Raw genomic sequence first — 56305 nt, 5'->3', positions numbered from 1 at the left:
TCCACGCCATCGGTAAAGCCTCCAACGGTCGCGGCATTTATGAAGGCCCGGGGATCTCCATCAAGCTCTCCGCCCTGCACCCGCGCTACAGCCGCGCCCAGTACGACCGGGTGATGGAAGAGCTCTATCCGCGCCTGAAGTCCTTGACCCTGCTGGCGCGCCAGTATGACATCGGGATCAACATCGACGCCGAAGAGGCTGACCGTCTGGAGATCTCCCTCGATCTGCTGGAAAAACTCTGCTTCGAGCCGGAGCTGGCGGGCTGGAACGGGATTGGCTTTGTCATTCAGGCCTACCAGAAACGCTGCCCGTTCGTCATTGATTACCTGATTGATCTCGCCACCCGCAGCCGTCGCCGCCTGATGATCCGTCTGGTGAAGGGCGCCTACTGGGACAGCGAGATCAAACGCGCGCAGATGGAAGGTCTGGAGGGTTATCCGGTCTATACCCGCAAGGTCTACACCGACGTCTCCTACCTCGCCTGCGCCAAAAAGCTGCTCGGCGTGCCGAACCTGATCTATCCGCAGTTCGCCACCCACAACGCCCACACCCTGGCGGCCATCTACCAGCTGGCCGGTCAGAACTACTATCCGGGCCAGTACGAGTTCCAGTGTCTGCACGGCATGGGTGAACCGCTGTACGAGCAGGTCACCGGTAAAGTGTCCGAGGGTAAACTGAATCGTCCGTGCCGTATCTACGCCCCGGTCGGTACTCACGAAACCCTGCTGGCGTACCTGGTGCGTCGTCTGCTGGAGAACGGGGCCAACACCTCCTTCGTTAACCGCATCGCCGATGCCACCCTGCCGCTGGATGAGCTGGTGGCCGACCCGGTACAGGCGGTGGAAAAGCTGGCCGCCCAGGAGGGGCAGGTTGGTCTGCCCCATCCGAAGATTGCCCTGCCGCGTGAGCTGTACGGCAATGGCCGCATCAACTCCGCGGGCCTCGATCTGGCGAACGAACACCGTCTGGCATCGCTCTCCTCGTCGCTGCTCAACAGCGCCCTGCAAAAATGGCAGGCGAAACCGATCCTGGAGCAGCCGGTCAGCAATGGCGAAATGCAGCCGGTGATCAACCCGGCCGAACCGAAAGACATTGTCGGCTTTGTCCGCGAAGCGACCGAAGAGGAAGTGGATCTGGCTCTCGACAGCGCGGTGAACAATGCGCCGATCTGGTTCGCCACCCCGCCGCAGGAGCGTGCAGCCATTCTGGAGCGCGCTGCGGTGCTGATGGAAGATCAGATGCAGCAGCTGATTGGCATTCTGGTGCGTGAGGCGGGTAAAACCTTCAGCAACGCCATCGCCGAAGTGCGCGAGGCCGTTGACTTCCTGCACTACTATGCCGGTCAGGTGCGTGACGATTTCGACAACGAAACCCATCGCCCACTGGGGCCGGTGGTCTGTATCAGCCCGTGGAACTTCCCGCTGGCGATCTTCACCGGCCAGATTGCCGCCGCCCTTGCCGCGGGTAACAGCGTGCTGGCCAAACCGGCGGAACAGACCCCGCTGATTGCCGCTCAGGGGATCAATATCCTGCTGGAAGCGGGTGTCCCTGCGGGCGTCGTGCAGCTGCTGCCGGGCCGCGGCGAGACCGTGGGTGCCAAACTCACCGCCGACAACCGCGTGCGCGGCGTAATGTTCACCGGCTCCACCGAAGTGGCCTCCCTGTTGCAGCGCAACATCGCCACCCGTCTGGATGCCCAGGGCCGTCCAACGCCGCTGATTGCGGAAACTGGCGGTATGAACGCGATGATCGTCGACTCCTCCGCCCTCACCGAGCAGGTGGTGGTGGATGTGGTGGCTTCGGCCTTCGACAGTGCCGGACAGCGCTGCTCTGCCCTGCGCGTACTCTGCGTGCAGGACGAAGTGGCCGATCACACCCTGAAAATGCTGCGTGGCGCGATGGCGGAGTGCCGGATGGGCAACCCGGGCCGTCTGACCACCGACATTGGCCCGGTGATCGACGCCGAAGCGAAAGCCAACATCGAAAACCACATCCAGGCGATGCGTGCGAAAGGCCGTCCGGTCTACCAGGCGGTGCGTGAGAACAGCGAAGATGCCCGCGAGTGGACCAGCGGCACCTTTGTGGCGCCAACCCTGATTGAACTGGCGAGCTTCGATGAACTGAAGAAAGAGGTGTTTGGCCCGGTGCTGCACGTGGTGCGTTACAACCGTAACAACCTCGACCAGCTGATCGCGCAGATCAACGCCTCCGGCTACGGTCTGACCCTGGGAGTGCATACCCGCATCGATGAAACCATCGCCCAGGTGACCGGCAGCGCCAACGTCGGCAACCTCTACGTGAACCGCAACATGGTCGGCGCCGTGGTCGGCGTGCAGCCGTTCGGCGGCGAAGGGCTGTCGGGCACCGGTCCGAAAGCCGGTGGTCCAATGTACCTCTATCGCCTGCTGGCTAACCGTCCGGCCAATGCGCTGGGCGTCACCCTGGCGCGTCAGGATGCGCAGTACGCGGTAGACACCCAGGTGAAAACGGTGCTGACCCAGCCGCTGGAAGCATTAAAAGCGTGGGCGGAAAAACGTCCTGAACTGCGCGAGCTGTGTCAGGAGTATGGCGAGCTGGCTCAGGCCGGTACCCAGCGCGTATTGCCAGGGCCAACGGGCGAGCGCAACACCTGGACGCTGATGCCGCGCGAGCGTGTGCTGTGCGTGGCGGATAACGAGCAGGATGCGCTGATCCAGCTGGCGGCGGCGATGGCGACCGGGTGTGAAGTGCTGTGGCCGGAAGATAGCCTGCACCGTGACCTGGCGAAGCAGCTGCCGAAGGCGGTGACGGAACGGATTCGTTTCGCCAAAGCTGATGTGCTGACCAGCCAGCCGTTCGACGCGGTGATCTATCACGGTGATTCCGACCAGCTGCGCGAGCTGTGCGAGCAGGTTGCGGCCCGCAGCGGGGCGATTGTCTCCGTGCAGGGCTTCGCCCGGGGTGAAACCAACCTGCAGCTGGAGCGTCTGTACGTGGAGCGTTCGCTCAGCGTGAACACCGCCGCAGCAGGGGGTAACGCCAGCCTGATGACCATCGGTTAAGCGTGCAATCTCTCCCCGGTGGCGCTACGCTTACCGGGGCTACAGAGGTGACATTCTGTTTTTGTAGGCCGGATAAGCACAGCGCATCCGGCTTTTTTATAGGGAGGGAAAGATGAAACGAGCTTTTATCGCCGGTGCCGCGTTACTGCTGAGCACCAGCGCGCTGGCGGATGAGTGCGCCAACGCCAGCACCCAGGCGGAGATGAACAGCTGCACCGCGCAGCAGTATCAGGCCGCGGATAAAACCCTGAACCAGACGTATCAGGCAGCCATCAAGCGCGCCGACGCCCCCCAGCGTGAGCTGCTGAAAAAGGCGCAACAGGCGTGGATCGCCCTGCGCGATGCTGACTGCGCCTTTATCGGCTCCGGCACTCAAGGCGGCTCCATTCAGCCGATGATTGTGAACCAGTGTCTGGCGGATAAAACCAACGAACGGGAAGCGTATCTGGCCACGCTGATGCAGTGTGAAGAGGGCGATTTAAGCTGCCCGCTGCCCCCGGGGAATTAACGCACCCGGATCCCTTCGATAATCATCCGCTCCACGTTCTCCACCGTGCTGTGGAAAAAGTCGTCATCCTTGAGCGTCTTGCCCGTCACCGCCTCCACCTGGGCGGAAAAATCGGCGTAGTGCTGGGTGGCGGCCCAGATCATAAAGATCAGATGGTGTGGATCGACCGGGGCCAGTCTGCCGGTGGCGACCCACCCGGCAATGATCGCTGACTTCTCATCCACCAGCGATTTCATATCCCCGCTCAGCACCGTTTTCAGCAGCGGTGCCCCCTGCAGCATCTCCAGACAGAACAGTCGCGACGCCTGAGGATAGTCCCGGGAGACCTCCAGCTTGAGGCGGATATACTGCTGGATCGCCACCAGCGGGGTGAGCTCCTCGCGAAACGCCTTCAGCGGGGCCAGCCAGATATCGAGGATCTGTTGCAGAACGGAGACGTACAGCGCCTCTTTGGAGGGAAAGTAGTAGAGCAGATTGGTTTTTGACACCCCCGCCAGCTCCGCTACCTGCTCCAGCCGGGTGCCGTGGATGCCAAACTGCGAGAAGGTCTCCAGCGCCGCCGCAAGGATCGCCTGTTTCTTCGCGCTCACCGCCTGCGAACGTTTACCGCCTGTCTTCACTGCGCCTTGTGCCATTTGCTCACTCCGTGTTGATCAGCTCCCAGCATAGCAAAACCCCTGCCTTACCACGACAATCTGCACCGCCACCGCGCACGACTGCCTGCTTTGTGTGCAACTATTTTGACCAGACAGTCCACTTTTATCACCAGCAATTCATCAACCATTTCTTAACACACTAATAACATTACAGATTTCAAAACTGGCACTCCCTTTGCAAAACCGAGACTACGCGGCTGAACAGGAGATGCAGGATGCAGCGCCACGTCTGACTTTCACCCCCAAGCTGAGATGAAGAGAGGTTCGTGATGAAAATTGGCGTATTCGTTCCCATTGGCAATAACGGCTGGTTGATCTCTACCCACGCGCCGCAGTACATGCCGACTTTTGAGCTGAACAAAGCCATCGTGCAGAAGGCAGAGCACTATCACTTCGATTTTGCCCTGTCGATGATCAAGCTGCGCGGTTTCGGCGGGAAAACCGAATTCTGGGATCACAACCTGGAGTCCTTCACCCTGATGGCGGGGCTGGCGGCGGTCACCTCCCGCATCCAGATCTACGCTACCGCCGCCACCCTGACCCTGCCTCCGGCCATCGTGGCGCGGATGGCCTCCACCATCGACACCATCTCCGGCGGACGCTTTGGCGTTAACCTCGTCACCGGCTGGCAGAAGCCGGAGTATGAGCAGATGGGGCTCTGGCCAGGTGATGACTATTTCGCCAGGCGCTATGACTACCTCACCGAGTATGTGCAGGTCCTGCGGGATCTGTGGGGCACCGGCAAGAGCGACTTCAAGGGCGAGTTCTTCACCATGAACGACTGCCGCGTCAGCCCCCAGCCGTCGGTGCCGATGAAGGTGATCTGCGCCGGGCAGAGCGATGCCGGGATGGACTTCTCGGCGAAATATGCCGACTTCAACTTCTGCTTCGGCAAAGGGGTTAACACCCCAACGGCCTTTGCCCCTACCGCTGCGCGCATGAAACAGGCCGCTGAAAAAACCGGGCGCGATGTCGGCTCCTATGTGCTGTTTATGGTCATTGCCGACGAGACCGACGAGGCGGCGCGGGCGAAGTGGGAGCACTACAAAGCCGGGGCCGACGACGAAGCTCTGAGCTGGCTCAGCGAGCAGAGCCAGAAGGACACCCGCTCCGGGGCCGACACCAACGTGCGGCAGATGGCCGACCCGACCTCGGCGGTGAATATCAACATGGGCACCCTGGTCGGCTCTTATGCCAGCGTGGCGCGGATGCTTGATGAGGTAGCCAGCGTGCCGGGTGCCGAAGGGGTGCTGCTGACCTTTGATGACTTTATTGCCGGGATTGAAACGTTTGGCGAGCGCATCCAGCCGCTGATGCAGTGCCGCGCCCATATTCCGGTTATGACAAAGGAGGTTGCGTGATGACCACTCTGCCCGCACGTCCGGAAGCCATCACCTTTGACGCCCAGCAGAGCGCGCTGATCGTGGTGGATATGCAGAACGCCTACGCCAGCCCTGGCGGCTATCTCGACCTCGCCGGGTTTGACGTCTCCGCCACCCGGCCGGTGATCGAGAATATCCGCACCGCGGTGGCCGCCGCCCGCAAGGCCGGGATGCTGATTATCTGGTTCCAGAACGGCTGGGATGAAGAGTATGTGGAGGCGGGGGGCCCTGGCTCGCCCAACTTCCACAAATCGAATGCGCTGAAAACCATGCGCCAGCGCCCGGAGCTGCACGGCAAACTGCTGGCGAAAGGCGGCTGGGATTATCAGCTGGTGAATGACCTGGTGCCGGAGCCGGGGGACATCGTGCTGCCGAAACCGCGTTACAGCGGCTTTTTCAACACCCCGCTGGACAGCATTTTGCGCAGCCGCGGCATCCGCCATCTGATCTTTACCGGCATCGCCACCAACGTCTGCGTGGAGTCCACCCTGCGCGACGGCTTCTTCCTGGAGTACTTCGGCGTGGTGCTGGAAGACGCCACCCACCAGGCGGGGCCGGCATTTGCCCAGCAGGCTGCGCTGTTCAACATCGAAACCTTTTTTGGCTGGGTTACTGACGTCGCCACCTTCTGCGACGCCCTTTCCCCTGCCGCTTATGCCCGTATCGCCTGAGGAGCTACCCTATGCCGAAATCTGTGATTATCCCCCAGGGGACCAGCACGCCGATTGCCCCCTTCGTCCCCGGCACCCTGGCGGACGGGGTGATTTACGTCTCGGGCACCCTGCCGTTCGACGCGGATAACAACGTGGTGTTTCCCGATGACCCAAAGGCGCAAACCCGCCACGTGCTGCAGACCATCCAGCGCGTTATCGAAACGGCGGGCGGGACGATGGCGGATGTGACCTTCAACAGCATCTTTATTACCGACTGGAAAAACTACGCCGCGATTAACGAGATCTACGCTGAATTTTTCCCCGGCGATAAACCGGCGCGCTTCTGCATTCAGTGCGGGCTGGTGAAACCCGAGGCGCTGGTGGAGATCGCCACTATTGCCCACATTGGCCGGTGAGGTTGCCATGAATCTTTCCATTTCACCGCCGCCCTTTGCGGACGCGCCGGTTGTGGTGCTGATCGCCGGACTGGGGGGCAGCGGCAGCTACTGGCTGCCCCAGCTCGCCGACCTTGAGCAAGGGTATCAGGTGGTCTGCTACGACCAGCGCGGCACCGGCAATAACCCCGGCGAGCTGCCGGAAGATTACACCCTGGCAGCGATGGCCGACGAGCTGTGGCAGGCGCTCTCTCTCGCAGGGATCGCGCGGTTCAGCGTGGTGGGCCATGCCCTGGGGGCGCTAATCGGCCTGCAGCTGGCAGTGGATCACCCGCAGGCGATCGGTGCCCTGGTATGCGTTAACGGCTGGCTGACGCTGAATCCGCATACCCGCCGCTGCTTCCAGATCCGCGAGCGGCTGCTGCATGCCGGAGGGGCGCAGGCGTGGGTGGAAGCCCAGCCGCTCTTTCTCTATCCCGCCGACTGGATGGCGGCCCGCCAGCCGCGCATGGAGGCCGAAGAGGCGCTGGCCCTGGCCCACTTCCAGGGCAAAAGCACCCTGCTGCGCAGGCTCAATGCCCTGAAGCGGGCCGATTTCAGCCGCCAGACGGCGCGCATTCACTGCCCGGTGCAGATACTTTGCGCCGCCGACGATCTGCTGGTGCCCTCAGTCTGTTCGGCAGAGCTGCATGCCGCCCTGCCCGGCAGCCTGCTTACCGTGATGCCCCGGGGCGGGCACGCCTGCAACGTGACCGAGCCGGAGGCGTTTAACGCCCTGCTGCAAAACGGGCTCGCCAGCCTGCTGCACCGCCACGAACGTTTACTGAAGGAGTTGCCATGAGTGAAGCCATCACCCCGACGGCGCAGCATGCGCTGTTTACCGAGGCGCGGACCCATAACGGCTGGCTGGATCGTCCGGTCAGCGACGAGACGCTGCGCGAAATCTATGACCTGATGAAATGGGGGCCCACCTCCGCCAACTGCTCTCCGGCGCGGATGGTCTTTATCCGCACCCCGGAAGGCAAAGAGAAGCTGCGCCCGGCCCTCTCCAGCGGCAACCTGCAAAAGACCCTCACCGCCCCGGTGACGGTTATCGTTGCCTGGGACAGCCAGTTTTACGAGCGACTGCCGGAGCTGTTCCCCCACGGCGATGCCCGGAGCTGGTTTACCGCCAGCCCGCAGCTCGCCGAGGAGACTGCCTTTCGCAACAGCACGATGCAGGCGGCCTATCTGATTGTCGCCTGTCGGGCGCTGGGGCTGGACACCGGGCCGATGTCCGGCTTTGACCGCGAAAAGGTGGACGCGGCCTTCTTCACCGGCAGCAATCTGAAAAGCAATCTGCTGATCAACATCGGCTACGGCGATACCCGCAAACTCTACGGACGACTGCCCCGCCTGAGTTTTGAAGACGCCTGCGGGCTGGCATAAGGAGCCACCATGAATATCGATAAACAAACGTTTCGTGATGCCATGGCCTGTCTGGGCGCGGCGGTCAATATCATCACCACCGACGGCCCGGCCGGACAGGCGGGCTTCACCGCCAGCGCGGTGTGCAGCGTGACCGACTCGCCGCCAACGCTGCTGGTGTGCCTGAATCGTAGCGCCTCGGTGTGGCCGGTGTTTAACGACAACCGCACCCTGTGCGTCAACACCCTGAGCGCCGGGCAGGAGTCCCTCTCGAATCTGTTTGGCGGCAAAACCCCGATGGCCGACCGCTTTGCCGCAGCAGGCTGGCAGACGGGTGCCACCGGCTGTCCACGTCTCGACGAGGCGCTGGCCTCGTTCGACTGCCGCATTAGCCAGGTGGTGAGCGTCGGCACCCACGACATTCTGTTTTGCGAGATCGTTGCAATAACCCGCCACCCGGTGCCCCAGGGCCTGGTGTGGTTTGACCGCGGCTACCACGCGCTGATGCGACCCGCCTGTTAATCCTCCTTAAGGAGCAGCTGATGGCACTATTCGGTTTTCCTCACTGGCAGTTGAAATCGACCTCCTCTGATAGCGGCGTGGTCGCGCCGGATGAACGTCTCCCGCTGGCGCAAACCGCGGTGATGGGGGTGCAGCATGCGGTGGCGATGTTTGGCGCCACGGTGCTGATGCCCATTCTGATGGGGCTGGATCCTAACCTGTCCATTCTGATGTCGGGCATTGGCACCCTGCTCTTCTTTTTCATCACCGGCGGACGGGTGCCAAGCTATCTCGGCTCCAGCGCCGCCTTTGTCGGGGTGGTGATTGCCGCCACCGGCTTTTCCGGCCAGGGGGTAAACCCTCAGCTGAGCGTGGCGCTGGGCGGGATCATCGCCTGCGGGGCACTCTACACCGCGGTGGGTCTGGTGGTGATGAAGCTGGGCACCCGCTGGATCGAACGGCTGATGCCACCGGTGGTCACCGGAGCAGTGGTGATGGCGATTGGCCTCAACCTGGCACCCATCGCCGTCAAAGGGGTTTCCGGCTCCGCCTTTGACAGCTGGATGGCGGTAATGACGGTGCTCTGCATCGGCCTGGTGGCGGTATTTACCCGGGGGATGATCCAGCGGCTGCTGATCCTGGTGGGGCTGATCTTCGCCTGCCTGCTCTACGCCCTGCTGACCAGCGTGTTTGGTCTTGGCAAGCCGGTGGATTTTACCCAGGTCGCCCAGGCGGCGTGGTTTGGTCTTCCGCAGCTCACCTCGCCCACCTTTAACGGTCAGGCGATAATGCTGATTGCCCCGGTGGCGGTGATCCTGGTGGCGGAAAACCTCGGCCATTTGAAAGCGGTGGCCGGCATGACCGGACGCAATATGGACCCCTATATGGGGAGGGCATTTGTGGGAGACGGGCTGGCGACCATGCTGTCAGGTTCGGTGGGCGGCAGCGGCGTGACCACCTATGCCGAGAACATCGGCGTGATGGCGGTCACCAAGGTCTACTCAACGCTGGTGTTCGTGGCGGCAGCGGTGATTGCCGTGCTGCTCGGCTTTTCACCTAAATTCGGTGCCTTGATCCACACCATCCCGGGGCCGGTGATTGGCGGTGCGTCGATTGTGGTGTTTGGCCTGATTGCGGTGGCCGGGGCGCGGATCTGGGTGCAGAACCATGTTGATCTCAGCCAGAATGGCAACCTGATTATGGTCGCCGTAACGCTGGTGCTGGGCGCGGGGGATTTTGCCCTTTCGCTCGGCGGCTTCACCCTGGGCGGGATCGGCACGGCCACCTTTGGCGCGATTGCCCTTAACGCCCTGCTCAGCCGCCGGATGGCGGGGGTGACGCAGGGCACAGTGGCGACTCAGGATTGATCCAGCGTGGCGCTGTCGTCCGGCAGCGCCTTCTTTTTTCTTTTCAGCTTCAGCTCACTCACCAGCACGCCCGCGATGATAAAGGCGCCCCCCAGCAGGGCGAGCAGCGGCAGGCGCTCCCCGGCCAGACGGCCAAAGATCCCCGCCCACACCGGCTCCCCGGTATAAATTACCGTCGCCCGGGTGGGCGAGACGCTGCGCTGGGCCCAGTTCATGGTCACCTGAATAATGGCGCTGAAAATCCCCAGCCCAAGGGCCACCATCCACAGCCCTGCCGACATCGGCGGAACCGACTCCCCGGCCGGGATCATGGTCAGAAACGCCACCAGCGAGGCGGTCGCCAGCTGCACGACGGTGACGCGCTTGACGTCCACCTTTCCGGCCCAGGCGCTGATGAGGATGATCTCGGCGGCAATCGCCACCGCGCCCACCAGGGTGATCATCTCTCCAGGCCCGAGCGCCAGCAGGTTATCTTCCGGCCCTGCCAGCAGGATCAGCCCGATAAAAGCCAGCACTATGCCGATGCAGGACATCATTCCCGGCATGCGGCGCAGGCAGAGCCACTGCAACAGCGGCACCAGCGGGACATACATGGCGGTAATAAACGCCGATTTACTGCTGGGAATAGTTTGTAATCCCCAGGTTTGCAGGCTGTAGCCCATCGCGATCGCCACCCCGATCGCCAGCCCCGCTTTCAGTTCGGTCAGGGTCAGGCCGCGCAGGGTTTTAAGCGAAATGAGCGCCACCGCCAACGCAGCCGTGGCAAAACGCAGGCCGACAAAGAAGAAAGGGCCGCTCTGCGTGACGGCGTACTGTACGGCAAGAAAGGTCCCACCCCAGAACATGGTGATAAGGATCAGGATCGCTTCCTGCGGTTTGATCGAAAAGGCATAACGGGAGAGAGACATGGGGCACCAGCACAAAAAGTGAATCCGCTAGTGTGAAAGGAATTTGATAACACTTCAATAACAGGCATAAAAAAACCGCCGGGGATCCCGGCGGCGGGGGTGCCAGAGGTCAAAAGACCCCTACTTCAGACGGCTACAACTTAACTGCTCTTGTTGCCGCCATGGCTATTTTTGCCCCCTTTTTTGCCAGCTTCGGATGCGCGCTGAGGGTCATTTTTGAAATTACCCCCGCTCTGCTGGCCACCTTTACGTCCTGCTTCTGATGCTCTTTCACGGTCTTCTGCAAAATTACCTGACCCACCACGATGGTTTGCCATGTCGGACCTCCAGAGTTAAAAACATAAGATTTAATTCTGCATTCAGTGAAAGCGAATTCTTCCACCTGACGACGCTAAAAAAGAGTCTTTAACTGCGCCGCGTGAACTTAAGCTTAGTGGAGCAGGCGCATTCAGCCAGCGAATCGTAATATCCTGCAATACGATATCAGCCTTTTGTATGAAGCCTGCCGAAACGAAACCATAAGCCTTTCTTATCATTCCGAAAATTTGCTCTGCTGAAAATGTTTCATTTTACTACGAAGAAAGCCCGCCATCCTTTGTTGTTTAAAATCAAATAAATGGTGTCCAGATTTGCAGTCTCGCTGTCACGTCATATCTTTAAATAACGGCAGCATGCCGCTGACCGAAAAAATCATGCGAGGAGTGAAGCGAAATGACGAAAATTCTGGTGCTCTACTATTCCATGTACGGACACATCGAAACCATGGCTCATGCAGTTGCGGAAGGCGCCAGGAAAATCGAGGGGGTTGAGGTGGTGATCAAACGCGTACCGGAAACCATGCAGGCAGAAGCTTTTGCCAAAGCGGGCGGTAAAGCGCAGGAGGCGCCGGTAGCTTCGCCGCAGGAGCTGGGCGATTACGATGCAATCATCTTTGGTACCCCGACGCGCTTCGGCAATATGGCCGGCCAGATGCGTACCTTCCTCGACCAGACCGGGGGACTGTGGGCCAAAAATGCGTTACTCGGCAAAGTCGCCAGCGTGTTCAGCTCCACCGGCACCGGTGGCGGACAAGAGCAGACCATCACCTCAACCTGGACCACCCTTGCGCACCATGGGATGGTGATTGTGCCCATCGGCTACGGCACCCCGGAACTGTTTGATCTTTCCCAGCTCCGTGGCGGTACGCCCTATGGCGCAACAACGATTGCCGGGGGCGACGGTTCACGTCAGCCTTCGGAAGCAGAACTGAACATTGCCCGCTATCAGGGTGAATATGTCGCCGGCCTGGCTGCTAAACTGAAAGGTTAACTCTCAACAGGAGGATTACTATGCCAACTCAAGAAGCTAAAGCACATCGCGTCGGGGAATTTGCGCGTTTACGTAATACGTCACCGGAGATCGCTGAGGCGATTTTTGAAGTCGCAAAATATGACGAAAAACTGGCAGAGAAAATCTGGGAAGAAGGTAATGATGAAGTTCTGATGTTAGCCTTCCAAAAAACCGACAAAGACTCGCTGTTCTGGGGCGAGCAGACCATTGAGCGTAAAAACGTCTGATAATCGTGCGGACAAAAAACGCCTGATGGCGCTACGCTTATCAGGCCTACAAGATTCGGAACCAGAGTTGGATTTTGTAGGTCGGGTAAGCGAAGCGCCACCCGACATTTCAGCCCCTCTCCCCTTCAGGGGGAGGGGCTGAACTTACTGCGCCGCGGTATTCAATACCTTATTAAAGCTCTCCACCGGGCAGAATCCATTCGCATCCACCGGACAGCCGTTCAGCTCCAGGGTAACGCGCTGGGCTGGGGCTTCTAACGTCAGCACCTGGGCATTACGCAGCTGCTCGGTACTCTGATAGACATACTCAATTTTCATCAGATCGCGATTGCCGGTTTTGTCGTGCCAGCGCTGGAAGACGATCTTGCCGCCAATGGGTGTGCGCTCATACTGGCCGTGCAGCTGATAGGGTTTAAAATCCAGCGCCTTCAGCAGGGAGGCAATGTTAGAGTCATGCCCCACCAGCACGGTGATTTTCGGCGCTTTCGTCCGGTCGGTGACCAGCGCGTTATCGATGTATTTCACCAGCGGTTTCGCCACGTTACGCGCCACCTCTGCCGAGGTAAAAAGCGAATCCTGATAGCCATTTTTTAGCTGAGAGAGCACCCGCCACTGCTGGTCGGTTTTGATCTCGCCCCACGCCACCTGATCCAGCGGGAAGCCTTCGTAATACTGCAACGTGAAGGCGTCAACCAGCGAGTTACCCACCTTGAGCGGACCGGATACCCCAGGCTCTTTCTGGTACTCGGCGCTGTAGGTGTCTTTCGCGTCCGTCAGGGAGCAGACCTGTTTCTCTTTGCAGGACGGAGACTGTTTGTAGTCGGTCATCTGCTCCAGCAGTTTGTAGCTCTCGTCAAGCTGCATCCCCTGACGTTCTTTGTTCATCGCCTGTAGCGCTTTTTCGCGGAATTCCGGGGAGTTGTCGGTGATCACCGGATTAAAGGTCGGGTCCATGGTGCCCATCTTTTCCTGATGGTGCACCGGCACATCGCACCCCGGGAACGCGCCGGTAATGAAGAACTGCGCGGTCGCCACCGTGCGTTGCAGACTGTTGGCATAGGCATAGACGCTGTTCGCTGCCGGACACTCCCCGGCGGTCACCAGCCCCTGCTCTGCCAGCCATTCACGCATGTAGTGCCCCATGTAGACTTCCAGCACCCCACCTTTGGTGGTGAGCTGCCCGCCAGGCACATCCCACTCTGGCCATTTTTCCGGGGTCGACTGTTCCAGCACGCTGCCGTTATTGGCCAGCGGCGCACGCAGGTTATGACGGCTCATGATTAGAACCTGTTCCAGCTGATACCCTTCCGGCGCGGTTTGCGCCTGAACGCCGCCAGAGAGCCCGATGGTGCCCGCCACGGCGACAGCGATTAGTGCTTTTCTCATCCCTAATTCCTCACCTGTTTATTGTCGTTAACAGTGTGACAGATCTGTGACGAATTACCTGGAGCCTGCCCGCAAAGTGACAGCTTGCTTTGTGCGCCGGGGTAATTGGTTTTATAATTAAACTTACCGCTGATAAGGAGAGACCGTGAAACGTACCCGCCTCGAAGAGAGCCCCTGCCCTGTCGCCCGCTCGCTGGATATTATCGGCGACTGGTGGTCCCTGCTGATTGTGCGTGATGCCCTGAGCGGCATAACGCGTTTTGGTGAGTTTCAGAAAAGCCTCGGCATCGCCAAAAACATGCTGGCGACCCGGCTAAAGCTACTGGTGGACGAAGGCATACTGACGCTGCAACCCGCCTCCGACGGCAGCGCCTGGCAGGAGTATGTGCTGACCGCAAAAGGCCGCGAGCTGCAAACCGTGCTGCTGGCGCTCTCCCAGTGGGGAAATGAACACCTGTTTGCCGAGGGGGATACCGGTACGGTGCTGGTGGACGCGCGGGATCGCCAGCCGCTACGCAAGCTCACGATGGTGGCGAGCGATGGGCGGGAGCTGGAGCCAGGTGAGGTGGTGGCGAAGTATCCGCAGACGAAATAACGTGAGAGAAACAACACAAATGCCCGACAGGAGAGTCGTCGGGCATTGCGGAATCAATCGGGACGTTAAAGACCCAGTTTCGATAACCCCGGATGATCGTCAGGACGACGCCCCAGCGGCCAGTGGAATTTACGTTCGCTTTCCTTGATAGGCATATCGTTGATACAGGCGAAACGGCGCTGCATCAGGCCATCTTCGCCAAATTCCCAGTTCTCATTTCCATAAGAGCGGAACCAGTTACCGGAATCATCGCGCCATTCATAAGCGTAACGGACGGCAATGCGGTTGCCGCCAAATGCCCATAATTCTTTAATCAGGCGATACTCAAGTTCTTTTTTCCATTTGCGCTCAAGGAAGCCTTTGGCTTCTTCGCGATTATTCGCAAATTCTGCGCGATTACGCCATTTGGTATCCAGAGAATAGGCCAGCGCGACTTTTTCAGCGTCGCGGCTATTCCAGCCATCTTCAGCAAGCCTGACTTTTTCAATGGCTGATTCAAGCGTAAACGGAGGCAGTGGAGGGCGAATTTGTGCATCAGACATGGTTAAGACTCCTGTAAATTGGCAGAGAGGGTTAAAACGCCTTTTCGATATAGACATATAGACTAATTCCCCTGTTATTTAACGTCCTTTTCATTCATGGCAGTTTTGCAAAATGCCGTCGCGCCAATATCCATTTACCAGAGGGTTCTTGTTGTCCATGCATTCATGGTAGAACGATCGTTCTACCTCGTCAAGCGCGAGTCTGTAAAATGATTAAAAAAATAAAAAATGTCATTATCGATATAATTATTTTACCGTCCCCTTACAAGCAAGCCGACAAAATACTTTTATATACAATAGGATATGATTATAGCATCTTAATTTTATGGCCTTTGAGGTACGAAAATCGCACCCGGTCAGAATAGAAAAAAGGCGGCAGGGAATAGCGTCGGGAATTAATATCCGACAAGGGAGGAGATATTTTATGAAATTTTATATCCTGTTCATAAAAACAGAATATAAGTGTGAAAGGTATGAGGATGAATTATTTCTGTTTCAGTGTCTGTTTCCCTGTGAGTTCAGGTCTCTTTTACGAGACCTGTTTCAGTAATAACTGAGCAATATCTTTTGCATCATCGGCGGCGCTGTATTCGCCCATGACGCGTGATACGGTTATAGCGCCTTCAATCAATAACAGCAATTGCCTTGCCAGGGCTGAAGCGTGCTCAATATTCAGTTGCCCGGTTAGCTCAAGAGCGTAATCCAGTATTTTCTGTTTATGCAGCCTGGCAATCTGCCGGATGGGATCGGCACTGTCCCCCACTTCCCCGGCGGTATTGATGAATGCACACCCGCGGTATCCTTCCGACTCAAACCAGCCTTTAAGCACGGTGAACATATTCAGGATACGTTCCTGCGGCGTGTCCCCTTTGTCGCACTCGCTCCTGAACCACTCCATCCAGCGGACATCCCGCGCGTTCAGCGCGGCAGCCGCCACTTCGTCTTTGTTCGCGAAATAGCGATAGATGCTTTTCCGGGCCACACCTGAGGTCTTCACCAGAAGGTCCATACCGGTGGCATGGATGCCGTTCTGGTAAATGAGTTCTTCAGCGGACGCGAGGATTTTTTCTCGTGTGTCAGTCGTATTTTTGTTCATAGAGTAATGGTAGAACGATCGTTCTCCTCAGTCAATTCTCTTTTCGTCCAGAATCGCTACGAATTTTTCCTGTTCCGGAATGCCGCTACCTTCATGCGATTGCCGCACGTCGCCATACTGCACCAGCGGCGGCGATGGGATTTACTCAAATCATGAAACAGCAAAATACAGTTATGCGCTTCACATTGCCGCACGTATTCAAACTTATCGTCAGCGATGAGTTTCACCAACGCATCCGCAACAGGCCAGAGCAGGCCTGCGGGGCTGAGCACCTCCGGCCGAACAGTAATCCGGTATCGCTGCGTCTCTTTGTCCCACTGCAGAGTCGTCTCAGGACGCCCCGCCTGGAGTACGTGGTTAATCACCGTCAGGTCAGCCGCAACGGACTTCATCGCGGCATGCACGACTGCCCTGACGGCATCGCGCAGCTGCCGGGCTTCCGCCACGAGCCCATCAGGTGCCTTAGTACCTTTCGGCACAAGCCCCGCTATCACCAGCCAGTCGATGACGCGGGTATCGTCTTCAAAACAGTCGTGCCGTTCATCCCCTGTCCCGTATTCACTGTTAATAAAATCCAGCGCAAGGTTGTCAGCCAGGAAGAGGGGCTGAGAAGAAGGTGGTTTAAATTCCATACCGCTCCGTAACTCATAAAATCATTTTGACAGGTTACCAAATTTACATGTAACCTTCAAATAACCACTTTAAAGGTTACATGAGGCTTATCATGATCTCTTCCACTACGGATTTATCTGCTCCCGCTACGCCGGTGCATTACCGCTATAAACAGGCAGGTGATGTTAACGTTTTCTACCGTGAGGCCGGCGATCCGGCATCGCCTGTATTGTTGTTACTTCACGGCTTCGCAGGCTCATCATTTATGTTTCGGGATCTTTTTGCCCAGCTGGCGGATCGTTATCACTTAATCGCGCCAGATTTGCCGGCCTTCGGTTTTACCGAGGCGCCAGCGCGCGGTGAATACGCTTATACCTTTGACCAGCTCGCGGAAACCATTGACCGGTTTACCGAAGCACTTAATCTCAACCGCTATGCGCTGATGGTTCATGACTACGGTGCCCCTGTCGGATGGCGGCTGGCATTAGCCCATCCGGAGCGTGTGACAGCGCTTATTTCCCAGAATGGCAATGCCTACGAAGAGGGCCTGGGCGAGGCCTGGGAACCCATTCAGAGATACTGGCGCGAGCCCACGCCTGAAAACCGGCATGCGCTGCGTGAGTTTCCGACCCCGGCTTCAATCAAATGGCAATATCTGGAAGGTGTTGCCGATCAAAGCCTGGTTTCACCCGATGGTTATTCCCTTGAAGGAATGCAGGTATTACGGCCTGGTAATGCCGAGATTCAGCTTGACCTGTTACTGGATTACGCCTCAAACGTGAAGATGTATCCTCTGTTTCAGCACTATTTTCGTCAGCATCAGCCCCCGTTATTGGCCGTGTGGGGTAAACACGATCCCTTTTTCATGGCGGCGGGCGCTGAAGCCTGGAAACGCGATCTGCCAGACGCGGAAATCCGCTTCTACGACACGGGCCACTTTGCCCTTGAAACGCACGCCAGAGAGATAGGGTCTGATATTCGGGTCTTCCTTGACCGCCACATCCGCCAGACCTCTTCACCGATGGGTGATGTAAGCGTTGGCTAAAACACTTTCTCTGGAGAACACAACGATGGCTGTTACTGCTGGTGTGCAACATATCGGCTTAGCCGTATCTAAGCTTGAAGAAAGCGCTGCGTTTTTTACCAATATATTGGGCTGGGAGGAAGTGAAACGACGTGAAGATTATCCCGCTATCTTCGTAAGAGATGATGCGCTGACCATCACGCTATGGAAAACACAAACCGATGAGCCCATTACATTTAATCGTAAAACCAATGTCGGACTTCATCACTTAGCTTTACGGGTCGAAAATAAAGTGGATCTGTTCAGGCTTGTTGACCTGTTAAAGGCGAATCAGATTGAAATCGAATTTGAACCCACTTTAATCCGGGAGGGGCCATCAATGCATATGATGTGTTACGAACCGAGCGGCATCAGAATCGAATTCTATTATCCTGGATAGATGGGCATTGTTTGAATGCTTTTGAGGCCGCTCCATCCTGGGCAAATCCCATATGTAACCGGCATTTTGCCCTTCCAGCGTCCAGCGCCTTAGCATCTATTCTTTTATGTCCATCCGAAATAGCGAGCCTTGAAAGGAAAAAAACAGGTGCCCGGTTCGCCGGACACCTTGTATCAAGAGTTAAGCCTGATCAACGGTGGGGAACTTAACGTATGTCCTCACTCGCCACATACGCAACCCGGTAATTCTCCCTCCCCTCCTGCGGCGTCTCGCCAAAATTTACCTGCAACAGTTGCCAGCGGCTGACATCCCACCCGCAAAGCGGGGCATGCAGTTGCAGTGCCGACAGGTCGCTGTGCGCGGGGATCGTCTCGCGGGCAATCGATAGCCAGGCGGCACTTTTCACCTCTGCCACAGCCGGCAGGCGCAGCGCCAGCCAGGTGTCGATCTGCGGCCAGCCAAAATCCTCCGTCAACCTGCGAAAACCGGGGCTCTGTAAAAACTGCGTCATCCCGGCGGCACTCTCCCAGACGTAGAGCGGCGCATAGCGGTTTTCCACGCTAAAAGCGGCATCGCGTCTGGCAACAAGGAATGCCTTAAACAGCAGGCCGGGAAAGCCGTTCAGCTCCGCGCCATGCTCCGCAATACGCCGATCAATAATGGTCATATCGTAGTCGGCTGGCAGCGTGAAGCGATATTGCATAACGATCATAACCCCTCCTCAGACAGCATCCTTCCCCGACTAAAGCTCCACTCTTCGGCGGTATTGAACTGGATCATCACCATGACGTCATCCGGGTGAATAGCCAGCGTCCTGTGCAGCTCTTCACAGAGCCGGCGGCAGAGATTTTGCTTTTGCGCAGCGGTGCGGGGCTTGCCCGCCAGAATGTGAAACTGAATAAATTTGTCGCTGCGCCCGCCGCTTTTATAGTGGCGATCGAACAGGTGCCGCGTGGCCGGGATCTCCTCAAAAATCTGGAAGCGGTCCCCCGGCGGAACCGCGAATTCTGCCTCCAGGCTCTGCTGGAGGAGGTCGGAGATCTGCGCTATCTGCGCGTCGCTGTACCCCGGCCGCAGGGAGACACGTGTAAAGGGCATCGGGTTACTCCTCTTCCAGGCAGCCGAGGGCGGAGACCGCCGCAGGCCAGCCGGCGTAGAACGCCAGGTGGGTGAACACTTCGGTAATTTCCTCCCGGGTCAGGCCGTTTTGCTGGGCAAAGTCGATATGCCAGGGCAGTTGCTGTACACGCCCCAGCGCCGTCAGCGCGCCCAGGGTGATGAGGCTGCGATCCCGCGGGGAGAGCGCGTCGCGTTTCCAGATGTCATTGAACAGCACCTCCTTGCTCAGCTCGGCCAGTTTCGGCGCGACGCGGCTCAGGGTTTCAGAAGTAAGGGATGTGGCCATGATGTTCTCTCCGCATTGACAGTAAGGCGATTCTGGCCCCATAGTTTCATCCTGAAAATCAAATTATATTTGCACCACCATCCCGTATTTCAGGACATTTATGAACAAGCTCCCTCCGACGCTCGACCTCGATGCGCTGCGCAGTTTTGTCACCGGCATTGAGTGCGGCAGCTTTGCCCTGGCCGCCACCCATCTCTGCCGCTCCACCTCGGCGGTGAGCGCCCAGCTCAAAAAGCTGGAGCAGCAGTGCGGTGCAGAGCTGGTGATGAAAAAGGGCCGTGGCCTGACGCTGACCCGCAACGGAGAGATCGTCATGAGCTACGCCCGCCGCATGCTGGCGCTGAATGACGAGGTGCAGTTTGCGCTGAAAGGCGAGCTGCTGCAGGCGGAGATCTGCATCGGCATGCAGGAGGATTTTGGTGAGTCGCTGATGCCGGGCATTCTGGGCGAATTCAGACGCCACCATCCGGGAGTGCGGATCGTTGCCAGAGTGGATCGCAACCGGGCGCTGCTCAATGCCTTTGACGATCACGCCCTGGATATGGTGCTGCTGTGGCAGAACGAGAGCGAGCCACGCAAGGGACGGTCGATCGGCCAGAGCCAGATGGTGTGGATCCAGCCTCCTGAGATGGAGATCCGTTCCCTGCTTGCCCGGGGCGAGCCCCTGCCGCTGGTGATGTTCGACACCCCCTGCCTGATGCGCACCCACGCCATCGACTGCCTGAACCGGGCGGGCATCCCCTGGCGGGTGGTCTTTGTCAGCCACAGCCTGAGCGGGATCTGGGCGGCGGTGCAGGCCGGGCTCGGCGTGACGCTGCGGACCCGGATCGGGATGCCTGCCAGCCTGCGGGCGGCGGGAAGCGTGCTGCCCACGCCGGGCAGGCTGGGGATCACCCTCGAACAGCACGGCAGCGAGGCAGAACCACGGGCGCAGGCCCTGCTGGCGCAACTGATGGAGCAGGCTCTGCTCGGAGTGAAATAAATGGCGGATCCTCGCCACAGGTTGTCAGTTTTGCGCCAGTACCCTGCTCCGTTCTTCGCCAGGATAAAAACAGAACATCACCTGGAGAACCCCTATGTTGCGCAACCCTTCGCAAAAGTACGTGGCCTATGCCCCCATTTCGTTACCCGACCGTCAGTGGCCTGATAAGAGGCTGACCCACGCCCCGCGCTGGCTCTCAACCGACCTGCGCGACGGCAACCAGGCGCTGGCCGAACCGATGGATATCCCCCGCAAGCTGCGCTTCTGGGAGCAGTTGATCAAATGCGGCTTCAAGGAGATTGAGGTGGCGTTCCCCTCCGCCTCCGAAACGGACTTCCAGTTTGTCCGCCAGCTGATTGAGGAGCAGCGCATCCCGGATGATGTCACCATTCAGGTGCTTACCCAGGCCCGCAGCGATCTGATTGAGCGCACCTTCGCTTCCCTCGACGGGGCAAAACGCGCCACGGTGCATCTCTATAACGCCACTGCGCCGCTGTTCCGCCAGCTGGTCTTTCGCCAGAGCCAGGAGGAGATTGTCCAGCTGGCGGTCAGCGCCACGCGGCAGATACGTGCGCTGTGCGAGACCAACCCGCAGACGCGCTGGACCTATGAGTATTCGCCGGAAACCTTCTGCTTTACCGAACCGGAGTTTGCCCTGCACATCTGCGAGGCGGTGGCGGATGTCTGGGAACCCTCTGCCGAACGGCCCATGATCGTCAACCTGCCTGCCACGGTGGAGGTCAACACCCCCAACGTCTATGCCGATCAGATCGAGTATTTCTGTCGCCACTTCTCCCGTCGGAGCGAGGTCTGCATCAGCGTCCATCCCCATAACGATCGCGGCAGCGGCGTTGCCAGCGCCGAGCTCGCCCTGCTGGCGGGTGCCGACCGGGTGGAAGGTTGCCTGTTCGGTAACGGGGAGCGCACCGGGAACGTCTGTCTGGTGACCCTGGCGATGAATCTCTACAGCCAGGGGATTTCGCCGCAGCTCGATTTCAGCGATATGAAGCAGGTGGTGGAACTTGTGGAACAGTGCAACCAGCTGCCGGTGCATCCCCGCCATCCTTACGCCGGTAAGCTGGCCTTTACCGCCTTCTCTGGCTCGCATCAGGATGCCATTAAAAAAGGGTTTCACGCCCGGGAACAGTCCCTCTCCCCGCGCTGGGAGATGCCCTATCTCCCGGTGGACCCGGAAGATATCGGCTGTAGCTATGAGGCGGTGATCCGCGTTAACAGCCAGTCCGGCAAAAGCGGCGCGGCGTGGATGCTGGAGCAAAATCATGGCCTGGCGCTGCCCCGGGCCCTGCAACAGGACTTTAGCCGCCACGTTCAGGCGCACACCGATCGGGAAGGTACCGAGATGACGCTAAGTGCGTTGTGGCAGCTTTATCGCGAGCTGTATGGGCCGCATCAGCACGCCCCACGGCAGCTGCTGGATTACCGAACCGAAAGCCAGGCCGACGGCGGGCTGCTGCTGTGGGCCCGCGTCCAGACCGTCGACGGGATTGTGATCCTGGAGGGGAACGGCAACGGCCTGCTCTCTGCCGCCGCCAGCGCGATAAAAGCCAGTTTTCATCTGGCCTTCGCCATTGAGGATTATCACGAGCATACCCTCGGCAGGTGCAGCGAAAGCCGCTCGGCGGCCTATATCCGCTGCAGCTTTAAGCAGGGAGCCAGCCGCTGGGGAACGGGCATCGACAACGATGTTTCCCGGGCGTCGCTTCAGGCTTTGCTGAATGCGTTGCCGGAGAGCGCCTCGGGCGGGAAGTAGTCGCTCGGCGCCACGCCGAGCGTGCGGCGGAACATGGCGCTAAAGGCGCTGTGACTCTCATAACCGAGGTCCAGCGCCACCCGTAGCACCGATTGCCCCTGCGCGAGGCGGTTCAGCGCCTCCATCAGCCGCGCCCGGCGCAACCATTCGCTGAAGGCCAGCCCGGTCTGCTGGCGAAAGTGCCGCAGCAGGGTGCGTTCACTAATATTGAGCGTTTTTGCTGCCAGCGCCGTCGTCCATTTTGTTCCCGGCTCGGCCTGGATCTGGCGGCACAGGGCCAGCAGCGCGGGGGCCTGGGGTTCCGGCAGGTTAAACGGCAGCACGCCGATCCCCCTGATTTCATCGAGGATCAGCTCGTAAATGCGCTCCGCCCGGCTGCCCGCGGCGTAGCTTTCCGGCAGTTGCAGCGAGGCGACGATCAGCTCGCGCAGCAGGGTGGAGATTTGCACAACCTGGCAGACTGAGGGTAAATCCGCCCGGGCGAAGGGATCGATAAAGAGCGTCCGGGCCGCCACGTCACCGGTGATCAGCAGCCGGTGCTGCGTCCCGGCAGGCAGCCAGACGCCTCGCCCCGGCGGTACAATCCAGATCCCCTGCCCGGTCTCTACCCGCACCACTCCGCTGAGGGTATGCAGAAGCTGGGCGCAGCTATGGCTGTGCCAGGGCTCCGTTTCGCCATGGGTGTAATCATGGGCAAAAGGCACCAGCGGGCGGGTGGCAAAGCTGAACTGCTGTTGGGTTGTCATCGATTATCTATTTTGCGCTATCTGCGCGTTGATAAAGTCAAACACGTCCGCGGCTTCGTTTGCTGAGGCAAATACTCTCTCGGGTATCACCACACAATTATCACTCCGCATATGGATAAAAATAAAACCCCCTTTTCTGTAGCTTTCCTTCACTTTTTCCCAATAGATTTTAACGCTGGCGGTGTTAGTGATATTTTCAATAAAGAAGCGGTTGAGCTTCACTTTCTGTAAAGTCTCCTCGTCTTCCTGCTCAGCCTGCTGCTGCTTTTGCATGACCTTATTCATAACTACATCATAGAGTTTGAACAGCGCCAACCCGACGCCAAACAGCACGAGCAGCGCGATACTGAACATTTTTGCTCTGGCGAGAAAATCACCGTCGGGGGCAGTTTGCAGGCTTAACTGCAACAGGGTGATAAAATTAAATAAGGCCGCCACCGCTAAAACAGAGACCGCAGCCTTATGAATGAGAAAAAGAGAACCGTAAGGTTTGAGGTGTTCTTTTTTATGATCGTTGATGAGCTTGCCCGCTTTAGTACGTTCCAGTGCTGATAATGAATATTCCACAACGATCCTGTTTTTTCTTATCATGCCTCTCCCTCTCTCTTATTCGCGCCTGATTATTTATCCTAACATATTGCCCCATCATTATTAGCGTTTCCCTCAGCTTATTACCCTCTTACACAGGGTTGCATGATGTCATCCAGGGTACGGAGATCTGTTTTTGCCCCGGCTATGAGCGTGATATTGATCTCTTCTGACCCGCGCACATGGTACATATCTACCTGAGCGATCCGCTGCTGCGCTTTGCTGATATCAAAAAAGTTAGGGGTATCCGCCTCAGGATAAATCACCTCAACGCCATAGCCCTCTGCCGACAAGGCATCCCGCATACAGTGGTAGCGCCCCACCAGCCCCGGGTGAGAAGAGACCGAATAGACCTGATACACCGTCGCATCACCAAAGGGATGGATAACACTGCACGCCGTCAGGATACCCGCTAACGCTATCAGTCCAATGATTTTCATAATAGTTCCCACTTTTCAGAGGCTCCCGGGAAGGAAGCCCGCCATCAGTGGCGGTGAATTTACCCCTGCAAAAACCATAAATCAACTTTTTGTTGATAATTAAACATTATGACTATAATTTAAGACTGCCAGCCCATTCTCCCCTACAGAGGCGAAGGTTCGGGTGGCAAATGGTAAACTCGTGGCCCTGACAATGACCCAGACGAAGGAAAAATGATGAAGTCAGAATATGCAGAACAGATTGAGCTAATTTCCGGGCCACTGGAAGCCGCCATGGAGGCGCTGGCGGGTACGCTCTCCGCCAATCAGGAAGCCGTTTTACACAATCTCACCACGCCCGAATGCTCGATTGTCAAAATCATTAACGGGCATGTCAGCGGCAGACGTAAAGGCGACCACCTGTTATCTGGCCCCGAGAAAGATAAGGGATTTGCCCTGTTGCTCGGTAAAAACGAGGGACGTAAGTCCTTGACGGTTAAAGATTATAAAACCGTGACCGCCTCGGAGAAGATCCTCAACAGCGCCTCCACCATCTACTACAGCGATGACGGCCATCCGCTGATGGCTTTCTGCATTAATGTCGACACCTCGCCGTATGAACACATTCGCAAAAGTCTCGACATCATCATGGCCACCGCGCCTGCCGAAACGGATGCAGCCGATCTCAACCTGGGTGGCCTTGTTGAGCAATCAATTCAGGAAATTATTGAAAAACATACCGTTACCGGAAAGAAAATTCAGAAAACGCAACGCCTTAAAATCGTTGCGGAGATGCGCGATAAAGGCATTTTTAAAATGAGGGGGGGCGTGCAACATGCGGCCCAGGCGCTGGGTGTGACACGTTATACGGTTTATAACGATCTTGAGGTGATGAATGAAAAATAGTTATCCGCAACGCATTCCTTTTTACCAGGTGGATGCTTTCTCTCAGGGGCCGTTTACGGGTAATCCCGCAGCGGTTTGTCTGCTGGAAGCGTGGCCGGAGGATGCGCTGTTACAGCGTATAGCCAGCGAGAATAATCTCTCCGAAACGGCGTTTGTTGTTAAGCAGGGCCACGATTACGCCCTTCGCTGGTTTACCCCTGCCGTTGAAGTCGACCTTTGCGGTCATGCGACGCTTGCCGCAGCCAGTGTGCTTCTGCGCCATGAAGAGTCGGGCAAGACGGTTCGTTTTTCCACCCGCAGCGGTGAGCTGACCGTTACCTCGGATAATGGAAAATTCACGATGGATTTTCCCCTCGTCACCCCCCGCAGGATTGCGGCCCCGGACGGGCTTTTGTCAGCACTTGGCATCGTTGCCGGGGCGACTGAAATCTGGCAGGCCTCCGATCTGATCGTGGTCATGGATGACGAAGCGCAACTCGACGGCTTAACGCCAGATTTCACCGCCCTGGCGAAATTCAACACCCGCGGCGTGGTCGTGACGGCGCCTTCTCGTCAGTTTGATTTTCGCTCCCGCTGGTTTGGGCCCCAGGTGGGCGTCAATGAAGATCCCGTTACCGGCTCGGCGCATACCTTTCTGGCCCCGCTGTGGAGCGATAAGCTGGCGAAAAAAACGCTCCATGCACAACAGGGCGGCAGCCGTAAAGGAGAGTTGATCTGCCATATTAACGATACGGGCCGCGTGACGCTGACGGGCGAGGCCTGTCTGGTCCTTGAGGGGATATTTATTATTTAAACAGAGCTATTTAAAAGTATTCATTTAATTCACCGAGAATAGAATAAGCGGATTAAATTCTGCCCGGCATCCTGTTACCTGAACCAAACACTATTGGTGACTTATAACCAAGGATAATCCAATGACTTTAACCAGGTGCGTTACTGCGCTTATTGCTGCCGTATCCATTGAAATCGTCGCGACAACATTATTATCGCTTTCTGACAGTTTTAAAATTATCTCCGCTGGCGTACTGGCCATTATCTGTTATGGCGTTAGCTACTATTTTTTATCTCTCGCCCTGAGGCGGATTCATATAGGTGTGGCCTATGCTATCTGGTCTGCGGTCGGGATCATTAGTATTACCTTTATACAAACCCGTTACTTTGATTTCACCCTGACACAGGATTCGTGGATAGGTGTGTGCATGGTTATTATTGGCACATTAATTCTCAATCTTGCTATCAAACAAAAAAGATAACAGTGTGGTTTTAAATGGTTAATATATTATTTGGCTTTTTCTGGCTTTTTATTTCCGTCTCAATAGAAGTGATTGCCACCTTAATGCTGCCGCAAACCAATACATTCAAAAATACGCTGATAACGGTTCTCTGCCTGATCTGTTACGCGACAGCCTTTTTTGCCCTGTCGATGCTGATGGGCTGGATTTCACCGGTTGTCGCCTATGCGGCCTGGTCAGGAACCGGCATTGTGATGATTTCACTCCTGAGCAGCATCTTTTATCAACTGCGCAGCAGCGCCCTGGAAAAGGTGGGGATCGGCTGCATCGTCGCCGGACTCATCGTGATTGCGTTTTAAAGGATCGACAGTATGAATAGCAAACCCCTTCCATCGCGTGTGGAACGGCTGCGCGACGCCTTTTTACAGGCGAAGCCCTTTATTTCTGCCCATCGGGCTGTCAGCGTCACCCGGGTTTATCAGGCCAATCCGGGAATGGATAATATTCTGCTCAGGGCGTTAGCGTTTCGTCATGCCTGCGAGAACGCGCCTTTATATGTCGCCGAAAACGAGCTTATCGTCAGCCACCCTGCGGGCGGCGCGCGCGGGGGTGAAGTTTCGCCGGAAATAAGCTGGCGCTGGGTGGCCGACGAGCTGGATAACCTCCCTTTCCGGGCCCAGGATCCTTACCAGATTGACGACGAGACGAAACGTCTCCTGCGGGAAGAGGTATTTCCTTACTGGCAAGGCCGCTCTCTGGATGAGATGGCGGAGACGCAGCTAAAAACCGTCGGGCTGTGGGAGTGGTGTCATGACGATGCGATATGCGACGTCACGATTAAAACCCAAAACGGCGGCGGTGACGCTTGCCCGGGCTACGACAATATTCTGCTGACCAAAGGGATAAAGGGAATACGGGATGAGGCAGCCGCGCACCTGGCCGCCCTCGATCCCGCTACCTCCGACGGCATCGAGGCGTTTAATTTTTATACCGCCGTGCAGCACGCCTGTGACGGCGTGATGGCTTACACCCGGCGCTATGCGCGTTATCTGCGCCAGCTGGCCGGGGCCGAGACCCGCCCCCTTCGCCGGGAAGAACTGCTGCAGATTGCCACGATTTGCGAGCGTGTCCCTGAACATCCTCCGCAGCATTTTTACGATGCCCTGCAGGCTATCTGGTTCGTGCATTCGCTGTTTATGCTGGAAGAGAATCAGACCGGTATCTCCCTTGGCCGCGTCGATCAATATCTCTGGCCGTTGCTGGAGCGCGATCTCAGGGACGGGACCTTAACGCATGCCCAGGCTGAAGAGCTGCTTTGCTGCTGGCTGATTAAGATGGCGGAAACCCTGTGGATTTGCAGCGAATCGACGGCAATGTACTTCGCCGGGTATCAGCCCTTTATCAACCTCGTGGTCGGCGGACAGAAGCGTGAAGGCGGCGATGCCACCAATCCGCTCACGCTGCTCATTATGGACTGCTCCGCGCGATTAAAAATTTATCAACCGGGCCTGGCCGTGCGAATTCACAATCAGTCGCCGCAGTCCTTTATGCGCAAGGTGGTGGATGTGGTGCGCGGCGGAATGGGGTTTCCGGCGTGCCATTTCGATGATGCGCATATTCGCATGATGCTGCATAAAGGGTTCAGCTATGAAGATGCCCGGGACTACTGTCTGATGGGCTGCGTCGAGCCACAGAAAGCGGGGAAAATGTACCAGTGGACCTCGGTGGGTTATACCACCTTCACCGCAGCGATCGAGATGGCGCTGCATAACGGCCGCTCGCGCGCCGGGAAGCAGACAGGCCCCCGCACCGGCGAGGTGTCGCAGTTCCACTGCTATGAAGATGTCAAACGTGCGGTTATGGCCCAGTTATCCGCTATGGTCAGAAAGGCCGCGCAGGTCACGCTCATCGTACAAAAACTGCATGCGGATCATGCCAGAAAACCGCTGATGTCGAGCCTCATCGAGGGTTGTATGGCCACCGCGAAGGATGTCACCCAGGGCGGCGCGTTTCTGAATGCGGGGCCGGGTCTTATCTGGACGGGGCTTGCCGACTTCGTGAACTCTCTGATGGTCATCAGGAGGCTGGTATTTGAAACCTCCCGCTTCACGCTGCAACAGATTGTTGACGCGCTCGACCATAATTTTGTCGGTTATGAGGCGCTCCTTACTGCATGCCTGCGGGTGCCGAAATACGGTAACGACATTGCCGACGTGGATGAGATGGCCCGTGAAAGCGTTCACTTTCTGGAAAAGGAGCATCATCAGTATCGGATGCTGTATGCACCTTTTGCATTCGGCACGCTCTCCATCTCGAACAATACGCCGTTCGGGCTAATAACCGGCGCCCTTCCATTCGGTCGCCTTGCGGGCAAGCCGCTGGCGGATGGAATAAGCCCTGCCCAGCAGACGGATTATCTGGGCCCCACCGCGATCATCAACTCGGTCAGCCGAATCAATGTTGAAGAGATGGATATCGGCATGGTCCATAACATCAAGCTTATGTACGGCATGCTGGAAACGCCGGAAGGGCAAAACAGCCTTATCCATCTGCTGCGGACAGCCAGTATCCTGGGAAACGCGCAGTTGCAGTTCAGCTACCTGGATGATGAAACGCTGCTGAAGGCGCAGCAAAACCCGGCGGAGTACCGCAACCTGATGATCCGTGTCGCAGGATACAGCGCCTTTTTCGTTGAATTAAGTAAAGAGGTGCAGGATGAGATCATCAGCCGAACCACTCAACGTCGCTTCTGAGCCGGCATCCGGCTGGATAACACATATTCAGCGGTTTTCGCTGCATGACGGACCGGGTATTCGCAGCGTTGTGTTTCTTAAAGGCTGCCAGATGCGCTGCCGCTGGTGCGCCAACCCGGAAGGGCTCAACCCTGGCTGCGAGATCTTCTGGCATGCTGAGCGCTGCCTTCACTGTGGAAAATGTGCCCTGCACTGCCCGGCCGGCGTACATCGTTGGGTGGACGGTGTGCACACGCTTGATCGCTCGCGTCAGTGTCAGGGTTGCAGGCGATGCGAAGAGTGCTGCCCGGCTGGTGCACTTAATGTGACAGGGGAAAAACTGACCTCAGAGGCCGTTTTTAACCGCGTCATGGCGGATGAAACCTGGTTTCGTCAATCCGGGGGCGGCATCACCCTCAGCGGGGGTGAAGTGTGCACTCAGCCCGAGTTTGCCAGACAACTCATGCAAAAAATTAGCGCAGAGGATATTCACACGGCAATTGAAACCGCCGGGTACGCCCCTTGGCGCGCCGTAAAACAGATCGCATCGGTTTGCAATCTGATTCTCTTTGACCTGAAAAGCGCCGATGACGAGCAGCATAAACGCTATACCGGGGTGAGTAATACGATCATCCTGCGTAACCTTGAAAGATTATTGCAGGGAGATCGACAGATCGTTATCCGTATCCCCGTTATTCCAGACTTTAACGATAGCCCCGAACAGGCTGAAAAATTGTTCATGCTGATACATTCCCTGACCTGGCACCGTCCTGCGTTCAAATTTATCGAATTACTTCCCTACCATCGTTTTGGCACCGGGAAATATGCCTTACTTAATAAGGCCTACGAATGGAACGACTCTGCTGCACAAGTAGAAAACTTCTTACAACATACCCACAAATATAACCTACCGGTAAGGGTTTCAGGGGTAATGGTGGGCTAACGAAAAGAGGTAATCATGTTAAATAAACCAGAAAAGAGTTCTGAAAAAAATAGTTTGGTTCTCGAACGCCGCGTCGTTATCGGTACGCTCTTTTTCATGTTCGTGATTTATGCTGCACTGCTTCTGACGCAATTTAACTAGCGTGCGGCATCATTGTGCCTGTGACAGGCTTGAGTAAATAAGGAGTTGTAATGAAGAAAGTTGTGGCTGTCATTAGCCTGGTGCTATTGAGCCTCACCGTCGCCGGCTGTTCAAGCGATTATGTTTTACAGAAGAAAAATGGTGAGATGATTATTACTCACGGCAAACCCGAAGTTGATGATGATAATGGCCTCATTACTTATGAAGATATCGCGGGAAATGAACATGCGATCAACCGGGATCAGATTATCCAGATGATAGAGAAATAAGGTAGCACAGCGGGCAGAGGATCGCCGGAAACTCTGCCCTGCTTGCATGCTCGTTCAGGAGAGAGGCTAAAGACGATGAAGAAGATCTTATTTCCCCTCCTCCTGTCATGCGCGTTGTTTATTCATGGCGATTCAGGCGCCCTCTGGCAATATCGCCCGGGCAGCCAAAAGCCGATCCTCCCGGAAGCGAATAAGGTCGTCGTCGATCCGGCAAAAATCAACGCCACACGCAGGCGCTCACCCAAAAAACATCTCAGACGCTTCATTTCCGGTATTACCCGTAAACGACAGCAGAAATAATCTCATCCGCCCTCATGCTTGCAGCCAAAAAAGGGGGCGCGTGTTTAATAGCCTTACAAAGTGAAGATAAAATCAAAAATATATCCAGAAGAAGAATAATCTGAATTATCCCTTCCAGAAAGGTGCGTTCCGTCACAGTGGCTACGCTTTAAATTCATTGATAAAGGAGGTCGGGATGACATCAGGAAACACCACTTCAAAAAACTACCCACAACCCCCGTTTGTGGAACAGCCGCAGCAAATGCCCGGACTGGCGTCAGAGATGAAGCCAATCCCCGATCATGGCGAGACGAGTTATACCGGCTCGGGCAGACTTTCTGGTAAAAAAGCGCTGATTACCGGCGGCGATTCCGGGATTGGTCGCGCGGTGGCGATTGCCTACGCCCGTGAAGGGGCAGACGTGGCCATAGGCTATCTGCCGGAAGAGGAGTCCGATGCGGCAGCCGTTATTGCCCTGATTCAGGCGGAAGGACGCAAAGCCGTCGCGATCCCGGGTGATATTCGGGTGGAGTCGTTCTGTGAGACACTGGTTGAGCGCGCCGTGACGGAGCTCGGCGGGCTCGATATTCTAGTCAACAATGCGGGTAGACAGCAGTTCTGCGAATCCATTGAAGATCTGACCACCGCCGCTTTCGACGCGACCTTCAAAACCAACGTTTATGCCCCCTTCTGGATCACCCGCGCCGCCCTGCGTCACCTGACGGAAGGCGCGGTGATTATCAATACCTCTTCGGTTCAGGCCTTTAAGCCCAGCGAAATCCTGCTCGATTACGCCCAGACTAAAGCCTGTAACGTGGCGTTTACCAAATCACTGGCAAAACAGCTTGGGCCGAAAGGGATCCGCGTGAATGCCGTGGCGCCGGGCCCTTACTGGACGCCGTTGCAGTCAAGCGGTGGTCAGCCGCAGGAGAAGGTGCAGCAGTTCGGGGCAGATACGCCGCTGGGCAGACCGGGTCAGCCCGTGGAGATTGCACCGCTGTATGTTCTGCTGGCATCTGAAGAGTGTTCCTATGCTTCCGGTCAGATCTGGTGCTCTGACGGCGGTACCGGCGTAGCCTAATTCTGTTGCCTTTATTTTGACGCGCCTGACGACGACAAGACTTATTATAAAATCCGTTATCCGAAGCGGTAACGGATTTTTAAAGCTGAAAAGCCGTCCGGCGCAAAATTATCAACTATTCTTAGATCGTTGATTTTTGTTTTTTATTTCGGTCAGTTTTACAGCCTTCCTCGTTATAAATGACATCATCCGGTCCCTGAAGGGCTTAAACGTTCACGTTGATAATGTTTCCTGTTTTTCAATCAGTTCCTGGTTCCGAACGCAAAGATTAATTAAAGGACAACAGCTATGACTCACATTCATGAACACGCCACGGTTAACACAACCTATCCCGATTCGCGGCTGCCCCTGCCCACGACGAACAGCAGTGCCGTATCATGGGGCGCCATCTTTGCCGGCGCAGCGGCAGCGGCATCCCTGTCGTTAATTTTGCTAATGCTGGGCACCGGGCTGGGCCTGACAACGATTTCACCCTGGGAAAACCGCGGGCTCGACGCCGGCACGGTGGGCATTGCTGCCATCGCCTGGCTGACGTTCACGCAAATCGTGGCGTCTGGCATGGGCGGCTATTTAGCCGGGCGACTGCGTACCAAATGGGTCGATACCCGTACCGATGAAGTCTACTTCCGCGATACTGCCCACGGGTTTTTAACCTGGGCTGTCGCTGCACTGGTTTCTGCGGCGCTGTTTACAAGCACCGTGGGCGCCCTTATTGGTGGCGGCGCTAAAGTCGTGGGTACCGTTGCCGGCGGGGCTGCGACGGCCACAGCAGCTGGCGCGGCGGGTATGGCGAACAGTTCGTCTGAGGCGCCGGGTTCATCCATGGACTATTTTGTGAATTCGATGTTCAGGGCCAGTAACCCTGCCACACCGGCAAACGGTGCTACCGATCCCGCTGATCCAACCGCTGCACCTGCTCCCGCCACGCCAGCCGCACCTGCTGAGCCATTAACGCCTGCGCAGGTAAGTGAAGTGACCGGTATTTTTGCCAACAGCATTTCCACCGGTACCTTACCGCCGGAAGATCGTCAGTATGTCGCCCAGCTGATTGCACAAAAGACCGGTATCAGTCAGCAAGAAGCTGAGCAGCGTGTACAAACCACCTATGACAAAGCCCAGGCTAAATTGAAAGAAACGAAGGAGAAAGCGCAGCAAGCTGCTGATGCCGCACGTAAAACCACAAGCTATCTGATGCTCTGGACATTTATTGCGCTGCTGGCCGGTGCTTTCGTTGCCAGCCTGTGTGCGACCTTCGGTGGTCGTCAACGTGATTTATAATTCTTAATTAAGCAGGAGGTTTAAAATGCGCTCACTATTACTCTTCTTTTTAGGCGTACCTATTCCAATCATTATCCTGATTGCACTGTTCTTCCATTAATCGCTTTTTAAAACATAAATGCCCTGACGGGCATTTATGTTTTTTTCTTTTTTCACCACACCTTCATCCGGCCACGCGATTTATCCGTTGCGGATCCTGCCATCGATTCCCGGCTGCGGTTTACCAAACAGATAACCCTGGGCAAGATCGCAACCCAGCGCCTGGAGACTTTCCAGCTGTTCCTGCGTTTCGACCCCTTCGGCAACCGCCTTCATATTAAGGGACTTCGCCATCCCGGTAATCAGTTTGATGATGGTCAGGGCATCGTCCTGGTCAGAGAGCGAATGGACAAAGGATTTATCGATTTTAATTTTATCGAAGGCGAGCTTGCTCAGCCGCGAAAGGGAAGAATACCCCGTACCAAAATCATCAATGGAGATTTGCACGCCACGGGCTCTGAGCGTGTTGAGGGTATTGAGCGGAGTATCGTTATCGGTAAAGAGAGAGGATTCCGTCACCTCCAACTCCAGACGATCGGCCGCAAGCCCTGTCTCTTCAAGAATGGAGAGCACGATGCCGGCAAAGGCTTTGCTGCTGAGCTGGATAGGCGAAACATTCACCGAGATTTTTGCCGGAACCGCCCAGGTCGCCGCTTCCCGGCAGGCGAGTTCAAGCACCGACCTTCCCAGCTCATTAATCATGCCTGTCTTTTCCGCAACGGGAATAAAGCTATCTGGCGACAAAAGCCCCTTTAATGGATGCACCCAGCGAACAAGGGCTTCATAGCTGTAAATTTCCCGGCTGAACGAATCGACAATGGGCTGATAATAAACCACGAATTCTTTATTCGCTAAGGCCATCGCCAGATCGTGCTCAAGGGTTCTGCTCTCCTGCAGCTTTTGTAACATGATCGGCCGGAAGACTTTTATCTGTCCGGGGCCCTCTTTTTTGGCTTCATACAGGGCCAGATCGGCAAATTTATAGAGAAAGTCGGAGCGGCGCTCCGTGTCCGAGATAACAATGCCGACACAGGTGGCGATATTAATGATGGTGTTATAAATGGTGTACGGCTGGTTGATAGAAGCACATATTTTTTGCGCGCGCGAAACGGCGCTACTCTCTGTCAAACCGCTCGAGAGAAAGGCAAACTCATCCCCGCCTAAGCGATAAAGGGTATCGGTCGTCAGGCTCATGGCAATCAGGCGTTCGGAGATCTGGCGCAGCAGCATATCGCCAACATCATGACCGTAGGTATCATTGATCTCCTTGAAGCGGTCCAGATCAAACAGCATGACGGTCACAGATTCATTATTTTTTTCCGCCACCTGAATGATTTTCTTTATATTTTCCCAGAAAAACTGGCGGTTATTCATGCCTGTCAACGAGTCATGGTAAACGTCATATTCCAGCTGTGTATTCTGGATTTGCAGTTTCTCCTTAGATTTTTGCAGTTCTTCAGCAAGGCTTTTGACCTGAAGATGCGCCGTCAGAATATTTCTGTTCTGGAAGAATATCAGCACGCCAAGAATGGCACTCAAAATGATTAACAGTAGAGAAGCCGCTGAATAAATATAATATAACGTTTGTATTTTGAGATTAGCTTTATTGATCGAGTTAATATCATTGTCTAACGCACTGGATGACAGGCGGCTTAAGGGGGCATCAAGCAGGTGCATTTTAATCAGGTAGGTCTGGAGCGCTGGACGGTCCATTTTCTCAAGGTTAGCGTCCAGATCTTTGAGAATATTTTCTATATTTACCGCCAGTTCATGGTGCGCTTTATTGCTGGCAATATAGCGCCCCAAATCACCCTCTTTCATTAAACCGCTCTGGCTGAGCATAATGTCAAGACGCAGGCGCACGTCGTCAATCGTCAAAGCGTCAATACCGTTGGCGTAAAGACCGAGCGTTGATTCGAATCGATAAAATTCTGATACCAGCTGAGCTGCGGACCATGAGTCCGTATAGTGCGTCAGTTTTTGTAACTCTTGTTGCCTCTCGTGCACAAGGAAAGAGATATATCCCGTAGAGATAAAAAGGAAAAAAATGATGCCCGCCAGTATCCTGTTCATGTTGCGCTTCTGAACTCCTACTCAATATTCATTTTGCTGACCTGCCATGCCGATCGTGAATAATAAATTTGATTATTCAGTTCGTGCAGACTGTCATAGGGATACACAATGAATAACGGGCCTTTGTCACGGATACGCATGTATTCACCGTTGACTTTCAAGGCAAGGATAACGTTGTATTTTTTAAAATCACTGAGCGGGATAACGGTGGTGTAGTCATTGAGCGCAATGACCTTAGCAACGGTGCCTTTTGCCCCAACGTAATCCATAAGCTTTTGCAGCGGCACGCCCGTAAAGGTTGTGCGCCCATTATACCAAGGTGAAGTAGTCTGGAAACTGACCATCCCGAGTTTCTCAAGGCTGGCGACATCGAAAACGGCTTTCCCGTCTTCGTTTGTATTTTGTATATTACCGGACAGGGTTAAAAGGGCTTTACCGGCGGGTTTGGGCAGTTCACCTGCCCAGGCATGGGTGGCAACCACAACGCTTAAGAACATGACAATAAACCGCATACTAACCTCACCTATCTGCCGGATATGAAAGAATTATAATTTAGTTAACGTGCTATTAATATATGCTCCTTGCCTATTATTGCAGCAACAAAACCGTTTATACAATAAATCATTAAAATCAATAAGTTAAATTTTCCTTCTTATAAAAATGATTAACTAAAGTCTGTACATTTATTTCATTTAGAGCAAATTTTATTGAATCTGTACAAAAAATAATCTACCCACTTATATAATGCAATTAAACACACAAGAATATAAAGGTTTTATTTTTTATCCCTGCTCAGTAGAAGCGAGATGACAGCGGGAGAATGATGACCTCCTTCCCGTTCAGAAACCGTTTTTTTCCGGCTGCTGCCGCTTCTTGTTATCAGCGGCGATAACCAGTGCTATTCCGGCCAGCACCGCCAGCGTGCAAAGCAACATCCGCAGATCCGGTACCTCACCAAGAAATAACACGCCGCCTGCCGCCGCGATACACGGAACGCTCAGCTGCAGGGTGCTGGCGGTTGCTGAAGAGAGCGTGGTGACCAGGGCATACCAGAGCACGTAGGCAACGCCAGATGCCAGCCCGCCGGAAAGCAGGGCCAGGATAATGCCGCTGGCGTCAATATGGACTGGCGTCTGTCGTACCAGGCTCAGGAGGAGAATAACCGGCAGGCTGAGGATGAAATTACCGCTCGTTGTTCCCGCCGCAGCCTGGATATTTTTGCCGCGCAGCGAATAGGCGCCCCACGCGAAGCCAGAGGCTACCATCGTAATGGCCGCCGCAAGCGGAGGCGCGGTCGCCCCAGGAAGCAGTAATGTAATAATGCCCCCTACGGCAATGAGTATCCCGCAGGCCTTATAGCCGCTCAGTCTCTCGCCTTTTACCACGCTCCAGCCGATCATACAGACCTGGACTGCGCCAAACAGCAGGAATGCGCCTGTCGCCGTATTGAGCTGAACATACGCCAGCGAGAAAAACAGGACATAGGCGCACAACAGCAGGGCGTCGATAATTTTCCAGCGTATCTCTTGCAGCCTTCCCCGCGCCAGATGCCAGACAAACAGCACTGCCGCTCCCCCCAGTAATCTCAGCATGCTGAAGGTTTCAGGATCGGCATGGCCGTTCTTCAGGGCTACGCGGCAAAGAATGGAGTTCGCTGCAAATGCAGTTAAGACAAAGAGAACCAGCAACAGCTTTTTCATACCCTTCCTGAGAGAGACCGTTCCGGACCGACGGTGGGATCGTGAGTTTGTCTATTTACTTTACTGTAAAACCGCACTTTTGCGGACGCGCATCTCCACCGCCCAACGCAGGGATCAAAAAAATTCGCTGACTTGGTTGCATAATAAAACCAAATGGCGCACAGTTTATTTAGTTTCATATTAAAACCACTATCTCCCATTACGAGGTACGACAATGACTACGCAACGTTCAACAGCTTTAATTACAGGCGCATCTTCCGGCATTGGCGCGGTCTACGCCGACCGTCTCGCCGCTCGCGGTTACGATCTGGTGCTGGTGGCCCGCCGGGAGGCGCGTCTGCTGGCGCTGGCGGAACAGCTCAGGCAGCGCTATGGGGTAAAGGTCACCCCCCTGACGGCGGATCTTACCGATGAAAGCGGGATCCGCGCCGTGGAAGAGATGTTGCGCAACAACGCCGCTATCGACACCCTGATCAACAATGCCGGTACTGCGCAGATGGCGCCGTTCCTCGCGGGAGACGTGGCGCAGCATCAGGCGATCAATATGCTCAACACCACGGCGCTGATGCGTCTCACTTATGCCCTGCTGCCACGTCTGGCGCAAAACGACCGCGGTACCCTGATTAATATCGCCTCGGTACTGTCGATCCATGCCCGGGCGGGCAGCGCGCTCTACAGCGCCACCAAAGCCTGGGTGCTGAATTTTACGCGCGGATTACAGGAGGAGTTTGCCGACAGCCAGGTGCGTATCCAGGCGGTATTGCCCGCAGCCACGGCCACGGAGATTTGGGAGCTGTCCGGCATCAGCGCCGACGATCTGCCCGCCGGGTCGGTGATGACCACCGACAATATGGTGGATGCGGCGCTGGCGGGGCTCGACCAGGGTGAGCTGATCACTATCCCGCCGATGCACGATGAAGCCCTGTGGACGCGCTACGAAGAGGCGCGCCTGGCGCTGTTTGCCAGCGCCCGCACCGGCGAACCCGCCCCCCGCTACCTGACGCGCTGAGGATTGCGCGGATCGCCCCTCTGGCTCAGAGGGGCGTTTTAGCAGGCGACGGTCAGCGCGTTAAATCCCGAAATTTGCGGTATATTTTCTCTTTACCTTCTCTCATGTTGATAAAGGGATAAGACAATGCCGGTCGACTGTATTATTACTGCCGCAGGACTCTCCTCCCGCATGGGGACGTGGAAAATGATGTTACCCTGGCGCGAGGGAACCCTTCTGGATGCCAGTATCAACAACGCCCTGCAGTTTTGCTCGCGCATTATTCTCGTCACCGGTTTTCGCGCCCAGGAGCTACAGGCGCGATATCAGCACCGGGAAAATGTCACCCTGGTTCATAATCCCGATTATGAAAACGGACTGGTCAGTTCGGTGATAACCGGTGCCCGGGCGGTGAGCACGGATTACTGTTTTATTACCCCCGGCGATCTGCCCTGCCTGGACGGGGAGATTTACCGCCAACTTTGGGCATTACGCACCGGGGGGGCGATCCTGCCGCACTATCACGGTACGCCCGGCCACCCTGTTTTGATTGATCGCGCCAGCCTGCAACAGGCGATCTCCCGTCCGGCTATCCGCAGCATGCGCCAGGCCCTGATGGAGGGTAAACACCAGTGCGTGGCCCTCGATCGCCCGGAAATTATTGTTGATATCGATACCCCTGACGATTTCAGAAGCGTGCAACAGGGGAGTTAACGCTCCCCGCGTCACGTTACTATTATGCTGTCGCGGCTTTTTTTACTCTCTGGCATAGTAAAAAAAGGCCACTAACCCAACAGGATAAGAACCATGCTTGAACTCCGCCCGAACTGCGAATGGTGCGATCGTGACCTGCCTCCTGATGATCTGGACGCGCGGATCTGCTCCTTTGAGTGCACCTTCTGCGCGACCTGCGCCGACACCCACCTTAACCATCGCTGCCCTAACTGCCAGGGGGAGCTGGTGCGTCGCCCGGTGCGTCCGGCAAATAAGCTGATGAACGCGCCTGCCTCCACCGTGCGGGTTCATGCGCAAAAAAGCGCCTGACCCGCCTTCTGATGACGAGAGAAATCATGATCCAGCTGCAGACTATTCCTGCTCCGCGTACTTTCACCGATGTGGCTCCGGTATTGCTTACCGATGCCACCCTGCTTGAGCGCAAAAACAGGGTGCTGGCCCGCATCAACGAGGCGGGCTATGATGCCCTGGTGATCTATGCCGACAAAGAACACGGCAGCAACTTTGAGTATCTGACCGGGTTTGTGCCGCGCTTTGAGGAGGGTCTGCTGATTCTGGAAAAGAGCGGCGCGGCGACGGCGATCCTCGGCAATGAAAATCTCAAGATGGCCCGCCATTCCCGCATTCCGGTTACCCTCAGACACTGCCCGTTTTTCTCGCTGCCCAATCAGCCGATGGATAATGAAACCTCGCTGGAGTCGCTGTTTCGCGAAGCGGGTCTGCATGCGCATGACCGAATCGGGGTGGTGGGCTGGAAGATGTTTACCGCAGCCGGGGCGGATAACAGGCAGCTTTTCGATCTCCCTTATTTTATCGTCGAGGCGCTGAAAAACAGCACCGATGCGTCGCTTGAGAACGCCACACACCTGTTTATCGGCGGCGAAAACGGCGCCCGCATCACCAACAACGAGAATGAAATCGCGCATTATGAATATGGCGCGAACCTGGCCTCGACCTGCATCCTGAACGCCATGAACGCAGTGGAGCCGGGGATCCGCGAAACCGAGCTGGGGGCGCGGCTGGCGGCAGAGGGGCAGTATCAGACGGTGGTGACCATTGCCGCCGCCGGGCAGCGCTTTGAGAAGGCAAACTTCTACCCCACCTATAAAAAGCTGGTGCGCGGGCAGCCGCTGTCGCTGACCACCGGGTTTAAGGGTGGGCTGTCCAGCCGGACCGGGTTTGTGATTGCTGACGAGAGCGAGCTGCCGGACGGCCAGAAAGATTATCTGGATCGGGTGGCGAAACCCTATTTTGCCGCCATCGCCAGCTGGCTTGAGCAGATTAAAATCGGCATGCCGGGCGGCGAGCTGTATGCCCATATCGAACAGGTGCTTAATAAAGCGCAGTATGGCTGGCATCTTAATCCCGGGCACCTTAGCGCCGACGAGGAGTGGATGTCCTCCCCCATCTACCCGGGCTCTGCCGAGACGCTAAAAAGCGGCATGATCCTGCAACTCGATATCATCCCCTCTGTTCCCGGCTATACCGGCGTGAGCGCTGAGGAGAGCGTCGCTCTGGCGGACCAGGCCTTGCAGGAGAAAATTCAGGCGGCGTACCCGGAACTGTGGGCGCGGATTGCCAGCCGCCGGGCATACATTCGCGAGGTGTTAAACATTAATCTGGCGGATGAGGTGATCCCGCTGTCGAATACCGTGGGTTATCTGCGTCCGTTCCTGCTGGCAAAGGAGATGGCGTTTACCTGTTGAAGTTTGTTTCTGCCACTTTACAGGCCCGGCAGCGCTACGCTTGCCGGGCCTTTCAGGGCATAAACCTTACTGCAATGCTGCAAGAATGCGGTACGCAGCCTTGACCCGCTCGCTGTTGGGGTAACTTTTATTCGCCAGCATCACAATGCCGAGGTTCTTCTCCGGGATAAAGGCGATGTAGCTGCCAAATCCGCCGGTCGAGCCGGTTTTATGTACCCATGAGGCTTGCACCGGCGGCTGTGGAGGCGCGATAGCCGTGGTATCGTGGGCAGCCAGGGCATATTTATTATCCGCCTCCTGCTCCAGCGTCCGGGAGGAGACCGGCCAGTTGAGCATCTCCCAGCCCAGCCCCTGATACATCTCGCCTACCTGCCAGTAGCGTGACTGGGCAATCTCCACCCCTTTCTTCAATGAGGCGTCTTTAATGCTGTCCGGTTGCAGGTTGGCCTGTAGCCAGCCTGCCATATCCACGATGGAGGTTTTTACCCCGTAGGCTTCAGCATCAAGCATCCCAGGCGAGACGTGCACCGCCTTACCGTCCCGGTAGCCCCAGGCATAGTTCGCCTGTTCGCTTGCCGGTACGGTTACCCAGGTGTGGCTCAGCTTCAACGGTTCCAGCACCCGGCGGGTGAGCGCCTGCTCGAAACTCATCTTTGAGGGCTTGACCGCAAGGGCGCCGAACAGGCCGATGCTGGCGTTGGCGTAGAGGCGTTTAGAACCCGGCGTCCATGCTGGCTGCCAGGTCTGATAGTACGTTTGCAGCGCTGCGGCATCGGTCACGTTCTCCGGCACCTGGAGCGGGAGTCCCCCTGCGGTGTAGGTCGCCAGATGGAGGAGGCTGATGCCCTGCCACTGCTTGCCTGACAGCGCGGGCCAGTAGTTGCTGGCCGGATCGTTGAGGGCAATCTCCCCGCGCGCCACCGCATCGCCGCCGAGCACCCCGGTAAAGGTTTTGCTCACCGAGCCCAGCTCAAACAAGGTTTGCCGGGTGACGGGCTTTTTCCCGGCGACATCCGCCAGCCCTTGAGTGAAGAAATAGGTCTGGCCCTTATAGATGACCGCAACGGCCATGCCTGGGATCGACTGGTCGTGCATCAACGCGGTCATGGTGGGGTTCACCGCCTCCGCGACCAGCGCCTCCTCCGGGGTGGCGGCGAGAGCGGAACCAGACAGGCAAACGAGGAGCATACAGAGCAGGGATTTTTTCATCGTTATGATCTTTAGCGAAAAGTGAGAGCGCTATTTTGCAGGCCTGACGGGAAGATGTAAAACGGGCACGCGTGAACCGACGCCCGTTCGCAGAAGGCTAGTTATACTCCAGCGCAAAGGTGGCAGTGGTGTTTGCCCACCCCGCCGTCACGGTCGGGTCAGTCTGTACCAGCTGGGCAACAAAGTGGAAAGGCTGGGCGCTGGCGGCATTTGTCGCGGTCACCTGTCCCAGACCCGGCAGGTTTCCGGCCTCGTTGATGTGCAGGGCAGTGCCCGCGACCGGCGCACTGGCGCCATTATTGCCGTAGCTCAGCCTGACCCCCACGCCGCTGGCGCTCGACGGCGACGGGGTAATGGCCAGCGTATCGGTGATGCCGGTGGCGGCTGGCGTGCCAAAAAAGCCAATTTTGATCTGCGCTGGCTGCGAACAATAGACCGGAATGGTCAATCTCTTCGCCGTCCCCGCCGTCTGCCCCACCCCTTTAAAATCGGCGCGGTTAACCTTGCCTAAATCGACAAAAATGGTCGGGGTGGTGACATTACAACTGCCCACCGCGCCGATATCCACGTTCATCGCCGTCAGGTCGGCGCTGATGGGCGTGCCGGTTGTGCCTGAGCCGGGAATATCGACATAGAGTTTACCGACCGCCCCCAACGGCGAAGCGTTGGCGTGGTTGCCGCTGACGAGGCTGACGTCACCGGTTTTAAAGAAGGTGATAAACGCCTTCACCACGATATGTTCCTGGTGCAGCAGCGCGGGGTTTTCGCTGCTGTTACAGACCTGCGTCTCATGCATACCGGAGCCGTCCAGGTAGTGGATCGGCCCGCCGCTACACTGGAAGCCCAGGGCATAGCCGATACCCGGAATGGCCGACTCAAACACCATTCGGCCATTGATAAAGGTCTCATTCCCGGTGCGCTCCTGTTCATATTTCACCGCTATTGCCCCGGCCTGCCGGGCCTCCTGATCGCAGCTAAAACGAAACCCGCTGCCGCTGTCGGCCATGATGCTGGTCATCTGGGTGTTGTTACGCAGCGAAGGGAGATACTTGATGTTCTGAACGTTGATGGTCATCTGGCCGGTATCGCCATTGCAGGCTGCCGCCCATACGCCAGGGCTGAACAGCCCGGCGACCGTCATAAGTAAACAGACTAACCGCATGGTTAATATCCTCATTGTGATAAACAGGCTGCCTCGATACGCTTCACCGCATCCGGCTGGTCGGCGGCGATGTGGAAAGGCAGCGTGCAGCGGTGGGCTTCCCCTTTGTCATTCCAGTTCACCTCCAGGGTGCCGGTATCCGGAATACCGCTCAGGTAGACCATTCCGCCGTCGGCCACCATGCCGGTGGCGGCATTGCGATCGCCTGCCAGCTGGGCGCTGGCGCCAAACGGCACTGGCCCCGAACGGTCATGCAGGGTAAACAGCACGCGATGGCCGATATGGGTCCGGAAGTTTGCCTCGACCACCGCCCCACCGCCGGGGATCACCGTCGCGCCGAACTGTTCTACGTCGGTGTCGCTGGTCATCGATTCGGTATCAAGGGTAATGACGTTTTTGTGCCAGGCCGTCAGCGCAGGCACCACCGCGTAACCCCGCCAGTCGGTATGAACGTTGCTGCCGTTCTGAACAGCCACGTTGATCGCCCCCGGCGCACGCACGATGGCAAAGCTGTCCCCCAGACTCTGCCCCAATGTGATGCCATGCGGGTGCGCAACGATGGAGCCCGACGCTCCCCAGGTGAGCTGGCTGCTGTCGCGATCGTGTCGGTAACCCAGCTGCGCCTGCCCATAGCCGCCGTGGTAGTCGAGGGATGCGCCGCTGTTACTCCCCTGCCCCTGGCTGGCGTAGCCCTGCTGCACGGCGTAGTAAAGATTCGGGCTCTTCGGCACCGAGCCATACATCGACACCTGGTGCGAGGTATAGCCGCGATTATCCGACGAGGTGGTGTAGCTCACTGAACTGCTGGCAAGCGAACCACCCAGCGGAATGGTGATATTGAAGGACCAGGAGCGATCGGGATTATTGTGTCCGCTGGACTGGGTATAGTAGTAGCCCAGCCCCCAGGAGATCCCTTTCCAGGCGCTGTAAAAGCCGGCATGGAGCGTTTTGTCGCTGCTCTGGTTGTGCCAGTAATCCTGAACGTAAGCGGACAACGACAGGTTACCCACCTCGCCGAGGGTCTGGCTGATGGCAACCTCTTCCCGGGTGCGTTTGTTATCCACCAGCCCGTAACGTTGCTCCAGCCTCATCGCCTCACTGAAGTCGTAAAACCCGCTGGAGGAGTAGCGGTAGCTGGCGAGGCTGAACGAGGTGCCCGCCCGGGCAAAACTTTTCTGATACTGCGCCCGCAGGGAGTGGCCGCGGTAGCGCTTGCCGGAGGGGGTTGTGGTGTCTGCCAGCGTCACGTCGGTACCCAGCGAGCCCAGCTTCCCTAAGCTATGCCCCACCCCGAGGGCCAGCGCGTAATAATCATCGGCCAGTTGCGTGCCGCCAGACAGGGTAAAGGCTGCCGGTAAACCGTAAAACAGCGTGCTCTGGATAAACGCCGGGGTGCGGCTCTCATCGTGGCCTGGGTGAAATCGCCCGGCGCTGAGGCTGTATTTTACCCGCTCCTCCCGCAGCATAAACGGCACGGACGAGAACGGCTGGGTAAAGGTGCGCTCCGAACCGTCGCTCTCCTTCACGTTGACCTCCAGGTCGCCGCTCTGCGCGGTCGGATAGAGATCCTTAATGGCAAACGCCCCCGGGGAGACGTAGGTTTCGTAGATCACATAGCCATGCTGAAAGATGGTCACTTTGGCGTTACTGTGGGCGACGCCGCGGATCACCGGAGCAAAACCGCGCAGGCTGTCCGGGAGCATCTCTTCATTTGACATCAGCTGGACGCCGCGAAACTGCACGCTGTCAAACACCTCCCCGCTGGTGTAGGTATCCCCAATCCGCAGCTGGCTTTTCAGCGGGGCGACGTCCCGTTGCAGGTATGTACTGAGCGACTGCCAGCGCCGGGTGGAGTCGTACTGCATGGACGAGGTGTTGCGCAGCCGCCACGGCCCGAGGTTCACCCCGCTGCGCAGGTTGAGGAAGGTGGAGCGCCCGTTATGGGTGGATTGCCCGGTTTGCGCGCCGGAGAGCGTGTAGTCGACAAACACCGCCGGTATCCCCTCATCCCAGCGTGCGGGATCAATATACCCCTCGCGCTGAACGTTCATTGCCGCCTGGGGAATACTCAGGTTCAGCCGCTGGGTCGGGAAGTCGAACCGGCTGCTGGCATCCGGGATGTACTGGCCGATACGGGTGAAGGTTTCCCCGTCGTGCAGGCGTTCAAATGAGGAGAACGCGCTAACGTTGACGCCATATTCCGCCAGCTGGGCCGCCGTCAGCACTGGCACAAGGGTACCATTCTCCTCCACGAAGGTGATATTCCCCTCGCTGACCTGCTGGTCATTGACCCAGATGGTGACCGGCCAGGTGCCGGGCTGCTGCCCGCCTGCGGTGGCAAAATAGTGCAGATCGGCGGTTTTTTGCTGCGCAGAGCTCAGTTCCAGCGCCGCCGGATCGAAGTAATCTTCTGCCCGCACCACCCCGGGCCTCGAGATCATCAACAGCGCAGTGGGGAGCGTTGCCAGCAGTAACGCACCGTCGCGGCGTGAAGTGTTCGTTTTCACCCTCGCCCCCGGTTACTGCTGCGCGGCGTCAGTGATACCGCCAGAGTCGTTAATGGCGCGCCACGTCACCTGCCCGGTGCCGACCCCCGTCCATATCTGGCTGCTCTTAGGCGCGATCATGCCCGGTTCGGGGATCGCTTTTCCGCCGACCGTCAGGCTGTAGAGGGAGACATAAAACGGCGTCGGGTTATGGGCCACCAGCCGGTTACCCTGCCGGGTAAAGGTCAGCTTCTGCCAGGCGTCTTTGGCCTCGCCCAGCCCTTTTGGCCGCCAGAAGAGCTTGAACTTCGATTTCACGTTGATCTGGAGCTTGTTGGACGCCGCTTTTTGCGTCGGGGCGATGTTTTTCACGCACAGCCAGTACACTGACTCCCGGTCTGTAGGCAATGCGCCCCCGGTGAAGCTGATCCGCAGGACGTTCTCCTGCTCAGGATCGAGGCGAAAGAGCGGCGGCGTAACCACAAAAGGCACCGGGCGTTTATCGTCTGCGGCCTGGTTTTCAACCCACGACTGCACCAGGTAGGGAACACGGGTATCCATGTTCGTCACCGTAATGGTGGCTTCGCGTTTCCCTTCCTCATAGATCACGCGGGTTCCGCCCATCACTACCCCGGCCTGAGCGGTGGCGCAGACCAGAAGAAAAGCGGTCATCACAGCGGCAAGAAGCTGTTTCATCGTGCAGATACCATTGGACAAAAAAGAAAATGAACAGGCGCAGGGCCTGCTCATGCGGGGATCAGTTATAAACCATCAGGAAGTTTGCAACGCCATTAGCCGCACCCGGGGTGACGGTCTTCTCCGTGGAGACGTAGTCGGCAAAAAAGGGCACCGTGGCTTTACCGGAGGCTACCGGAACGCTCGCTGAAACCGTCCCCAGGGCAACCTGAGAGCTGGAAGCGCCGTTGTTATACAATTTAATACCCACACCTTTCGCTCCACCGGCCACCGCCAGCAGGGTGGCATCAAGGGCATCTTTTTGACCATCGAACAGCACGGCAACCGTCGTCACCGATGCCGGACAGTTATCTACCTCAATTTTGAAAGGGGTTTTAGTCGTTTCGGTGCCTGCTGCGGTGAAATAGCTTGCGCCCCATTTCCCCAGGTCAACCTGCACGTCTTTGCTTTTGGTAGTGATATTGCAGGAGGCGTCGACGATTTCACCGCTGAACTCCACGATCCCGCCGGTGTTTTGCGTACCCGCGGCAGCACCCGGATTCGTGGTCATATTATTAGAAAATGCGGCACCAGAGGCCAGCGCGCCCGCCAGAATTGCAGCTACGCGAATTTGATCTTTCATTATTACGCTCAACTTTACTTGTTATTCATGATGACGTGGACCGATGCCCTTCGGTCATGATATTCATCCCTTCTGCGTTTCCCTTTAAACAGAATGCCGCTACTGGTTAACCAGAATGCATTACTCTCCTGATTAATCGCCCTTTATAAAATAATAAAATGCGTTTAATACACCTACGCACAGAAAATAATATTTCCCGTCACCCTAAAAAACAACCGGGGATCTGCTGCGCAAACTAGCCGTCCCGGCAATGTTGACATGTCAACATTGATATCATTGATTAATCTTAATATTTTTGTATTTTATTGCACTATCATGGTGAGAAATGGCCACATAAAAATAACATTCAGCCCTATAAATTGGCTACCTTTGCAATTATACCCATGAGGAAAACTAGCAGTGAAACTAATATTAAGATAAATCTTATAACGAACCAATAAACAAAAATCGAATATTAATGTTTACTTTAAAATACCTATACAGACAACTGAAGTTTTATTTCAAATGCTCTGGACAGGTTTTTAAATAAAGCCCGCACCATGTTTTACTGCCATTATCTGGAGCAACAATAAAGCCGCCCATGTCACGGCGCGCATCGCGCCTCCCGCCACATACTCACGGCACACCCCACCCGCAGGAACAGCAAAAAAGTGAAAGTGATTGTCGATTTTCTGATGGCGCATCTTTCAGCAACGTCGCAAAGTGAATAGCGTAATCATTAAAGCGTTGCGTCTGACGCAGCGGACTTTTGCATAAACGGCAGGTTCAGTTATCGTTATCTCTGCGTTATGTTGATGAATATATAAGGGTAAAAATCGCCCTCCCCTGTTTCTAACGCTGCAATCTGGAGTGACATGTATGTCTCAACCCAAGCTGTTTACACCGTTACGTATCCGCAATCTTGAACTCGACAATCGCATCGTGATCGCCCCCATGTGTCAGTATTCTGCCGAAGAGGGCTGCATGAATGACTGGCATACCCTTCATCTGGGGCAACTGGCCCTTTCCGGTGCGGGTCTGCTTACCATTGAGGCGGCAGCCGTCTCCCCGGAAGGCCGCATTACCTACGCTGACGTCGGGCTCTACGATGACAAAACCGAGGAAGCGATGGGCCGGGTGCTGGATACCCTGCGTAAGTGGTCAGATATTCCTGTTGGCATCCAGCTGGCCCACGCGGGCAGAAAAGCGTCAACGCACAAGCCGTGGGATCATCGGGGGCAGCAAATCCCACCCGACCAGCAAGGGGGCTGGCAGACGTTAGCCCCTTCTGCAGTGCCTTACAACGAGGGCTATGTCCCGCCAACCGCTCTCGACAGCGAGGGCTTAGCCGAAATCCGCAACCAGTTCGCTGAGGCCGCAAAACGTGCTGCCAGACTGAATATCGATCTGATCCAGATCCACGCCGCCCACGGCTATCTGCTCCATCAGTTTTTATCGCCGCTCTCTAATCAGCGCACGGATAATTACGGCGGTTCGCTGGAAAACAGAGCCCGGTTCCCACTGGAAATTGTCGACGCGGTGCGGGAAGCCTTCCCGGCGGAGAGAGCCATCAGCGTGCGTATCTCCGGGACGGACTGGGTGGAAGGCGGATTTAACCTTGAAGAAGCGGTCGAGTTCTCCAGAATGCTGGAAGCGCGTGGCGTTGACGTGATCCATGTCTCCAGCGGCGGTCTGCATCCGGATCAGAAGATTGAGGTCTATCCGGGCTATCAGGTGCCGCTGGCAAGGGCGGTGAAAGCTGCGGTAAATATTCCGGTGGTGGCGGTGGGATTAATTACCGAGCCCGAGCATGCGGAATCCATCGTAGCCAGCGGGGATGCTGATTTTATTGCCATCGCCCGCGGCGCACTCTATAACCCGCGCTGGCCATGGCATGCGGCAGCGGCGCTGGGCGCCCAGGTCCATGCGCCGGAACAGTATCTTCGTTGCCAGCCGCACACCCTGAAGAACCTGTTTAAGTCCTGATGTTTCGGATACCCGTGGCATCACGGGTATCCTTCCCCGTCTGAAAGCATGATCATTTACAACTCGTTAACCTAGTCACAATTTATTAACTTTCCCCGCGCATCTCTTGACTGTTTCTGTATCAGTCGTAAAACTCTTGAAAAAGTAAAACGTTTTACTTTTTCATAAAACTGTCGCGGTATTCATGCATTTTCCTTGATTTTCAGTGGGTTAAACGCTACTGGGATACATCATGAAACACGTAGAAGAGTTCGATAGTACGCTGGCCGGTGTGAGTGTTACGCCTGAGCCAGGCCAAACAGAAATTTCATCGCTGGCAAGGGGGGCGATAAAAAAAGCCAAATTTCGGCTGATGCCCCTGATACTGCTGATGTATCTGCTTGCGTTTATAGATCGCTCAAATATCGGCATGGCCGCGTTAACCATGAATCAATCCCTGGGGTTAACGCCTGAACATTTTGGATTTGCTGTGGGGATATTCTCCTTCGGTTATATTCTGTTTGAAATTCCCAGCAATGTGCTGCTGGAACGATACGGTGCACGCTTCTGGTTAGCCCGAATCATGATCACATGGGGCATTATTTCCATGGCGATGGCGTTTGCACAAGGCGTGGTGACGCTTAGTATCCTGCGCTTTTTACTGGGCGTGGCCGAGGCGGGACTGGCGCCAGGTATTGTTTTCTATCTCACAACCTGGTTTCCCAAAAGGGAGCTGGCTAAGGTCTTCTCCATTTACTATTTGGGTGTTCCGCTGGCTGCTATTATCGCCAATCCGATCTCGGGTTATATTCTCGATAATTTCCATAATGTTGGGGGGCTGGAGAGTTGGCAGTGGCTATTTTTAATTGAAGGCTGCCCGCCTGTCATCTTATCCGTTGTGGTTTTTCTTTATCTTACCGATAAACCGTCCAAAGCGTCCTGGCTTAAACCCGAAGAGCGTCAGGCTTATCAGGACCTGATGGAAAAAGACCAACAGGCGACCTTGTCCGCCGGACACTCCGGTTTCAGGGAAATGATCAAAGACCGACGAGTCTGGCTGCTGGGGATGGCCTATTTCTTTACCGTCATTGGTCTCACAGGCCTCGGTTTCTGGATGCCGCAGTTTATCAAGCGCTTCGATTACTCTGATACTGTTGTCGGCATGCTGGGTACGATTCCCTATATCGCAGGCGCGGTGGTGATGTGTTGGTGGTCGAATCACTCTGATAAAACCAATGAGCGAACCTGGCATTTTATTCTTCCATCGCTGCTCTTTTCTGTCGGATTTGTGGTCGCCGCTATCAGCGACTCACCCGTGATATCCATGGTGGGGTTAACGCTTTCGACGGTGGGTATGCTGTCATGCGTGCCGACGTTTTATACCCTTCCAGCATCCTTTCTTACCAGCCGAGGCTGTGCCGGTGGCATGGCACTGATTAACTCAATTGGCAATATTGGTGGGTTCTTCGGGCCCTTCCTGGTTGGCCTCGTTATCTCGATTTCCGGTAAATCACAGAGCGGTCTCTATCTGTTAGCTGTCCTGGTTTTGTTCTCGCCGTTGCTGATTTATCTCATGAGCAGAAATCGCCGTCAGATTGCTGGCTGGCGTTAATCCATCCCCCTTAAAGGAGAAGAAAATGAACTTAGCAGCATTGTTAGCTGAGCGTGCCTGTGCCGCAAAATCGGGTTCAGCACAGCCTGTTCGTGTGGGCATTATCGGCGCCGGCAAATTTGGTTCGATGGTACTTGCCCAACTGCGACACCTGGAAGGGCTGCATGTGGTGGCCGTTGCAGACCTGGATGTCCCGAAAGCCCGTGCTGCCCTGGCGCGTGTGGGATGGCCAGAATCGCAGTATCAGGCGCATAACATCGAAGCAGCTTTACGCGAAGGCACAACCTGCGTCGTTGAGGATGCAGAACAGCTGATCCGGTGTGAGCAAATCCATTGCATAGTTGAAGCGACGGGACATCCTCTGGCCGGCACTCGTCACGCTCTCCATGCGGTCGAAAATGGAAAACACGTGGTGATGGTAAATGTGGAAGCCGACGTGTTGTGCGGGCCTTTGATAGCGGAACGTGCGCGCCAGAACGGGGTGATTTACAGCATGGCTTATGGTGATCAACCGGCGATCATTTGTGAACTGGTTGACTGGGCTAAAGCCTGTGGCTTTGAAATCGTTGCCGCAGGTAAAGGGATGAATTACGAACCGCGATACCGCTACTCCACACCGGATACCGTCTGGGGATTCTTTGGCTGGTCTGACGAAGAAGTTGCTGCCGGGGACTTTAACCCAAAAATGTACAACTCGTTTACCGATGGTACTAAAGCGGCCATTGAGATGGCGGCTGTCGCCAACGCAACCGGATTAGACTGTCCCGATAACGGACTGGAATTTCCCCCTGCCGGGGTGCATGACCTGGCGCGGGTCTTCTCACCGGCATCTGATGGCGGGCGCCTGGGTCGCAGTGGGCTTGTGGATATCGCAGCCAGTCAGGAGCCTGACGGACGTGAGGTGCTTAACAATATCCGCTACGGCGTTTTCGTGACATTTAAAGCCCGGGATGAATACAGCCGGGCCTGTTTCAAACAGTACGGATTACTGACCGACCCAAGCGGCTGGTACGCGTCGATGTGGCGCCCTTTCCATCTGATTGGTCTGGAAACCAGCATCAGTATTCTCTCCGCGGTATTACGAGGAGAAGCTACCGGGACAGCATTAAGTTTCCGGGGCGATGCGGTTGCAACGGCAAAACGCGATCTCAAAGCGGGTGAGATGCTGGATGGTGAAGGCGGGTTTACTGTCTGGGCCAATGCCTTGCCAGCCAGCATCAGTGTGGCACAAGATTTTTTGCCAATGGAGCTGGCCCATCATGTCCGACTGGTGAAGGATGTCGCAAAAGATAAGGCGATTCGTTTCTCCGATGTTCATTTTGACAACAATCTGGATATCGTCGAATTGCGCAAGCAAATGGTCAATCTTGCGGGATTATAAACAGGGTGATACCCGCAACGGCTACTGTTGCGGGTATATCAGGAGGACAAATGAAAAGCGAAATGCGTATTGGCTTGTTGGGTACGGGGTTGATGGGACAACCAGTGGCGCGTCGACTTGTCGCTGCCGGATATTCGGTCACGGTGTGGAACAGGTCGCAAGAAAAAGCGCTGCAACTGGCAAGCGCTGGCGTAAAGATCGAACAATCTGCTTCGCAGTTACTGGCTGACAGTGAGCTCATCATCTGTTTGTTAAGTGATGCAACAGCGTGCGATGAGGTGATATTCAATCACGACTCACTTCAGTACATTGGTCCAGATACAATCATCCTCATGATGAGTACCCTGTCGCCGGACATTGTGGTTGAACAAGCGCGTAAGGCCCATAGTGTTCAGGCCCACTATGTCGATCTCCCTGTTTCCGGCGGAACAACAGGCGCAGAGAAAGGTTCATTATCCTTAATGGCGGGAGGAAACAGGCAGCTCATTGATAGCCTTCGTCCTTTGCTATCACACCTGGGGAAAGTCACGCATGTCGGAGAAGTTGGAGCCGGTCAGCTCACCAAACTTGCAAACCAGATTATTGTCGCCGGAACCTTAAGTTTATTGTCAGAAGCTTTTACTCTCGCGCAACGCGGCGGTGCCGATCCAGAAAAAGTGCGCGAAGCCCTACTAGGCGGGTTTGCAGATTCCACATTGTTGCAACACCAGGGCGAACGCATGGTTAAAGGGGACTTTAAAGCTCGGGGCGCTGCAAAGTGGCAGCTTAAAGACACGCGTAGTGCTGTAGCACTGGCGAAGCAGCTTAATTTGACCCTACCGTTAACAGAAACAGTGAATCAACTCTTCAGCCAGATGATTGATGCCGGAGAGGGTGACCTGGATCATTGCGCCATTATTAAGCAAATTCAGCGTTTAAATAATGTGGCTATTTAATCCTGGAAACACTTTCTCTTTTAACTAATATGCTATCCAGTTCGCAGGGTTTTTGCTGTTCACTGGATAAACTCAACAGTGCTTTACTGGCCAGTTCTTCAAGGGGATGTTTTATAACGCTAATGGACGGGCTCAGTAGACGACTCCAGTGACTGTCATGATAAACGATGACGGAAAGGTCATCGGGCACAGCCAATTTTAGCTCGCGGATCCGCGACATGATGACCGGTGCGATTGACGTATTGCCAATAATGATTGCTGTCGGTGGATCTGCAAGCGACAGCAATTCATCAAGCGACTGGCTGGCGAGTGGATCGCGAAAATTCTTCACTGCGATAAGCTGTTTATTACATTCAATTCCCTGCGCCTGCAGACCTTTCTTGTAACCTTCCAGTCTTTGCAAAGAAGTGGATGTATTGAGGGGCCCACTTATCCACCCAATACGCCGATGGCCTTGCTCGACCAGATAAGAGGTCGCCTGGCGAGCAGAGGTTTCATTGTTAAACCCAATAACACTGGCGCCTGTAAAATCCTCCAGATAGCGATCGATAAACACGATCGCTATCCCCATGTTACTGATCGATTGCCACATATCCTTATTAGCGCTTGTCGGCGTTGCGATGATGGCTTTGACCCGCTTTTGCATCAACATTTCCAGGCTTTCCCGCTCAAGCAAGGGATCTTCCTGCGTCGTGACCAGGATGACGTTCATCCCCATTTCGCGAGCGCGCCGTACAATGAGATCCGAAATTTCAGAGAAAAAGTCGTTACTGATGTCGGCCACAACCAAGCCGATGGTATTGTTCAGGTTTGTCTTGAGTTCACGCGCGGCGCTCTGCGGGGTGTAACTTAGGGTTTGCATGGCAGCGATAATCCGCTGCCGGGTACGTTCGGAAACTGAACCGGTTCCGGGATTCAATACACGGGAGACAACACCGATTGATACTTCGGCTAAAGCAGCGACATCTTTGATGGTGCTTTTCTTTTTATCATTCAATGTAGCACTTCGCCTCACGTCCGCAGAGTAGATAATTTTATGTTAGATCAATCATGTTTCGATGAAAATGATGTTAGTGGCAAAATCACGTATCGATAAAATTTATGACAGCGCTTACCTTCAACCAGGGAAATAAGTTGCGCAGAAGACGTCAACTTTTGCTGAAAAAGCACAAAAGCAAAAAACCCTGCGATATTGCTATCGCAGGGTTTTTAAATTTGGCGGAAGCGTAGAGATTCGAACTCTAGAACCCTTTCGGGTCGCCGGTTTTCAAGACCGGTGCCTTCAACCGCTCGGCCACGCTTCCAGAGTGAGGCGCACTATAAACATCTCTGGAGGTTATGTAAAGCAAAAAATTCAGGAAATTGAATGTGTTCGCCTTTTGTACAACCCCGCGCGCATCATCTTCTGCTGACAACCGTCAAATTCCAGACAAGAAAAAATCGCCAGACTCATCAGAAGCGGCTATTGTCTTTAATTCATAACTGGTATGACCACTCAACCAAGGTTTACCTATGCATTCAATGATGATACCGCTAAATGAAGGCGACTCTCTCGCTGCCACGCTTTGGGAGAGAGAAGATGCCCGCGCGCTGGTTATCCTTCACCCCGCGACAGCGGTTGTGCAGGAATTTTATCAGCGTTTTGCTGAGTATCTTTACGAGTATGGATTCAGCGTCCTGACCTATGACTTTCGGGGTACAGGTCGTTCAACGTCGGGGATGCTCCGCAGCTGCAATGTCTCCATGTCAGACTGGATCGAACAGGATGTGGGCTGCATCACGGCCTGGGCCAGGTCACGTTTCCCCGATCTTAGCCTGCTGGCTGTTGGGCACAGCGTGGGTGGGCACGCCGTTCTGCTGTCGACGGCTACCCGGCATCTTCAGGCTGCGGTCATTGTGGCATCCCACGCCGGGGTGACCCGCTCCATAAAACAGACGGCGGAAAAAGTGCGCGTCTGGTGCTTGCTGCGCGTTCTCGGTCCGCTCCTCTGCCGTATATTTGGCTATATGCCGGCAAAACGCCTCGGGCTGGGAGAAGATTTACCGGCGCCTGTCATGCGGCAGTGGGGGCGCTGGAGCGCCATGCCGGGTTACTTCTACGACGATCCTGACTGGGATGCGCGTCGAAGAGCGGCTGAGGTCAGGCTCCCTCTGATGATGATGGGGTTTGATGACGATCCGTGGGCTAATCCTGAGGCCATTACGCGCCTGATAGAACCGGTCAAAAACGCAAAAATCGACCGCCGGGAGATCCGTCATGCGGATTTTGGCCTGCCCGGCGTGGGACATATGGGGTTTTTCCGCACGCGCTGTGCGGAAAAATTATGGCCCATTGTCGGACAATGGCTGGCGAGTCAGTGCCCGGATTGAGCGAGCAGTGAATATAAAAAGGGGCCCACAGGCCCCATTATGATGACATTGCGCGTCGAGGAATTATTCAGGCAGGGCGTAAACCACAACCTGGTCGCCTACCTGATCCTTCAGGATCGTATTCCCGCCCGCGACAAACGCCACATACTGACGCCCTTTGTACTCATAGACCGACGGGTTCGCCACAGCCGGGGCTTCAACCTGATCGGACCATAGCTCTTCACCGCTTTCCACGGAATAAGCGCGTACTTTGGCATCCATAGAGGCACCGATGAAGATCACGCCACCCGCGGTGATAGCCGGTCCGCCGATGGTTGGGGAGCCCCAGCTTTCCGGCATAAAGAAGCCGTACTGCTGCGAGGCGCCAACCGGACGACGCCACTTCACGTCACCCGTATGCATATCCAGCGCGACGATTTCACCAAACGGCGGTTTCCAGCACGGCATGCCCAGCCAGTTATTGGCGACCAGCAGACGCATGCCGTAAGGCGCGCCTTCCTGCGGTGCAAAGCCGCTCTCGTTACCGGCGGTTTTATCGGCTTTATCGTAATCTTCGCGGCTGTAGAGCTTCACGTACTGCACGATATGCGAGGTGTTGACGATAGCGATCTGCTTATTCGGATCGAACGCCACCCCGCCCCACTGCACGCCACCGGCGCTGTCCGGATAGGTCAGCGCCCCCTCGCCTTTGGCGGTAGGCGGTGTGTACATCCCCTCATAGGTCAGGTTATCCCACAGGCGGGAACATTGACCGGCACCCACCATATCGGCCAGCTTCCAGATCTCCGGCTTTTTCGACTGATCGAGCAGCGGCGCAGGTTTGGTCGGGAACGGCTGGGTTGGCGAAAGTTTTTCCCCCTGCACTGAACCGTCGCCCTGCGGCACCGGACGCTCCTCGATAGGCCAGACGTCCTCCCCCGTCAGACGGTTAACCACAAACAGGAAGCCCTGCTTGGTGGCCTGAACCAGAGCCGGGATCTGCTTGCCGTCTACGGTGATATCCATCAGCGTTGGCGCGGAGTTGATATCGTAATCCCACACGTCGTGATGCACCCACTGGCGGGACCAGACCACTTTACCGGTATTGATATCCAGCGCGGTTGTCGAGGTGCCAAGCGGGATCGCATCTACACGGTTACCGCCCCAGTAGTTAGGCGACGGAGAGGAGACCGGCAGATAAACCAGGCCGTTGGCCTCGTCGGCAGACATGTGCGTCCAGACGTTGGCCGTCCCGGTGCGCTGGCGAATCTCTTCCGGGATCGCCTCGAAGGACCATTCCCGCTCGCCGGTCTGGGCATTGATAGAAAATACGGTGCCCGGAGGTGCTTCGGCATAAGCCCAGTCTTTGCCGGCCCAGCCCACCAGCAGGTGGTTACCCACCACCGTTGGCGGTTGCAGGATGGAGAGCGGGAATTTGGCGTTAACGGTGTTCCACTGATTCACATCCAGCACGCCGTTGTCTGCAAAACCGGTGCAGGGTTTGCCTGAATCGGCATCCAGCGCAAAGAGCTTGCCGTCCACGGTGCCCATATAGACGATCTTCTGGCAGGCTTCGCCGGCGACCGGCTCTTTGGCCTGCCAGTAGGAGACGCCGCGGTTTTTCAGCACCGGCTGGGTTAGCGCTTTACGCGAAGACTTCGTGTCGTAGTGCCACTTCTCTTTCCCGGTGCCTGGATCCAGCGCAATCAGGCGATCGAAAGGGGTACCGATATAGAGCGTCTCGTTAGCAAAAATGGGCGTTGCTGACCAGACGGTTGCAGGGGTGTCGCCTTTACCATCCGACACATCGCCGGTATGGAACTCCCAG

Annotated in this window: 58 protein-coding genes and 1 tRNA gene (2 of these 59 running past the window's edge); 35 read left to right on the top strand and 24 right to left on the bottom strand. The window is 56.0% G+C overall.

The window, feature by feature from the left end:
• Together putA and GNG29_RS08320 are read left to right on the top strand one after the other, a co-directional pair.
• Positions 1-3041, top strand: the 3' portion of a protein-coding gene (putA, locus tag GNG29_RS08325) for a trifunctional transcriptional regulator/proline dehydrogenase/L-glutamate gamma-semialdehyde dehydrogenase (RefSeq protein ID WP_156654260.1). Its footprint begins 922 nt before the window's first position; 3041 of the gene's 3963 nt are visible here — the last part of the coding sequence; the start codon falls outside the window, past its left edge; its stop codon occupies positions 3039-3041.
• 112 nt (positions 3042-3153) lie between these two features.
• The gene (locus GNG29_RS08320; RefSeq protein ID WP_103179026.1) at positions 3154-3549 is read left to right on the top strand and encodes a lysozyme inhibitor LprI family protein; all 396 of its coding nucleotides are present in this window, start codon (positions 3154-3156) and stop codon (positions 3547-3549) included.
• On the opposite strand, the gene rutR is transcribed toward GNG29_RS08320, so the two are convergent.
• Entirely contained in the window at positions 3546-4184 is a 639-nt protein-coding gene (gene rutR / locus GNG29_RS08315; RefSeq protein WP_103179025.1) for an HTH-type transcriptional regulator RutR, read from the bottom strand. The genes GNG29_RS08320 and rutR overlap by 4 nt on opposite strands.
• A gap of 290 nt (positions 4185-4474) precedes the next feature.
• Here rutR and rutA point away from each other — a divergent pair, with 290 nt between their 5' ends.
• Genes rutA through rutG form a run of 7 tightly spaced genes read left to right on the top strand, consistent with a single transcriptional unit; the run spans position 4475 to position 9910 of the window.
• Positions 4475-5566, top strand: a complete 1092-nt coding sequence (gene rutA / locus GNG29_RS08310) for a pyrimidine utilization protein A (RefSeq protein WP_156654259.1) — start codon at positions 4475-4477, stop codon at positions 5564-5566.
• A complete protein-coding gene (gene rutB / locus GNG29_RS08305; protein WP_156654258.1) occupies positions 5566-6258 on the top strand; it encodes a pyrimidine utilization protein B in 693 nt (230 codons plus the stop codon). Before rutA ends, rutB begins: the two co-directional genes overlap by 1 nt.
• Positions 6259-6269: 11 nt before the next feature.
• On the top strand, positions 6270-6656 hold the full coding sequence (gene rutC / locus GNG29_RS08300; RefSeq protein WP_156654257.1) for a pyrimidine utilization protein C: 387 nt from the start codon (positions 6270-6272) through the stop codon (positions 6654-6656).
• 7 nt (positions 6657-6663) lie between these two features.
• Positions 6664-7476 (top strand): pyrimidine utilization protein D, encoded by an 813-nt coding sequence (gene rutD / locus GNG29_RS08295; RefSeq protein WP_156654256.1) that lies wholly within the window; start codon positions 6664-6666, stop codon positions 7474-7476.
• Positions 7473-8063: a malonic semialdehyde reductase gene (locus GNG29_RS08290; protein WP_103179020.1), complete on the top strand. Its 591-nt coding sequence runs from the start codon at positions 7473-7475 to the stop codon at positions 8061-8063. Before rutD ends, GNG29_RS08290 begins: the two co-directional genes overlap by 4 nt.
• A 9-nt stretch (positions 8064-8072) precedes the next feature.
• Complete coding sequence (gene rutF, locus GNG29_RS08285; RefSeq protein ID WP_103823656.1) at positions 8073-8564, top strand: NADH-dependent FMN reductase RutF; 492 nt, start codon at positions 8073-8075, stop codon at positions 8562-8564.
• A gap of 20 nt (positions 8565-8584) precedes the next feature.
• Positions 8585-9910, top strand: a complete 1326-nt coding sequence (rutG, locus tag GNG29_RS08280; RefSeq protein WP_156654255.1) for a pyrimidine utilization transport protein G — start codon at positions 8585-8587, stop codon at positions 9908-9910.
• Here rutG and GNG29_RS08275 read toward each other — a convergent pair.
• Positions 9901-10818, bottom strand: coding sequence for a DMT family transporter (locus GNG29_RS08275; protein WP_114315382.1), 918 nt, complete (start codon positions 10816-10818; stop codon positions 9901-9903). The two genes, rutG and GNG29_RS08275, sit on opposite strands and share 10 nt — an antisense overlap.
• 140 nt (positions 10819-10958) lie before the next feature.
• Complete coding sequence (locus tag GNG29_RS08270) at positions 10959-11135, bottom strand: general stress protein (protein ID WP_032617468.1); 177 nt, start codon at positions 11133-11135, stop codon at positions 10959-10961.
• A 394-nt stretch (positions 11136-11529) separates the two neighbouring features.
• Between GNG29_RS08270 and wrbA the strand changes: the two genes are divergently transcribed.
• Positions 11530-12126: an NAD(P)H:quinone oxidoreductase gene (wrbA, locus tag GNG29_RS08265; RefSeq protein ID WP_103179016.1), complete on the top strand. Its 597-nt coding sequence runs from the start codon at positions 11530-11532 to the stop codon at positions 12124-12126.
• A gap of 20 nt (positions 12127-12146) precedes the next feature.
• Positions 12147-12374: a YccJ family protein gene (locus GNG29_RS08260; RefSeq protein ID WP_103179015.1), complete on the top strand. Its 228-nt coding sequence runs from the start codon at positions 12147-12149 to the stop codon at positions 12372-12374.
• 144 nt (positions 12375-12518) lie between these two features.
• On the opposite strand, the gene agp is transcribed toward GNG29_RS08260, so the two are convergent.
• Positions 12519-13760 (bottom strand): bifunctional glucose-1-phosphatase/inositol phosphatase, encoded by a 1242-nt coding sequence (agp, locus tag GNG29_RS08255; protein WP_156654254.1) that lies wholly within the window; start codon positions 13758-13760, stop codon positions 12519-12521.
• 145 nt (positions 13761-13905) lie between these two features.
• Here agp and GNG29_RS08250 point away from each other — a divergent pair, with 145 nt between their 5' ends.
• Positions 13906-14355 (top strand): helix-turn-helix domain-containing protein, encoded by a 450-nt coding sequence (locus GNG29_RS08250; protein ID WP_103179013.1) that lies wholly within the window; start codon positions 13906-13908, stop codon positions 14353-14355.
• 65 nt (positions 14356-14420) lie between these two features.
• On the opposite strand, the gene GNG29_RS08245 is transcribed toward GNG29_RS08250, so the two are convergent.
• From GNG29_RS08245 to GNG29_RS08235, 3 genes are all read right to left on the bottom strand, one after another.
• On the bottom strand, positions 14421-14897 hold the full coding sequence (locus GNG29_RS08245; protein ID WP_156654253.1) for a nuclear transport factor 2 family protein: 477 nt from the start codon (positions 14895-14897) through the stop codon (positions 14421-14423).
• 529 nt (positions 14898-15426) lie between these two features.
• A complete protein-coding gene (locus GNG29_RS08240) occupies positions 15427-15993 on the bottom strand; it encodes a TetR/AcrR family transcriptional regulator (RefSeq protein ID WP_103179011.1) in 567 nt (188 codons plus the stop codon).
• A gap of 56 nt (positions 15994-16049) precedes the next feature.
• A complete protein-coding gene (locus GNG29_RS08235) occupies positions 16050-16625 on the bottom strand; it encodes an ABATE domain-containing protein (RefSeq protein ID WP_156654252.1) in 576 nt (191 codons plus the stop codon).
• Between the two features lie 92 nt (positions 16626-16717).
• On the opposite strand from GNG29_RS08235, the gene GNG29_RS08230 reads away from it, so the two are divergent.
• Both GNG29_RS08230 and GNG29_RS08225 read left to right on the top strand, forming a co-directional pair.
• Entirely contained in the window at positions 16718-17650 is a 933-nt protein-coding gene (locus GNG29_RS08230; protein ID WP_103179009.1) for an alpha/beta fold hydrolase, read from the top strand.
• Between the two features lie 25 nt (positions 17651-17675).
• The gene (locus tag GNG29_RS08225; RefSeq protein WP_103179008.1) at positions 17676-18068 is read left to right on the top strand and encodes a VOC family protein; all 393 of its coding nucleotides are present in this window, start codon (positions 17676-17678) and stop codon (positions 18066-18068) included.
• Between the two features lie 205 nt (positions 18069-18273).
• On the opposite strand, the gene GNG29_RS08220 is transcribed toward GNG29_RS08225, so the two are convergent.
• From GNG29_RS08220 to GNG29_RS08210, 3 genes are read right to left on the bottom strand one after another with little or no spacing between them, the layout of a single operon-like run.
• On the bottom strand, positions 18274-18780 hold the full coding sequence (locus tag GNG29_RS08220) for a DUF4865 family protein (RefSeq protein ID WP_156654251.1): 507 nt from the start codon (positions 18778-18780) through the stop codon (positions 18274-18276).
• Complete coding sequence (locus tag GNG29_RS08215; RefSeq protein WP_156654250.1) at positions 18777-19166, bottom strand: tautomerase family protein; 390 nt, start codon at positions 19164-19166, stop codon at positions 18777-18779. Before GNG29_RS08215 ends, GNG29_RS08220 begins: the two co-directional genes overlap by 4 nt.
• Before the next feature lie 4 nt (positions 19167-19170).
• On the bottom strand, positions 19171-19473 hold the full coding sequence (locus GNG29_RS08210; RefSeq protein WP_103179005.1) for a carboxymuconolactone decarboxylase family protein: 303 nt from the start codon (positions 19471-19473) through the stop codon (positions 19171-19173).
• Between the two features lie 100 nt (positions 19474-19573).
• Between GNG29_RS08210 and GNG29_RS08205 the strand changes: the two genes are divergently transcribed.
• Together GNG29_RS08205 and leuA are read left to right on the top strand one after the other, a co-directional pair.
• Positions 19574-20455 carry a LysR substrate-binding domain-containing protein gene (locus tag GNG29_RS08205; RefSeq protein ID WP_156654249.1) on the top strand — a complete coding sequence of 294 codons (882 nt, stop codon included), beginning with the start codon at positions 19574-19576 and terminating at the stop codon, positions 20453-20455.
• A 94-nt stretch (positions 20456-20549) separates the two neighbouring features.
• On the top strand, positions 20550-22226 hold the full coding sequence (leuA, locus tag GNG29_RS08200) for a 2-isopropylmalate synthase (protein WP_103179003.1): 1677 nt from the start codon (positions 20550-20552) through the stop codon (positions 22224-22226).
• On the opposite strand, the gene GNG29_RS08195 is transcribed toward leuA, so the two are convergent.
• The 3 genes from GNG29_RS08195 to GNG29_RS08185 form a co-directional block, all read right to left on the bottom strand.
• On the bottom strand, positions 22178-22972 hold the full coding sequence (locus tag GNG29_RS08195; RefSeq protein WP_103179002.1) for a helix-turn-helix transcriptional regulator: 795 nt from the start codon (positions 22970-22972) through the stop codon (positions 22178-22180). The genes leuA and GNG29_RS08195 overlap by 49 nt on opposite strands.
• A gap of 3 nt (positions 22973-22975) precedes the next feature.
• On the bottom strand, positions 22976-23539 hold the full coding sequence (locus GNG29_RS08190) for a YcxB family protein (RefSeq protein WP_231736603.1): 564 nt from the start codon (positions 23537-23539) through the stop codon (positions 22976-22978).
• A gap of 104 nt (positions 23540-23643) precedes the next feature.
• On the bottom strand, positions 23644-24000 hold the full coding sequence (locus tag GNG29_RS08185; protein ID WP_103179001.1) for a hypothetical protein: 357 nt from the start codon (positions 23998-24000) through the stop codon (positions 23644-23646).
• 213 nt (positions 24001-24213) lie between these two features.
• Between GNG29_RS08185 and GNG29_RS08180 the strand changes: the two genes are divergently transcribed.
• The 10 genes from GNG29_RS08180 (at position 24214) to GNG29_RS08135 (ending at position 32840) form a co-directional block, all read left to right on the top strand.
• Positions 24214-24885 carry a transcriptional regulator gene (locus GNG29_RS08180; RefSeq protein WP_231736601.1) on the top strand — a complete coding sequence of 224 codons (672 nt, stop codon included), beginning with the start codon at positions 24214-24216 and terminating at the stop codon, positions 24883-24885.
• A complete protein-coding gene (locus GNG29_RS08175; protein WP_156654248.1) occupies positions 24875-25678 on the top strand; it encodes a PhzF family phenazine biosynthesis protein in 804 nt (267 codons plus the stop codon). Before GNG29_RS08180 ends, GNG29_RS08175 begins: the two co-directional genes overlap by 11 nt.
• A gap of 121 nt (positions 25679-25799) precedes the next feature.
• Positions 25800-26138, top strand: coding sequence for a multidrug efflux SMR transporter (locus tag GNG29_RS08170; RefSeq protein WP_103178998.1), 339 nt, complete (start codon positions 25800-25802; stop codon positions 26136-26138).
• A 14-nt stretch (positions 26139-26152) separates the two neighbouring features.
• Entirely contained in the window at positions 26153-26476 is a 324-nt protein-coding gene (locus tag GNG29_RS08165) for a multidrug efflux SMR transporter (protein WP_156654247.1), read from the top strand.
• Positions 26477-26488: 12 nt separating this feature from the next.
• Positions 26489-28870: a choline trimethylamine-lyase gene (gene cutC / locus GNG29_RS08160; RefSeq protein WP_156654246.1), complete on the top strand. Its 2382-nt coding sequence runs from the start codon at positions 26489-26491 to the stop codon at positions 28868-28870.
• Positions 28833-29792 (top strand): glycyl-radical enzyme activating protein, encoded by a 960-nt coding sequence (locus GNG29_RS08155; RefSeq protein WP_156654245.1) that lies wholly within the window; start codon positions 28833-28835, stop codon positions 29790-29792. The genes cutC and GNG29_RS08155 overlap by 38 nt, the downstream gene beginning before the upstream one ends.
• 191 nt (positions 29793-29983) lie before the next feature.
• Entirely contained in the window at positions 29984-30202 is a 219-nt protein-coding gene (locus tag GNG29_RS08150) for a YgdI/YgdR family lipoprotein (RefSeq protein WP_103178994.1), read from the top strand.
• Between the two features lie 75 nt (positions 30203-30277).
• Complete coding sequence (locus tag GNG29_RS08145) at positions 30278-30502, top strand: hypothetical protein (RefSeq protein WP_156654244.1); 225 nt, start codon at positions 30278-30280, stop codon at positions 30500-30502.
• Between the two features lie 175 nt (positions 30503-30677).
• Positions 30678-31562 (top strand): SDR family oxidoreductase, encoded by an 885-nt coding sequence (locus tag GNG29_RS08140; RefSeq protein ID WP_156654243.1) that lies wholly within the window; start codon positions 30678-30680, stop codon positions 31560-31562.
• Positions 31563-31850: 288 nt separating this feature from the next.
• A complete protein-coding gene (locus tag GNG29_RS08135; protein WP_103178991.1) occupies positions 31851-32840 on the top strand; it encodes a hypothetical protein in 990 nt (329 codons plus the stop codon).
• A gap of 180 nt (positions 32841-33020) precedes the next feature.
• Here GNG29_RS08135 and GNG29_RS08130 read toward each other — a convergent pair whose 3' ends face one another.
• The 3 genes from GNG29_RS08130 to GNG29_RS08120 form a co-directional block, all read right to left on the bottom strand.
• A complete protein-coding gene (locus tag GNG29_RS08130; protein ID WP_156654242.1) occupies positions 33021-34952 on the bottom strand; it encodes a bifunctional diguanylate cyclase/phosphodiesterase in 1932 nt (643 codons plus the stop codon).
• Positions 34953-34969: 17 nt separating this feature from the next.
• Complete coding sequence (locus GNG29_RS08125) at positions 34970-35464, bottom strand: molybdopterin-dependent oxidoreductase (RefSeq protein WP_103178989.1); 495 nt, start codon at positions 35462-35464, stop codon at positions 34970-34972.
• Between the two features lie 327 nt (positions 35465-35791).
• Positions 35792-36652, bottom strand: a complete 861-nt coding sequence (locus GNG29_RS08120; protein WP_156654241.1) for a DMT family transporter — start codon at positions 36650-36652, stop codon at positions 35792-35794.
• Between the two features lie 214 nt (positions 36653-36866).
• On the opposite strand from GNG29_RS08120, the gene GNG29_RS08115 reads away from it, so the two are divergent.
• The 4 genes from GNG29_RS08115 (at position 36867) to GNG29_RS08100 (ending at position 40081) form a co-directional block, all read left to right on the top strand.
• A complete protein-coding gene (locus GNG29_RS08115; RefSeq protein ID WP_156654240.1) occupies positions 36867-37661 on the top strand; it encodes an SDR family oxidoreductase in 795 nt (264 codons plus the stop codon).
• A 126-nt stretch (positions 37662-37787) separates the two neighbouring features.
• Positions 37788-38354 carry an NTP transferase domain-containing protein gene (locus GNG29_RS08110; RefSeq protein WP_156654239.1) on the top strand — a complete coding sequence of 189 codons (567 nt, stop codon included), beginning with the start codon at positions 37788-37790 and terminating at the stop codon, positions 38352-38354.
• Between the two features lie 93 nt (positions 38355-38447).
• The gene (locus tag GNG29_RS08105) at positions 38448-38684 is read left to right on the top strand and encodes a DUF1272 domain-containing protein (protein ID WP_103178985.1); all 237 of its coding nucleotides are present in this window, start codon (positions 38448-38450) and stop codon (positions 38682-38684) included.
• Between the two features lie 26 nt (positions 38685-38710).
• Positions 38711-40081, top strand: a complete 1371-nt coding sequence (locus GNG29_RS08100) for a Xaa-Pro peptidase family protein (RefSeq protein ID WP_231736598.1) — start codon at positions 38711-38713, stop codon at positions 40079-40081.
• 66 nt (positions 40082-40147) lie between these two features.
• Here the strand turns inward: GNG29_RS08100 and ampC are convergent, their stop codons facing one another.
• The 5 genes from ampC to GNG29_RS08075 all read right to left on the bottom strand — a co-directional run bounded on the left by ampC (position 40148) and on the right by GNG29_RS08075 (position 46256).
• Positions 40148-41290, bottom strand: coding sequence for a class C beta-lactamase (ampC, locus tag GNG29_RS08095; RefSeq protein WP_156654237.1), 1143 nt, complete (start codon positions 41288-41290; stop codon positions 40148-40150).
• A 97-nt stretch (positions 41291-41387) separates the two neighbouring features.
• On the bottom strand, positions 41388-42452 hold the full coding sequence (locus GNG29_RS08090) for a fimbrial protein (RefSeq protein ID WP_103178982.1): 1065 nt from the start codon (positions 42450-42452) through the stop codon (positions 41388-41390).
• Between the two features lie 11 nt (positions 42453-42463).
• Entirely contained in the window at positions 42464-44893 is a 2430-nt protein-coding gene (locus GNG29_RS08085; RefSeq protein ID WP_156655453.1) for a fimbria/pilus outer membrane usher protein, read from the bottom strand.
• A 78-nt stretch (positions 44894-44971) separates the two neighbouring features.
• The gene (locus GNG29_RS08080) at positions 44972-45634 is read right to left on the bottom strand and encodes a molecular chaperone (protein ID WP_103178981.1); all 663 of its coding nucleotides are present in this window, start codon (positions 45632-45634) and stop codon (positions 44972-44974) included.
• Positions 45635-45695: 61 nt separating this feature from the next.
• Positions 45696-46256, bottom strand: coding sequence for a fimbrial protein (locus GNG29_RS08075; protein WP_103178980.1), 561 nt, complete (start codon positions 46254-46256; stop codon positions 45696-45698).
• A gap of 858 nt (positions 46257-47114) precedes the next feature.
• Between GNG29_RS08075 and GNG29_RS08070 the strand changes: the two genes are divergently transcribed.
• The 4 genes from GNG29_RS08070 to GNG29_RS08055 all read left to right on the top strand — a co-directional run bounded on the left by GNG29_RS08070 (position 47115) and on the right by GNG29_RS08055 (position 52128).
• Positions 47115-48221: an NADH:flavin oxidoreductase/NADH oxidase gene (locus GNG29_RS08070; RefSeq protein ID WP_103178979.1), complete on the top strand. Its 1107-nt coding sequence runs from the start codon at positions 47115-47117 to the stop codon at positions 48219-48221.
• Between the two features lie 232 nt (positions 48222-48453).
• A complete protein-coding gene (locus GNG29_RS08065; protein ID WP_103178978.1) occupies positions 48454-49812 on the top strand; it encodes an MFS transporter in 1359 nt (452 codons plus the stop codon).
• A 25-nt stretch (positions 49813-49837) separates the two neighbouring features.
• Complete coding sequence (locus GNG29_RS08060) at positions 49838-51193, top strand: NAD(P)H-dependent oxidoreductase (RefSeq protein ID WP_156654236.1); 1356 nt, start codon at positions 49838-49840, stop codon at positions 51191-51193.
• A gap of 50 nt (positions 51194-51243) precedes the next feature.
• Positions 51244-52128: an NAD(P)-dependent oxidoreductase gene (locus tag GNG29_RS08055; RefSeq protein WP_103178976.1), complete on the top strand. Its 885-nt coding sequence runs from the start codon at positions 51244-51246 to the stop codon at positions 52126-52128.
• On the opposite strand, the gene GNG29_RS08050 is transcribed toward GNG29_RS08055, so the two are convergent.
• Both GNG29_RS08050 and GNG29_RS08045 read right to left on the bottom strand, forming a co-directional pair.
• The gene (locus tag GNG29_RS08050) at positions 52121-53125 is read right to left on the bottom strand and encodes a substrate-binding domain-containing protein (RefSeq protein WP_156654235.1); all 1005 of its coding nucleotides are present in this window, start codon (positions 53123-53125) and stop codon (positions 52121-52123) included. The two genes, GNG29_RS08055 and GNG29_RS08050, sit on opposite strands and share 8 nt — an antisense overlap.
• Before the next feature lie 219 nt (positions 53126-53344).
• Positions 53345-53432 (bottom strand) — tRNA-Ser (locus tag GNG29_RS08045).
• A gap of 208 nt (positions 53433-53640) precedes the next feature.
• On the opposite strand from GNG29_RS08045, the gene GNG29_RS08040 reads away from it, so the two are divergent.
• On the top strand, positions 53641-54498 hold the full coding sequence (locus GNG29_RS08040; RefSeq protein WP_156654234.1) for an alpha/beta fold hydrolase: 858 nt from the start codon (positions 53641-53643) through the stop codon (positions 54496-54498).
• Between the two features lie 63 nt (positions 54499-54561).
• On the opposite strand, the gene GNG29_RS08035 is transcribed toward GNG29_RS08040, so the two are convergent.
• Positions 54562-56305: the 3' portion of a pyrroloquinoline quinone-dependent dehydrogenase gene (locus tag GNG29_RS08035; RefSeq protein ID WP_103178974.1), read on the bottom strand. Its footprint extends 353 nt past the window's final position; only the last 1744 of its 2097 coding nucleotides appear in the window; its start codon lies beyond the right edge, outside the window; it ends in the stop codon at positions 54562-54564.

Origin of the sequence: Leclercia sp. Colony189 (genome assembly GCF_009740165.1) — a bacterium.
Classification (GTDB): domain Bacteria; phylum Pseudomonadota; class Gammaproteobacteria; order Enterobacterales; family Enterobacteriaceae; genus Enterobacter.
Note: the sequence above shows the minus strand (reverse complement) of the source record. Positions and strands in the feature narration are given on the sequence as shown.

Bases quoted from the DNA above. Each gene is read 5' to 3' on its own strand.
- GNG29_RS08320 (WP_103179026.1), top strand. From the start codon at position 3,154: ATGAAACGAGCTTTTATCGCCGGTGCCGCGTTACTGCTGAGCACCAGC.
- rutR (WP_103179025.1), bottom strand. From the start codon at position 4,184: ATGGCACAAGGCGCAGTGAAGACAGGCGGTAAACGTTCGCAGGCGGTG.
- rutA (WP_156654259.1), top strand. From the start codon at position 4,475: ATGAAAATTGGCGTATTCGTTCCCATTGGCAATAACGGCTGGTTGATC.
- rutB (WP_156654258.1), top strand. From the start codon at position 5,566: ATGACCACTCTGCCCGCACGTCCGGAAGCCATCACCTTTGACGCCCAG.
- rutC (WP_156654257.1), top strand. From the start codon at position 6,270: ATGCCGAAATCTGTGATTATCCCCCAGGGGACCAGCACGCCGATTGCC.
- rutD (WP_156654256.1), top strand. From the start codon at position 6,664: ATGAATCTTTCCATTTCACCGCCGCCCTTTGCGGACGCGCCGGTTGTG.
- GNG29_RS08290 (WP_103179020.1), top strand. From the start codon at position 7,473: ATGAGTGAAGCCATCACCCCGACGGCGCAGCATGCGCTGTTTACCGAG.
- rutF (WP_103823656.1), top strand. From the start codon at position 8,073: ATGAATATCGATAAACAAACGTTTCGTGATGCCATGGCCTGTCTGGGC.
- rutG (WP_156654255.1), top strand. From the start codon at position 8,585: ATGGCACTATTCGGTTTTCCTCACTGGCAGTTGAAATCGACCTCCTCT.
- GNG29_RS08275 (WP_114315382.1), bottom strand. From the start codon at position 10,818: ATGTCTCTCTCCCGTTATGCCTTTTCGATCAAACCGCAGGAAGCGATC.
- GNG29_RS08270 (WP_032617468.1), bottom strand. From the start codon at position 11,135: ATGGCAAACCATCGTGGTGGGTCAGGTAATTTTGCAGAAGACCGTGAA.
- wrbA (WP_103179016.1), top strand. From the start codon at position 11,530: ATGACGAAAATTCTGGTGCTCTACTATTCCATGTACGGACACATCGAA.
- GNG29_RS08260 (WP_103179015.1), top strand. From the start codon at position 12,147: ATGCCAACTCAAGAAGCTAAAGCACATCGCGTCGGGGAATTTGCGCGT.
- agp (WP_156654254.1), bottom strand. From the start codon at position 13,760: ATGAGAAAAGCACTAATCGCTGTCGCCGTGGCGGGCACCATCGGGCTC.
- GNG29_RS08245 (WP_156654253.1), bottom strand. From the start codon at position 14,897: ATGTCTGATGCACAAATTCGCCCTCCACTGCCTCCGTTTACGCTTGAA.
- GNG29_RS08240 (WP_103179011.1), bottom strand. From the start codon at position 15,993: ATGAACAAAAATACGACTGACACACGAGAAAAAATCCTCGCGTCCGCT.
- GNG29_RS08235 (WP_156654252.1), bottom strand. From the start codon at position 16,625: ATGGAATTTAAACCACCTTCTTCTCAGCCCCTCTTCCTGGCTGACAAC.
- GNG29_RS08230 (WP_103179009.1), top strand. From the start codon at position 16,718: ATGATCTCTTCCACTACGGATTTATCTGCTCCCGCTACGCCGGTGCAT.
- GNG29_RS08225 (WP_103179008.1), top strand. From the start codon at position 17,676: ATGGCTGTTACTGCTGGTGTGCAACATATCGGCTTAGCCGTATCTAAG.
- GNG29_RS08220 (WP_156654251.1), bottom strand. From the start codon at position 18,780: ATGATCGTTATGCAATATCGCTTCACGCTGCCAGCCGACTACGATATG.
- GNG29_RS08215 (WP_156654250.1), bottom strand. From the start codon at position 19,166: ATGCCCTTTACACGTGTCTCCCTGCGGCCGGGGTACAGCGACGCGCAG.
- GNG29_RS08210 (WP_103179005.1), bottom strand. From the start codon at position 19,473: ATGGCCACATCCCTTACTTCTGAAACCCTGAGCCGCGTCGCGCCGAAA.
- GNG29_RS08205 (WP_156654249.1), top strand. From the start codon at position 19,574: ATGAACAAGCTCCCTCCGACGCTCGACCTCGATGCGCTGCGCAGTTTT.
- leuA (WP_103179003.1), top strand. From the start codon at position 20,550: ATGTTGCGCAACCCTTCGCAAAAGTACGTGGCCTATGCCCCCATTTCG.
- GNG29_RS08195 (WP_103179002.1), bottom strand. From the start codon at position 22,972: ATGACAACCCAACAGCAGTTCAGCTTTGCCACCCGCCCGCTGGTGCCT.
- GNG29_RS08185 (WP_103179001.1), bottom strand. From the start codon at position 24,000: ATGAAAATCATTGGACTGATAGCGTTAGCGGGTATCCTGACGGCGTGC.
- GNG29_RS08180 (WP_231736601.1), top strand. From the start codon at position 24,214: ATGATGAAGTCAGAATATGCAGAACAGATTGAGCTAATTTCCGGGCCA.
- GNG29_RS08175 (WP_156654248.1), top strand. From the start codon at position 24,875: ATGAAAAATAGTTATCCGCAACGCATTCCTTTTTACCAGGTGGATGCT.
- GNG29_RS08170 (WP_103178998.1), top strand. From the start codon at position 25,800: ATGACTTTAACCAGGTGCGTTACTGCGCTTATTGCTGCCGTATCCATT.
- GNG29_RS08165 (WP_156654247.1), top strand. From the start codon at position 26,153: ATGGTTAATATATTATTTGGCTTTTTCTGGCTTTTTATTTCCGTCTCA.
- cutC (WP_156654246.1), top strand. From the start codon at position 26,489: ATGAATAGCAAACCCCTTCCATCGCGTGTGGAACGGCTGCGCGACGCC.
- GNG29_RS08155 (WP_156654245.1), top strand. From the start codon at position 28,833: ATGAGATCATCAGCCGAACCACTCAACGTCGCTTCTGAGCCGGCATCC.
- GNG29_RS08150 (WP_103178994.1), top strand. From the start codon at position 29,984: ATGAAGAAAGTTGTGGCTGTCATTAGCCTGGTGCTATTGAGCCTCACC.
- GNG29_RS08145 (WP_156654244.1), top strand. From the start codon at position 30,278: ATGAAGAAGATCTTATTTCCCCTCCTCCTGTCATGCGCGTTGTTTATT.
- GNG29_RS08140 (WP_156654243.1), top strand. From the start codon at position 30,678: ATGACATCAGGAAACACCACTTCAAAAAACTACCCACAACCCCCGTTT.
- GNG29_RS08135 (WP_103178991.1), top strand. From the start codon at position 31,851: ATGACTCACATTCATGAACACGCCACGGTTAACACAACCTATCCCGAT.
- GNG29_RS08130 (WP_156654242.1), bottom strand. From the start codon at position 34,952: ATGAACAGGATACTGGCGGGCATCATTTTTTTCCTTTTTATCTCTACG.
- GNG29_RS08125 (WP_103178989.1), bottom strand. From the start codon at position 35,464: ATGCGGTTTATTGTCATGTTCTTAAGCGTTGTGGTTGCCACCCATGCC.
- GNG29_RS08120 (WP_156654241.1), bottom strand. From the start codon at position 36,652: ATGAAAAAGCTGTTGCTGGTTCTCTTTGTCTTAACTGCATTTGCAGCG.
- GNG29_RS08115 (WP_156654240.1), top strand. From the start codon at position 36,867: ATGACTACGCAACGTTCAACAGCTTTAATTACAGGCGCATCTTCCGGC.
- GNG29_RS08110 (WP_156654239.1), top strand. From the start codon at position 37,788: ATGCCGGTCGACTGTATTATTACTGCCGCAGGACTCTCCTCCCGCATG.
- GNG29_RS08105 (WP_103178985.1), top strand. From the start codon at position 38,448: ATGCTTGAACTCCGCCCGAACTGCGAATGGTGCGATCGTGACCTGCCT.
- GNG29_RS08100 (WP_231736598.1), top strand. From the start codon at position 38,711: ATGATCCAGCTGCAGACTATTCCTGCTCCGCGTACTTTCACCGATGTG.
- ampC (WP_156654237.1), bottom strand. From the start codon at position 41,290: ATGAAAAAATCCCTGCTCTGTATGCTCCTCGTTTGCCTGTCTGGTTCC.
- GNG29_RS08090 (WP_103178982.1), bottom strand. From the start codon at position 42,452: ATGCGGTTAGTCTGTTTACTTATGACGGTCGCCGGGCTGTTCAGCCCT.
- GNG29_RS08085 (WP_156655453.1), bottom strand. From the start codon at position 44,893: ATGATCTCGAGGCCCGGGGTGGTGCGGGCAGAAGATTACTTCGATCCG.
- GNG29_RS08080 (WP_103178981.1), bottom strand. From the start codon at position 45,634: ATGAAACAGCTTCTTGCCGCTGTGATGACCGCTTTTCTTCTGGTCTGC.
- GNG29_RS08075 (WP_103178980.1), bottom strand. From the start codon at position 46,256: ATGAAAGATCAAATTCGCGTAGCTGCAATTCTGGCGGGCGCGCTGGCC.
- GNG29_RS08070 (WP_103178979.1), top strand. From the start codon at position 47,115: ATGTCTCAACCCAAGCTGTTTACACCGTTACGTATCCGCAATCTTGAA.
- GNG29_RS08065 (WP_103178978.1), top strand. From the start codon at position 48,454: ATGAAACACGTAGAAGAGTTCGATAGTACGCTGGCCGGTGTGAGTGTT.
- GNG29_RS08060 (WP_156654236.1), top strand. From the start codon at position 49,838: ATGAACTTAGCAGCATTGTTAGCTGAGCGTGCCTGTGCCGCAAAATCG.
- GNG29_RS08055 (WP_103178976.1), top strand. From the start codon at position 51,244: ATGAAAAGCGAAATGCGTATTGGCTTGTTGGGTACGGGGTTGATGGGA.
- GNG29_RS08040 (WP_156654234.1), top strand. From the start codon at position 53,641: ATGCATTCAATGATGATACCGCTAAATGAAGGCGACTCTCTCGCTGCC.